Below are 56,307 nucleotides of genomic sequence, written 5' to 3' on the forward strand. Positions count from 1 at the left end.
CTCGCCGAACTCGACGCGGTGGCGGTAGTCGATGTACGTCATCCGGCCCCAGGGGGTGTCGCGCTCGATGTCCCACTGGTCGCGCGGGGTGCAGATCTCCGGGGTGCGCTTCTGGAACTTGACCGCGTCACAGCCCGCCTCGGCGGCCACATCGATCAGGGCGATGGCGTTGTCCAGCTCGCCGTTGTGGTTGATGCCGATCTCACCCGTGACATAGACGGGCTGGCCGGGGCCGGCGGTCCGCTTCCCGAAGGTCCGCAGGCGCGAGGTGGCGTCGGTGCTCATGGGTGGGTCCTTACTTGTTGAGGGTGTTCATGTGGGGGGTCTGGAGACCCGGACCGAGGAGCCAGGCGGCGATCTCACGGATCGCCCCTTCGCCGCCGGGGGTCGTGGTGACGGCACGCGCGCAGGCGCGCACGGCGTCATGGGCGCTCGCGACGGCCACCGGCCAGCCGACGAGGCCGAAGCACGGGAGATCGTTGACGTCGTTGCCGACGTACAGCACCCGCTCGGGGGCGATCCCGTGCTCGTCGCACCACTGCTTGAGTGCGAGGTCCTTGCGGTCGATGCCGTGGAGCACCGGCACCTGGAGCTTGCGGGCCCGTGCGGCGACGACCGGGTTCTGCTCGGTGGAGAGGATGAGCAGCTCAAGACCGGAGCGGCGCAGCGCGGCGATGCCGAGCCCGTCGCCGCGGTGGACGGTGACGGTCTCGCGGCCCTCCGAGTCGATCATCACTTTGTCGTCGGTCTGGGTCCCGTCGAAGTCGAGGACGACGGCGTCGACGTCCTCGTACGTGGGCAGGACGGCCGGGTCGAGCAGCGGCGCGAGGGCACGGGCGCGGGCCAGGTCGTGCGGATCGTCGATCTCCAGCACCCGGGCGGCGTCGGTCTTGACGAGCGCGGTACGGCCGAAGAAGCGGTGGTTGGCGGCGCGGAAGCCGTCGGCGCGCATCGCGTAGGCGGCGCCGGTCTCCAGATATTCCTGGGGACGGTCCTGACGGCGCGGCCGGTTCGCCTTGTCGTGGTTGACGCCGTAGCCGCCGGAGGCTCCGGCGTCGGCGCTGCCCGCGCTGTCCTCGCGCCAGATGAAGCCGTGGGTGGGCGCGACGGTCAGCGCGCTGTCGGCGCCGTCCTCGGTGACCGCGCCCGCGACACCGTCGAGGTCCTCGGCCGTGATGAACGGGCTGGTGCACTGGACGAGCAGCACGACGTCGGCGGCCACGCCGCGCATCGCGGCGTACGCGTCCATGGCGTGCAGGACCGCGGCCTCGCTGGTCGCGGTGTCGCCGGCGATGGCCGCGGGGCGCAGGACGACCTCGGCTCCGGCGTTGCGTGCCGCCTCGGCGATGGCGGCGTCGTCGGTCGACACGACGACATCGGTGACGCGCCGGGCGGCGAGGCTGGCGCGTACGGCGCGGACGACGAGGGGAACGCCGCCGACGGGGGCGAGGTTCTTCGCGGGTACGCCTTTGGATCCGCCGCGTGCGGGAATCACCGCGAGGACGGTCATCTGTACTCCTTGGTCCGCGGGGAATGCCTCCGCGGCGGGTTGCTCTGCGGCTCGTGCTTCTTGCGGTGCCTGTGGTGCGGCTCGTGCGGGCTCTGCGGCCCGGTGCTGTGCGGCTCGTGCGGGCTGTGCCTGTGGTTGTGCGGGGTCCTGCCGGCCGTGCGGTGCGGAGCCGTGCCCTGGCTCCGCGGGGTCCTGCTGTTCCGCGGCCCGTGGCCGCCCGGTCCTGTGCGGGGTGGCGCCGGGGTTCACAGGTCGCCCATGCGCCGGATGACGGGGGCCACCCGCTGTACGCCGTGCCGGTACGCGCCGCGCGCCGCGCCCCGTACCGCCTCGCGCACCACACGGCGGACCGAGCCGCTGCCGCCCGACGCGGCCTTCGCGGCCGACGGCAGCGGAGTGCCGTCCGCGGCCAGGTGGTAGCGGGCGAGGAGCCCCGGCAGATAGCCGGGCGCGGTGGTGGCGGTGTAGTACGGATCGAGGGGCGGCAGCACCGGCCCGTCCAGCAGCTTCGCGACCCGCTTGCGCGCCTGGTCGAAGGACGAGGAGTACGAGCCGTCCGCCGCGACGCCCTGCCGGTCCGCCCAGACGGCGTCGGCCTTCGGGCGTCCGCCGCCGTCGAGCTGGTCCCAGGAGGCGAGGCAGCCGGAGCCGATGAAGTGGTGGTTGCCGAGCGGCTCGCGCACCCCGAGGTCGGTGAGGATCGCGGTGGGGATGCGCCGGTGCAGTGCTTCCAGGGCCGCGGTCGAGGAGACCGTGACCAGCAGGTCCGTACGGTCCAGGACCTCGCCCATGTTCCCGTACACCAGCTTGAAGTTGGGCGGCAGACCGCCCGGCACCTTCTCGGCGAGCCGCTGGTAGGGGAACTCCTCCACATGTGTGGTGTGCTCACCGATCTTGCTGCGCAGCTTCAGCAGGACCTCGCGGCGCGGATGCAGCCGCGCGTGCTCGACGAGGCGCTTCAGCAGATACGCGCGGTCCGCGCGGTTCGCCGGTACGGACGGCTGGGCGGCGAAGACGACGGTGTCGCGGCCCTCCTCGGGCACATAGCGCTCACCGCCGAGGAACGGCAGGGCGGCCTCGGTGACCGAGGAGGCGTCGGCGCCCACGCCCTCGTACACGGCGCGGAAGCGCTGGCCGTCGTAGCGGGAGTTCGCCAGGACGATGTCCGCGCCGTGCCGCAGCAGCAGACCGTCCGAGAGCTTCTCGTAGACCACGCCCACATAGCCGGTGACGATGGCCGGCCGGTCTTCGAGGTCCAGCGCGGCGATACCGTGCAGCATCGCCTGGACTGCGCCGCCGACCAGCGCGAGCACGACCAGGTCGTACTCCTGCTCGCGCAGCGTCTGGAGGAAGGCGGTGCCGGTCACCTCACGTGTCTCGGCCTCCGCACCGACCTCGGCGAGCTGCCGGGCGGTGGGCGTGGCTCGGCCGCGCAGCAGATAGCCGCTCAGCTCTATGGAGCGGCCTTCCGGTGTGATGCGGCGCGCGGTGAGCGCACCCCACTTCCACCGGGTGTCGGAGTCGGCGAGCACTGCGACCCGGACCGCTTCGTTGGTACGTGATGGCACGACGAGGACGTTAGAAAGAGTTTCCGTTTGTCCGCCGAACTCAATGGCAATAAAGGGTTAACAGCAGATCTACGGATGGCGACGAAGCCCGGGGAACAGCCGGGAAGCAGCCACAGAACGGCCAAAAGCCGACGGGTTCACCATTCCGCCATGCTTCGTTCACCCGCCATGCGTCCGGATGTCAGAACGAATGACGTGCCGCCCCCTAGCGTCACGGCTGTGGTCAAGCTCTCCGTCGTCGTGCCGTTCTACAACGTGCAGACATACGCCCTCGAAACCCTCAGAAGCCTCCGCGCGAACACCCGCGCTGACTTCGAGTTCCTGTTGGTCGACGACTGTTCGACCGATGGAACCCCCCAGATCCTTGAACAGGCCGAGCGCGACCTTCCCGGGGCGGTCCTGATCAGACATGAACGGAACGGCGGACTGGCCACCGCGCGCAACACCGGCCTGGACCGCGCGCGTGGCGAGTACGTGACCTTCCTCGACGGCGACGACTGGGTGGTGCCGGGCTACTTCGAGCAGCTCCTGGCCGCCATCGAGGGACTCGGCGTCGACTTCATCCGTACCGACCACGTCCAGTTCACCGGCAAGGCCCGGACCGTCCACCGCGTCCCGGTCGCCCCGCGCGACACCGTGCTCAACCCGCGCGACGCGATCCTGCCCGAGTACCGCTCCACCTCGGTGGACTACGCCTTCGCCTGGGCCGGCGTGTACCACCGCCGGCTGGTCGACCGCGGTCTGGTGCACTTCAGGGACGGGCTGCGGACCGCCGAGGACAGGCCGTGGATATGGCGGCTGCACCGCGAGGCGAACACCTTCGCGGCCGTCGGCCTGCACGGCGTCATGTACCGGCGCGGGGTCGCCTCCTCCCTCACCCAGATCGGCGACGTCCGGCAGCTCGACTTCATCCGGGCCTTCGACCAGGTCCTGGCGGAGACGGCGGAGGACCAGGAGGCGGACCGGTTCATGCCCAAGGCCGTACGGACCTACTGCGCGGTCATGGCCCATCACCTGGAATCCATCGAGAGGATGGAACCGTCAGTGGCACGGAAACTGCGCTCCCTGAGCGCGGCCGCGCTCAAGCGCATGCCCTCGGACATCCTGTCCGAGACGATCGAGGCGCTCGGCACCCGCCGGGCCGCCCAGCTCCGCCGGGTACGCCGCCGTCCCGTCTCCCGCTCCATGGAGGTCCAGGTCTGATGGCGGGCACGTCCACCACTCAGCTCTTCTTCGCGGCCACGCAGTACGCGGCCGCCACCGTGACCGCGGCGCTCCGGTCAGGACAGTTCGGGGCGCGGGCGGACCACCGGCGCATCCTGGTGGTCAGCGATGTCTCGACCTCGCCCGAGCTGGGCAGGCCGTTCAACGAGCTGCCCGGCTTCGACCGGCTGCGGCCGGAGTTCGACGAGGTCCGCTCGTGGAACGACTTCATCCACCCGTTCCACCCGGCGGGCTGGGGCCCGCGCGAGCAGGACGCGGCGATGTGGCAGCGGGCGGTCCGCAGGGAGTGGAACCTGGGCGACGCGCCGGTCGAGATCGCCTGCGAGTCCATCCAGGCCAACCCGTCCCAGGCCGTCGCCATGATCTTCGGTGAGAGCCCGATCCACATCTACGCGGACGGGCTGATGAGCTACGGGCCCACCCGTTCCAAGCTGGACCCCCTGATCGGCGGGCGGGTCGAGCGGCTGCTCCACCTGGACCTGGTGCCGGGGCTGAAGCCGCTGCTGCTGACCGAGTTCGGGGTCGAACCCGAGATCATTCCGACGGACACCTTCGTGAAGGTGCTCGCGGAGCTGGCGGACGCGGAGCCGGACGCCGGGTCGCCGGGCGGCGGAGCGTCCTCGGACGGTACGGCGGACGACGCGGCGGCTCCCGCGCTGGTGCTGGGCCAGTATCTGTCCGTGCTCGACATCCTCACCGTCCAGGAAGAGGAGGAGCTGCACCTGCGGATGCTCCGCGGCGCCGTCGCGCGCGGCCACAAGCACGTCGTCTTCAAGCCGCACCCCTCGGCGCCCGCGCAGTGGTCGCGGCGGCTGGAGGAGGAGGCCGAGCGGCTCGGGGCGCGGCTGACCGTACGGTCGGGGCCGGTGCTCGCCGAGGTGCTCTACCAGCGGCTGAACCCGGCGCTGGTGGTGGCGTGCTTCTCGACCGCGCTGCTCACCGCGGCCACGTTCTACGACCTGCCGGTCGCCCGCGCCGGTACGGAACTGCTGCTGGAGCGGCTCACCCCGTACCAGAACAGCAACCGCGTGCCGGTGACGATCGTGGACGCGCTGCTGCCGCCGCTGGAGGGCAACGGCGGGCACGAGCCGGCCGAGCACCTTCCCGAGCTGGTCTCGACTGTCGGGTTCGCGATGCAGCCGCAGATCTACGCGCGGCTGCGGCCCACGGCGGAGCGCTTCCTCTCGGAGCATCTGTCGCCGCAGGTCCTGAAGTACTTCAAGCGCCGCCGGCTCACCGCGCTGGCGCTGCCCGGCGGGGTGCCCGCCCAGCTCGCGTTCCTGCCGCGCAACGCGACGGTCCGCAGGGTGGCGCGGAGCGCGCGCTCGATCAAGAGGGCGACGCTCGGCTGAGATCCGGGCGGACAGGCGAGAAGCGGGGTGCGGCGCTCTGGGCGCGGCACCCCGCTTCGCCGTCCGGCGCCGGGCGCTGTCAGGAACTGCTCAGGGAGAGTTTCACCGCGAAGCCCAGGAACAGGGCGCCCGCCGCCGAGGTCATACCGGCCGAGAGGCGCTTGCGGCGGCGGAAGGCGGCGGCCAGATGGGTGCCGCCGAAGATCAGGGCGGAGAGGTAGAGGGCGCTGGCCAGATTGGCGAGCACCCCGAGAACGACGAAGGACAGCGCGGGGTGCGCGTACCCCGGGTCGACGAACTGTACGAAGAAGGAGATGAAGAAGAGGATCGCCTTCGGGTTGAACAGGCTGATCACCAGGGCCCTGCGGTACGGCCGCTCGACCGTGTCCTGCGCGGCGGCGCGGAGCCCGGCGGCGCCCTCCTCGGTGGCGGTCTCCTCGCGCTGGTGCCGGGTGCGCCAGAGCGCCAGGGCCGCACGCAGCATCCCGACCGCGAGCCAGGTCAGATAGCCGGCACCGGCGTATTTGACGATGCCGAAGAGCAGGTCGTTGCCCTGGAGGAGCGAGGCGACGCCCGCGGCGGACAGCACCATCAGGACGGTGTCGCCGCACCAGACACCGGCCGCGGCGGTATAGCCCGCGCGTATGCCGCGCCGCGCGGCGACGGAGAGGACGTAGAGCGAGTTCGGTCCCGGCAGGAGAACGATCAGGACGAGGCCGACCAGATAGGTCGGAAGATCAGTGACACCCAGCATGGACGGGAGTGTCGCACACGCGCGCGAACGAACTCGTACGGATTACGCCCCACGCGGCCGACCCCGGACCGCGACCGGGCCCCGCCCCGGACCGGCTGCCCCGCGTACGCACGCCCGGACCCCGGACCGGCCGTCCCGGGTGCACCCGGGACGGCCCCGGATCCGCCCCGCGCCCCGGATCCGGACGCCCCTCTCAGAACGCGTGCGTCGGCTCGTACGTACCCCACACCTCGCGCAACGCCCCGCACACCTCCCCCACCGTCGCCCGCGCCCCGAGCGCCGACTTCATCGGGGGCAGCACATTGTCCGTGCCCTCCGCCGCCTTCTTCAGCGCGGTCAGCGCCCCGTCCACCGCCGCCCGGTCGCGGTCGGCGCGGAGCCGGGCCAGCCGGGCCGCCTGCCGGGCCTCGATCGCGGGGTCGACACGCAGCGGGCTGTACGGTTCCTCCTCGTCCAGCGTGAAGCGGTTGACCCCGACGACCACCCGCTCCCCGCTGTCCGTCTCCCGCGCCACGGCGTACGCGCTGCGCTCGATCTCGTCCTTCTGGAAGCCCCGTTCGATCGCCCCGACCGCGCCCCCCAGCTCCTCGACCCGGCCCATCAGCGCGACGGCCGCCGCCTCCACCTCGTCCGTCATCCGCTCGACGGCGTACGAGCCGGCGAACGGGTCGACGGTCGCGGTGACATCCGTCTCGTAGGCGAGGACCTGCTGCGTACGGAGGGCCAACCGGGCGGCCTTGTCCGTCGGCAGGGCGATGGCCTCGTCGTACGAATTGGTGTGCAGCGACTGCGTACCCCCGAGGACCGCCGCGAGCCCCTGTACCGCCACCCGCACCAGATTGACCTCGGGCTGCTGCGCGGTGAGCTGCACCCCGGCGGTCTGGGTGTGGAAGCGCAGCATCTGCGACCTGGAGTCGCGGGCGCCGAACTCGTCACGCATGATCCTGGCCCAGATCCGGCGCGCGGCCCGGAACTTGGCGATCTCTTCGAGGATCGTCGTGCGCGAGACGAAGAAGAAGGAGAGCCGGGGGGCGAAGTCGTCGATGTCCATGCCGGCGGCGACGGCCGTCCGTACGTACGCGATGCCGTCCGCGAGCGTGAAGGCGATCTCCTGCACGGGCGTGGCCCCGGCCTCCGCCATGTGGTAGCCGGAGATCGAGATGGTGTTCCACTTGGGGATCGCGGCACGGCAGTACCGGAAGATGTCGGCGGTCAGCCGGAGCGAGGGCTTGGGCGGGAAGATGTACGTACCCCGGGCGATGTACTCCTTGAGCACGTCGTTCTGGATGGTGCCCGTCAGCGCGGAGGCGGGTACGCCCTGCTCCTCGGCGACGAGCTGATAGAGCAGCAGGAGGAGGGCGGCGGGGGCGTTGATGGTCATCGAGGTGGAGACCCGGCCGAGCGGAATCCCGTCGAACAGCACCCGCATGTCGTCGACGGAGTCGATCGCGACCCCGACCTTGCCGACCTCGCCGCTCGCGATCGGGGCGTCGCTGTCGTGTCCCATCTGGGTCGGCAGGTCGAAGGCGACGGAGAGTCCGGTGGTGCCGTGGGCGATCAACTGCCGGTAGCGGGCGTTGGATTCGGCCGCGGTACCGAAGCCGGCGTACTGGCGCATCGTCCAGGGCCGGCCTGTGTACATCGTCGGGTAGACCCCCCGGGTGAAGGGGTACGAGCCGGGCTCGCCGAGCTTCTCCCGCGGATCCCACCCCGCGAGCGCCCCGGGGCCGTACACCGGCTCGACGGGCAGCCCGCTCTCGCTGACCCGTACGGTCCGTGCCCCGCCGGGTCCGTCGGTCCCGGAGCCCCGGGCCCCGCCGGGTTCGCGCGCCACCATCTTCTCCGCCTCCTGCCGCACAACGACCGCCTGCCGCACAACGACTGCCTGCCGCACAAGGACTGCCGCGGTCCGTCTCCCTGACGGACTGTAGTGGGGTGTGAACGGAGGGCGGCGGGGCACACGCGGGGACGGCGCTCCCGGCCGTGCGGCGGGAGGAGGATGAACGCGCCGAAAGCCGACGGGAAAGCGGCCCGAAACCTTCCTTCGGGCTTGCGCAACCATGCCGGGCGGCAAGCTGTCTGAGAGAAGACTGAAGGAACACGCTTCATGGGACGCGGGAGAACCGGAACCAGGGGGACGACCATGCTCAGGACATCCGCCCTACGCGCGGGATGCGCCGCGGTCGCCGTGCTCGCGGTGAGTACGGGCTGTACGGTGCCGGCCGACGGCGGCGGCGCGGCGGGCGACGGGAAGCCGGGCGGGAGCGCGGTGGGGGCACCCACCACTCCGACGAGCGAGCCGGCGGCGCCCTCGCCCACGGAGTCCGCGGAGCCGTCGGTACGGCCGGCCGCCGACCGTACGACACCGCCCCCGTCGCCCGAGCCCACGCCGAGCGAGTCCACGCCCTCGTGGTCGCCGTCGCCGGAGCCCTCCGAGACTTCCGAGGCGCCGGACCCGAAGCCCGAACCGCTGATGGAGAGCGGCGACGAGAGCGGCCAGGTGCGCGAACTCCAGGCCAGGCTGCGGCAGATCGGCCACTTCGACCGCAACCCCACGGGCTACTACGGCTCCGTGACCGCGGCGGCCGTCTCGTCGTTCCAGGGCAAGCGGGGCCTGCCCCGTACCGGCGAGACGGACATCCTCACCTGGCAGAAACTGCTGGACAGGACGGACGAGCCGACCCGCGACGAACTGTTCCCGCCCACCACCAGGCCGGTCGCCGCCCCCGACCCGCGCTGTCTGAAGGGCCGGGTGATGTGCATCAGCAAGAAGAGCCGCACCTTGGCGTGGATGGTCGACGGCAAGATGCGCTCCGCGATGGACGTCCGCTTCGGCTCCGAGTACACCCCGACCCGCGAGGGCACCTTCTCGGTCGGCTGGAAGTCCCGCGACCATGTCTCGACGATCTACGACACCCCGATGCCGTACGCCATGTTCTTCAGCGGCGGCCAAGCGGTCCACTACTCCGCGGACTTCGCGGCCAAGGGCTACGAGGGCGCGTCGCACGGCTGCGTCAACGTCCGCGACAAGACAAAGATCGCAACCCTGTTCAACGAGGTCCGCACGGGCGACAAGGTCGTCATCTACTGGTGAGACCCGGCGTGGTGGCGAGTGGCGCGGGCGGGACCGGGGGAACGTGTCCCGCCCGCGCCGGTGCGCTGAGCCGTAGGTACGGGGGGAACCCCGGCTCGATGCGCGGCCGATGACCAGTCGGCTTACTCCTAACTGCGCCAGCGCCCGGAAAAACGTCACACCTTAATGGGCGTGGAGGCATAACGGCTGGTCAGGAGGGTATGAGAAAAGATTCCGTGGAGCCCGGGTGAGGATTCGGGGCAGGGTCCTGGTGGGGGTTCCTGGGGGTTTCCGACGGTACGGGGGGCGCGTCCGGGGTGGGGGTGGGGGACGGGGAGACGTACGGGGAAGGGTCGCCCAGGGTGGGGCCCTCCGGCGGGCCGTCACCGTTGCCGCCGCCGTCGTCCTTGCCGCCCGCGCCAACGCCAACGCCCCCGTCGGCGTCGCCGTTCCGTATCGAGCCGTCGCCGTTGCCATCGTTGTCGCCCGGGCCGCCCTTGTTCCCGTCGCCGGCGCGGCCGGCGCGGCCGTCCAGCAGGCGGGCGCAGAAGCGTTCGGCTTCCTGGGGGCCCTCGGCCGCGGCCTCCAGGACCTGTCTGCGCGCCTCGTCGATCGTGCCGCTGCGCAGATCGCGGCAGGCGTCGAGCGTCTTGCGGTAGAAGGCCGAGGCCTTGTCGCCGGACGCGGCGGTGAACGAACGCTCGTCCCCGCCCTGTCCGTCCTGTCCGCCGCCCCCGGAGTGGGCGGCGTGCTCGCGCGCCCCCTTGGTGGCCGCGCCCGCTGCGGCCTCCGCGCCGTCCTCCGACGACGGGTGCGGCGCGGGCTGCTCCTGGCCGTCCGCACTCGGGCCGCCCGACGGCACGCCCGTACCCCGGGCATCGGCCGGGGAGTTGGAGACGAACGGCCGTGGAGTGACCAGCGACGAAATCGAGTTGGCGGGTACGGGGTTCTCCTCACCGGCGAACAGCGGCGGCATCACGCCCGCCCCCGCCGCGACCGCGATCCCGCCCAGCGCGCAGCCCGCGACCGCCACGGCGAATCCCCTCCGTACCGGCCGGCCGGTCCGTGACCGTGACACGGCATGGGGCGCGAGGGCCAGCCGTACCGTGCCGAGCACGCCGTCGGCGGCGCCCGGCGCGCTCGCCGAGCCCTCCCCCGCCGCCCCCGCACGGCGGAAAGCGGCCAGGGCGGCGGCCTCCCCGGGAAGTTCTGTGCCGTTTGCGTACGCGATGGCGGCGATGTCCCGCAAGGCTCCGGCAAGCCGTTCGGATCCGGCCAGGACATCCTTGTCCATGGCCTCCACGGGCTCACCTCGCAGCAATCTCTCCGCCGCGTCCTTGTCGAGCCACGCGTCACGCTCGTCGGCCATCACATGTCCTTCTGCGTCCGCAGGCGCGAATGCGTCACACCCGCGGACGCCGCGACCTCCGGTCGAGCGGTGCGCTGCTGCGGTACGACGCCGAAGCCGCCGCCATGACCTGCGGCGGCGTGTCCCGTACCCCGGCCCGTGCCCGGTTCCCGCAGGGTCCCGGACGAGCCGCCCGCACCCCGCGCCGGGGTGCCGTCACCGGAGTAAGCGTTTTCCCGAGAGCCGTCGGCACCATCGGCGTTATCGGGATAACCAGGACACTCCTCGTCGGAGTCGAGCATTTCCGCGAGCCGCTTCAGTCCGCGGTGCGCGGCCGTCCGTACCGCGCCCGGACGCTTCCCCAGGGTGCGCGCCGCGCTCTTCGCGTCGAGGCCGACCACCACCCGCAGGACCACCGCCTCGGCCTGATCCTGCGGCAGCCGCGCTATCAGCGCCATCGTGCGGTCGGTGGCGAGCGCCTCCATCGCCTCGTCCGCGGTGTCCGACTCGGCGGGCTGGCCGGTCAGCTCGGTCTCGTCGGCGCCTATCGCGGGGCGTCTGCCGCGCATCCGGATGTGGTCGAGCGCGCGGTTGCGGGCGATCCGGGCGGCCCAGCCGCGGAACCGGTCGGCGTCGCCGGTGAAGCGGGCGAGGTCGCGGGCGATCTGGAGCCATGCCTCGGAGGCCACGTCCTCGGCGTCCGGCTCGCCGACGAGTGTCCGTAGATAGCCGAGCAGCCGCGGGTGCACGGCGCGGTACACAGTACGGAAGGCGTCCTCGTCCCCGTCCTGTGCCGCGAGCACCGCGGCGGTCAGCTCCGCGTCGTCCCCCAGCACTCCCACAACCTGTCCTGAAATCGCGGCTGGTCACTGCCGCGCAGCCCCACGCGTTCCTGAACGCTACGGCTTTCCCGCCCCCGCGTCCATGACTTGTACAACCTGCAACAACTTACTGACGTTATGCGGTGTGACAGAAAACGCATCCACGGCGCTGTCATGAGTACGGGGCCGTGCTGCGGCTCCGCGGACGGCGACCGGGGCCTCTCCTGTGGGGGGTGGCGGCCCCGGTCGTCCTCCCAAACACTTCCGGTGCGACCCGGCTCGTACGGGTCGCCGGACGACGGGACCGCGGCCCCGGCCCCACACCGTCAGCTCCGCGCTCTCGCCCGCCGGGAGACCACCGCGCGCAGCACCCGCTGCCCCTCGGTCGACAGATCCATGACCTGGCGCACGCCGGCGGCTCCGGCGCCGCCGCCCGGCTCGGCGAGGATCTCCAGAATCCTTATCTGGCGCCGGAGTTCACCGGCGACCAGCGGACCGACACCGTCCGTGCCCTCCGCGCCGTCGACGGCGTCCGCCACCACGGCGGTGTCCTCGCGGGCCCGGGCCAGCCGCTCGACGGCCTCGGGGCTGCCGCCCTCGCCGGCCGAGTCGAACCGGTGGTGGATGTCCAGCGCGGCGAGGGAGCAGGCGTCGGCCCAGTCGCGCAGCGGCCCGGCCGCCCACTCCGCGGGCGCGGCACCGAGCATGGACCGTACGAGTGCGGCGGCCTCGTCGACCGACACCTCGGCGGCCTCGGCGAAAGCCTCCGCCTCGATGGCCGCGTCCAGGGCCCGCGTCGACGCCTCCAGCCGCCCCGGCCAGTCGCGCTCGCCGGCCACGACACCGGCCCACAGCGGGCGCAGCACCTCGGTGTCCTCCACGAGCAGCGGAAGACAGCGGTCCAGGCAGGCGAGTCCACTCGCGGCCAACCCGCGCTCATCCGCTTGTGCGATCAGCTTCACCAGGCTCATTCACGTCTCCCGTCGCGGACGCAGTACTGAGTACTGACCACTCACTACTGCGCCGGGCGGCTGGAATCCGTCACTTGATCACCGCGCGTAGATCACCCGCTACGGGCCCCCGGAGCACCGATATGCACCTGAAGTCCGGTACGCACCTGATTCCAGGCACATCGAGACATCGGGCGACGGTGCCGCGCCGAATGATTCCGGCCGCCGCGCCAGCCGTAATTGACGCGGCGTCATATCCGTACGCACGGGGGCCGGTCAGGCCGGGCCGCCCACCTTCGCGGCGAGCGCCGTGAACCCGCTCCAGTTCAGCGACGGCTTCGCCGGGTTCCACACCTTCTGCGCGACCGCGGCCAGCGGCAGCCGGATCCCCCGCGCCACCTCGTCCTGGGTCTGGGCGTTGGGGAAGTCGCCCCAGACCGCGAGGCGCCCGCCGAGGATCTGCTTCGAATACTTCTGGTCGACCGGCTTCGTCCCGCGCAGCACCAGCGGGGTCCACTGCTCGTAGATCCGCTGCCCGGTCGGATAGACGAAGTTGTTGGGCTGGCCGAGCACGTAGTACAGGTACTCGTCGTTGAGGTTCACCAGCGGGCGCCCCTCGTCGAGATACTCCACCGGCGGGCGCGCCCCGGTCTCCCGGCCCGTCCAGTACTCGATCTCAAGGTTCTTGTCGGCCTGGACGACCCCGTCCCGGAAGACCCCGTCGTTCCAGACCTTGGGGGTGCGCTTGAACGGGCGCAGCGCCGCGGCCCGGTCGTTCGTCCAGGCCGTCGTCAGGTCCTGGATCCGGCCCTTGTCGCCGTACTTCTTGACCGCCAGCTCGGCCAGTCTCGGATACGAGGCCTCGGGGTCGGAGACCACCAGCGCCTGGTACTCGTCGCCGCCGAGATGCCAGTAGCGGCCCTTGAAGAGCCCGGCGAACTCGCGCAGCAGCTCGTCGACGAGCTTCGCCGACGCGGGCTGCGAGATGTCGATCGCGCCCTTCGTCGGCACGCCGTCGGCGTTGCGGAGCTGGAGCGAGGGGTAGACGGCGAGCACCGCGCCGAGATGTCCCGGGGAGTCGATCTCCGGGACGACCGTGATGTGGAGCTGGTCGGCGAGGGCCAGGATCCGGCGGACCTCGGCCTTGGAGAGATGCTGCTTGGAGACGATCTCGGGGTGGGTGGTGGACTCGATACGGAAACCCTGGTCGTCCGAGAAGTGCAGCCCGAGCATATTGAGCTTGAGGTCCGCCATCTCGCGCAGCCGGTCCTCTATCCAGCCGGGGGTGTAGTACTTGCGCGCGATGTCGAGGTTGAGGCCGCGCTGCGGACGGTCGGGAACTTCCCGTACGACACCCTCCGGCATCTTGCCGTCCGCGCGCAGCGACTGCTTCAGGGTGCGGGTGCCGTAGAACACCCCTGCCTCGTCGGGCCCGTTGATCCGCACCCGGCCGCCGCTGGTGGTCAGGGTGTACGACTCGGCCACACCGCCGCCGGAGACCGCCAGCTCCACATCGCCCGCGCGGGCCGCGGCCGTACCGCGATAGGCGATCTTCAACTCCTTCGCGAGGAGTTTCCCTTCGTCGGCCAGGCCCTCGCTGCCGCGCGCTATCACGACCCCGCTGCCGGAGGCGGGCTTCCAGCCGGGGCCGCGTGCGGCCTCGTGCCTCCGCACGGAGGGGATGGTGTGGGGCGCCGAGGAGAGCCGGTACGTCGGCGAGGGCGACGGCGCCGCGGCCTCCGCCGCGGCCGAGGCGGACAGGGACTTCGACTCGTCCGGCGAACCCCCGCCCCCGGAGCCGCACGCCGACATCGAAGCGGCGGCGGCCATCGCGACCACCGCGCCGACGGTACGAGTGGCCACCGCACCAGCGGTACGAGTCGTACGAGTCGCCACCGCACCACCGGTCCGCGTTCGCCGGGATATTCGCATCACTCCGAAACCTCCAGAAGCGGGCCGTGTGCGCCTCCGAAGGTCGAAAGCGTGGCGCACTTACGGCGAAGGTCCCATGCCGCCGTCCATCCCGCGCGGTGAAACTCTCCCATCCGGGTGAAAATCGCGCATCCGTCGGACGTACCCCCCGGCGCGTCGATAGCGTTACGGCGCATCCGTCCCTCCCGCCGCAACCGTCCCACCGGGCCGGGCCGCCAGGCCCGCCGGACGTCTCAACCGCCGCACCCCGCCGGACGTCTGTCCCAGTGCCCGGCCCCCGCACCACCGCCCACTCCGCCCCTCCCACCGTCGCCGCACCGCCGCCCCCGCCGCCCTCCGAACCACCGAGCCCGCACCGCGCCACCGAGCCCGCACCGCACCGCCGCTGTCCTGCCGCCGTCCCGCCGCCCCGCCGCGTTCGAGGAGCCCACGCTGTCCAGCGCATCCCACGCCGGCCACCCGAACGGCCTCCACCGTTTCAACACCGCCGCGCCACTCGCCGCCGAAGCCGCGCTGCTCACCTGCTGCGGCAGCCGCCGCTGGGCGCAGCGGGTCGCCGCGCACCGCCCGTACCCCGATCTCGACGCCCTGCTCGCCGCCGCCGACGAGGCCAGCTACGACCTCTCGCAGTCCGACCTCACCGAGGCACTCGCCGACGAGTCGTCCTCGGGGCCGCCGCACAGCGCCCCGCCCGCCGCCCGTACCGCCCTGCGCGCCGCGCACGCCGCGTACGAGAGCAGCTTCGGGCACGCCTTTGTGATCAGCCTCGACGGGCACCGGCCCGAGGAGCATCTCGACGAGGTGCTCGCGGACATCCACGCCCGGCTCTCCCACGAGCCCGACCACGAGCGGGCCGTCGCCGCCGACGAGCTGCGCCGCCTCGCCCGTGCCCGGCTCGCCCGGCTCGTCGCTCCGTACGCGTACGAGGCCGACGCGCCCAGATATCATGAAACAAGCCATAACGGGCTCAGGGACACCCGCCCCGTGGGCCACTCGGGGTGCGGGCCCTGGGGCTCAGGGCATCCGGACAGGCCCGATAGCCCGTCCGTGGCTGTTTGATTGCCTGTTTGATCACACCTATGGGCCCCCGGGCGGAGGAACCCGCCGCTCGTGGCTACCATGGCCAGGGCCGGTGGACCGTACCCGGCCGGGCGCGACCGACACCACTGTGCTTATTGAGTAGAAGATGGCGGCCGGCTCCCCGATCACCGCTCCCGGAGGGTTTTTCCGTGCCGGCTGGAACGCTGTACCGCGGCCGGGAAGGAATGTGGTCCTGGGTGGCTCATCGAGTCACCGGCGTCCTCATCTTCTTCTTCCTGTTCGTACACGTGCTGGACACCGCTCTCGTCCGTGTTTCCCCCGAGGCCTACGACGATGTCGTAGCGACCTACAAGAACCCGGTCGTCGCACTGCTCGAGTACGGCCTTGTGGCCGCCATCCTCTTCCACGCGCTCAACGGCCTGCGCGTCATCGCCGTGGACTTCTGGTCCAAGGGCCCGCGCTACCAGAAGCAGATGCTCTGGACCGCCGTGGGCATCTGGATCGTCCTGATGGTGGGCGCCCTCTACCCCGTGCTCGGCCACGCCGCGCGCCAAGTCTTCGGGAGCTGAGAGTCCGCCCATGTCTACGAACAACACCGTCGCCGAGACGACGACCGCGATCGGTCCGGTCGAGGGCGAGAGCCTGTACGACGCCGATTTCCCGGCGCCCCTCATCGAGGCCCCGCGCAAGCGGACCGCCAAGACCCCGAAGTCGACGCGCGGCAACTTCGAGATGGCCGCCTGGCTCTTCATGCGGCTCTCCGGTGTCGTCCTGGTCGTACTGGTCATCGGCCATCTGATCATCCAGCTCGTACTGGACGGCGGAGTGTCCAAGATCGGCTTCGCCTTTGTGGCCGGCCGCTGGGCCTCGCCGTTCTGGCAGGTGTGGGATCTGCTGATGCTGTGGCTGGCGATGCTGCACGGCGGCAACGGTCTCCGTACGGTCATCAACGACTACGCGGAGCGTGCCACGACACGCCTGTGGCTCAAGGGCCTGCTGTACACCGCCACGGTGTTCACCATCCTTCTCGGCTCGCTGGTGATCTTCACCTTCGACCCGAACATCCGCTAAAGCCGGGGCTGACGAGACTCTCATGAAGATCCACAAGTACGACACCGTCATCGTCGGCGCCGGTGGCGCCGGTATGCGCGCGGCCATCGAGTCGACCAAGCGCAGCCGTACCGCGGTGCTGACCAAGCTCTACCCGACCCGGTCCCACACGGGCGCCGCGCAGGGCGGCATGGCCGCCGCGCTGGCCAACGTGGAGGAGGACAACTGGGAGTGGCACACCTTCGACACGGTCAAGGGCGGTGACTACCTGGTCGACCAGGACGCCGCCGAGATCCTGGCGAAGGAGGCCATCGACGCGGTCCTCGACCTGGAGAAGATGGGCCTGCCGTTCAACCGGACCCCGGACGGCACCATCGACCAGCGCCGCTTCGGCGGCCACTCCCGCAACCACGGCGAGGCCCCGGTCCGCCGGTCCTGCTACGCGGCGGACCGTACCGGCCACATGATCCTCCAGACGCTGTACCAGAACTGCGTCAAGGAGGGCGTGGAGTTCTTCAACGAGTTCTACGTCCTCGACCAGCTCATCACCGAGGTGGACGGCGTCAAGAAGTCCGCGGGCGTGGTCGCGTACGAGCTGGCCACCGGCGAGATCCATGTGTTCCAGGCGAAGTCGGTGATCTACGCCTCCGGCGGCACCGGCAAGTTCTTCAAGGTGACCTCGAACGCGCACACGCTGACCGGGGACGGGCAGGCCGCCTGCTTCCGGCGCGGACTGCCGCTGGAGGACATGGAGTTCTTCCAGTTCCACCCGACGGGCATCTGGCGCATGGGCATCCTGCTCACCGAGGGCGCCCGCGGCGAGGGCGGCATCCTCCGCAACAAGAACGGCGAGCGCTTCATGGAGAAGTACGCGCCCGTCATGAAGGACCTCGCCTCGCGCGATGTCGTCTCCCGGTCCATCTACACGGAGATCCGCGAGGGCCGCGGCTGCGGTCCCGAGGGCGACCATGTCTATCTGGACCTGACCCACCTGCCGCCGGAGCAGCTCGACGCCAAGCTGCCCGACATCACCGAGTTCGCGCGGACCTATCTGGGCATCGAGCCGTACACCGACCCGATCCCGATCCAGCCGACCGCGCACTACGCCATGGGCGGCATCCCGACCAATGTCGAGGGCGAGGTCCTCGCCGACAACACGACGGTCGTGCCGGGGCTGTACGCGGCCGGCGAGGTGGCCTGCGTATCGGTGCACGGCGCCAACCGGCTGGGCACCAACTCGCTGCTGGACATCAATGTGTTCGGCCGCAGGTCCGGTATCGCCGCCGCCGAGTACGCCGCGAAGCACGACTACGTCGAGCTGCCCGAGAACCCGGCCGAGCGGGTCGAGGCCCAGGTCGAGCGGCTGCGCGCGTCCACCGGCAAGGAGCGGGTCGCCGCGCTGCGCCAGGAGCTCCAGGAGTGCATGGACGCCAATGTGATGGTGTTCCGCACGGAGCAGACGATCAAGACCGCGGTCGAGAAGATCGGCGAGCTGCGCGAGCGCTATCTGAACGTGTCCGTCCAGGACAAGGGCCGGCGCTTCAACACGGACCTGCTGGAGGCGATCGAGCTGGGCAATCTGCTCGATCTGGCCGAGGTGATGGCCGTGTCCGCGCTCGCCCGCAAGGAGTCCCGCGGCGGTCACTACCGCGAGGACTACCCCAACCGTGACGACGTGAACTTCATGCGCCACACCATGGCGTACCGCGAGGTCGGCGACGACGGCAACGAGTCCATCCGTCTCGACTACAAGCCGGTCGTCCAGACCCGCTACCAGCCGATGGAGCGTAAGTACTGATGGCTACCCCCGTACTGGACAAGGTCGAGGCGGAGTCCGCCGCCTCCCCGTACATCACGGTCACGTTCCGGATCCGCCGGTTCAACCCCGAGGTCTCGGACGAGGCCCAGTGGCAGGACTTCCGGATCGACATCGACCCCAAGGAGCGGGTGCTCGACGGCCTCCACAAGATCAAGTGGGAGCTGGACGGCTCGCTCACCTTCCGGCGCTCCTGCGCGCACGGCATCTGCGGCTCGGACGCGATGCGGATCAACGGGCGCAACCGGCTGGCGTGCAAGACGCTGATCAAGGACATCAATCCGTCGAAGCCGATCACGGTCGAGCCCATAAAGGGACTCACGGTCCAGAAGGACCTGATCGTGGACATGGAGCCGTTCTTCCAGGCGTACCGCGACGTGATGCCGTTCCTGGTCACCAGCGGCAACGAGCCGACGCGGGAGCGCCTCCAGTCCGCCGGGGACCGTGAGCGCTTCGACGACACCACCAAGTGCATTCTGTGCGCGGCGTGCACCTCGTCCTGCCCGGTCTTCTGGAACGACGGCCAGTACTTCGGCCCGGCGGCGATCGTGAACGCGCACCGCTTCATCTTCGACTCGCGCGACGAGGCGGCGGAGCAGCGGCTGGAGATCCTCAACGACAAGGACGGCGTGTGGCGTTGCCGTACGACGTTCAACTGCACGGACGCATGTCCGCGCGGTATCGAGGTGACCAAGGCGATCCAGGAGGTCAAGCGGGCGCTGATCACGCGCCGCTTCTGACCGTACGGCCGTAAGTCCCGCCGGACGACCGTACGTCCGGCGGGATCCCGGCACAGCGCTCCAAGGGCCCGTTTCTGTAGGCAAGTCCATACAGAAGCGGGCCCTTCGTGTGCCAGGATCGGAGGCGTATCCGGGATCACGGGAAGCGGGGAGAGATGAGCGAGCCGAATCCGTACGCGGACGGGGAGTACCAGTGGGGGCCGCCGCAGCAACCGGGTCCCGGGCCGGGAGCGACGCCGGCGCCGGGCACACCCGAGTACGACTTCCCCAATCCGACGCTCATCGCCGGCCCGCAGGGCGCGACTCCGACACCGGCCCCCGGCTACGGCTACCCCGTCCCCGGAGCCACCCCCGCGCCGGGCTACGGCTATCCGTCAGGCGCCCCGTATCCCTCACCGATGGGCGGCGGCGCACCGCTGGTGTCGATGGGCGACATCACCGTGCTGAGCGACTCGATCGTGACCCCGTCGGGCACGCTGCCGCTGAAGGGCGCGGTGTGGAACGCCACGGACCTGTCCCGTACGGAGGAGAAGATCCCGGCGTATGCCATCGTGCTGGCGATCGTCTTCTTCCTCTTCTGCCTGGTCGGTCTGCTCTTCCTGCTGATGAAGGAGAAGACGACGACGGGCTTCATCCAGGTCTCGGTGACCAGCGGCGGCAAGCATCACTCGACGATGATCCCGGCGACCAATCCGTCCGCCTTCCACGCGGTCATGGGCCAGATCAACTACGCCCGTTCACTGAGCACCATGTGATGGGCGCCGGATGATCAGCGCCAAGTGACCGACACAGTTCGACCATCGCGCCCGGCGCCGGGGACTCCCCGGCGCCGGACGCGTTTTGACCGCCCTCCGCCGCCGGACGCGGCTCCCCGCGACGGGGCGTGCGAGGTGCCCGGCGGATCGCACTAGGCTCGGACGGGTGAAGGACGAGAACGCCGTGAAGGATCCGCAGCGGGACGGGAGGACCGCCAGGGCGGTCAGGACCGCCCGGTCCCCGGCCCCCAAGAGCGAACAGACCCGCACGCTCATCCTCGAAACCGCGCTGCGGCTCTTCCAGGAGCGCGGTTACGACAGGACGACGATGCGGGCCATCGCCCAGGACGCCGGGGTCTCCGTCGGGAACGCGTACTACTACTTCTCGTCCAAGGAACACCTCGTCCAGGGCTTCTACGACCGGATCGCAGCCGAACACCGGGTGGCGGTCCGGCCGGTCCTGGACCGGGAGACCGATCTCGAAGCACGGATGGCGGGCGTGCTGAAGGTCTGGCTCGACATCGCCGCGCCGTACCACGAGTTCGCCGCGCAGTTCTTCAAGAACGCGGCGGACCCGGAGAGCCCGCTGAGCCCCTTCTCCCCCGAGTCGGAGCACGCCAGGGACGCGGCCATCGCCGTCCACCGCGAGGCACTGGCCGGGTCCACGGCGAAGGTCGCCGACGAACTGACCGGCATACTCCCCGAGTTGATGTGGCTCTCGCAGATGGGCCTGGTCCTGTACTGGGTCTTCGACCGCTCCGAGAACAGCACCCGCAGCCGCCGCCTGGCCGAACGCGGCGCCCGCCTGACCGCCCGCGGCGTCGCGCTCTCCCGCTTCCGCGTACTGCGTCCGCTCGTACGCGAAGTCCACGAACTCTTCACGGACTTCCTCCCGGGCATGGCGGAGGCGGCGGCGTCGCGCGCGGCTTCCCGGACGGCTTCACCGAAGACCGATTGAGCGTCCGGGGCCCGCCTGACAGAATCAAGTCCGGGCTGTCATGTGCGTGCACCGCTCTGCGGGATCAGGCATTGGGCGAGGCTTCGACAAGAAGTTCCGCCCAGACACGCTTTCCCCAGCAATACACATCGGTGTCCCATCGGCAGGCGTGAGCCTCGATCAGGAGCATTCCGCGGCCTGCCTCCGCGTCACTGCTGGGTTTACGGACGACAGGTGTCGCCCGTGAGCTGTCGCTGACAGTGATACGTACGTGGTCATCGGAGTTGCGGCTGATGCTCACACGCATGGTGGAGCAGCCGCTGTGCAGGACTGCGTTGGCGACGAGTTCGGAAATGATCAGCTCCCCGGCGTCGACAAGATTGCTGAGCCCCCAGGTGTTGAGGGCCGTACGAACGAGCCTGCGAGCACGGCGCGCGGACGCGTCCTCACAAGGCAGTGCCTCGCTGTAGGCCGGGACGTCGATTGCGGCAGATCTTGGTGCGGTCATGGTTGGGCGGTCTTCCCTCCGAAGGTGCAAGGTCAGCCGCAACTCGCTCCGGCTTCGGCCAGTTCTTCATGCTGACAATGTCCAGGAAACCGCTGAATACGGGCACTCTCCACTGCATCCCTGCGGCAGGCTTGATGCAGAAGCGTGCGCAGTGTGCACCGCCACGATGACCGGCGGAGCACGGAAAGGGGCTTCGGGTGGGCCTTGCCGAGAGGCGGAAAGCACTGGGCTACAGCCAGGAAGGACTCGCGCAGGTCCTTGGTGTCGACCGGACCACAGTGGGCCGCTGGGAGACCGGAAGGACCTGCATCCAGCCCCCGTTACGCCCCAAATACGCAGAGGCGCTGCAACTCGGTCTCGCCGAACTCGATGCCCTGATGGTCCAGCCCGCAACCACGCCTCAAGAGGCCGTAAGGTCGTCCTCGGGCGACCGCTACGGCTCAAGGAACCGCCACGGTTCAGGGGACAGGGACGACGTGATTCGACGCGAGTTCTTACGCGCGCTTGCCGTTGCAGGGGCTTTGGCCGGCCTGCCGTCCGCAGAGACGGACAACTTCGTGGAGGGCGTGCAGCGCCAGGGTTCCGATGACTTCACCCGTATGAACGGGCATCTGTGGCAGGTGTACCGGCTCGCCCGCGCCAAAGCTTCCGTCCACCCGATCGTTCGCGATCAGCTCGCGGTACTCACCGAGACCCTTGGCCACCGTTCGCATACGGAGGCGCGGGCGCTCTGCGGCGCCGCAGGCGACATCTTCCAGCTCGCTGGTGAGCTGGCGTTCGATGACAATCGCTATACGGACGCGGCGGCTTCGTACCTGCTCGCCGCGTCCGCCAGCAAAGAGGCCGGATCGTACGACCTCTGGGCCTGCGCCCTCATCCGTCACGCCTACGTCGATGTGCACGAACAGCGCTACCAGGAGGCCGCGGGCGTCCTGTCGGCCGCTGAGCGGATCGCCCGGCGCGGAGACAGCTCGCTCTCGACGCGGCATTGGGTTGCCGCGGTGCAGGCCGAGGCATTCGCGGGACTCGGCGATCTAGAAGCGTGCGAACGCGCGCTGGACCAGGCCGAGAAGGTCGTACACCTGGCCGGGTCAACGCAGAGCGTGGGATGGCTCCGCTTCGACGGCTCGCGCCTCGCGGAGGAACGTGGAGCACGGTACGTGCAGCTCGGTCGGCTCGACCTTGCCGAGCGGACCCTCCGGAGCGCTCTTGGACAAACAGCCCTCGCGGAGGGCCAGTCGTTTCGACGGCGGGGTGTCGTCCTCGCCAATCTGGCAGCCATCGGCGTCAAACGTGAGGATCCGGAGCAAGTCGTCTCCTATGGCCGCCAGGCAGTTCATCTCGCACGAGAATCTTCATCGGGCTACGTCGTCCGTAGACTCCAGGCCCTGCGCTCCGGCTTCGGCAACCTCGCGCACGATGTGCGTGTTGCCGAGCTGGAGGAGGAGATCGACGCGCTGAGCGCAACTCACCGAGAGGGGTAAGCATGTCGCAGACGGAGGGCGCGCGGCTGTTCCGTGAGACGTGGATCGCGGGCGTACGTGAGCATTTTCCCGGCGAGCCCAAGCCCGGCTATGTGACCCCGTGGGAGGACACCCCGGAGTGGGAGCGTGAGGCGGCCGGTGCCGTCTTCGAGCAGGTGCGTCAGTTCCTTGTCCTGAGCGGTGGCCATGCTTCGCGTCTCACGCGTGAGCAGAAGAGCCGCTTCGTCGCCACCTGCTGGACGGCTCAGATGTTCCGGCATTTCGAGAATCCGAAGCCTGGTTACATCGCGGACTGGCCCGACCTGCCGGACTGGCAGAAGGAGACGGACTCGGACATCTTCGAGGCCATTGAGAAGTCCTTGCACTGACCCGGACCCCGCGGCACGGAGGCGGGGTCCGATACGGCCTGGCGTCCGCGCACCGACCGGCGTGCGTTCTCAGTTGGTGGCGGTCGCCGGGGTTTCCGGGAGGGTCAGGTCGTGGACCACGGGCTCCTCGGGGATGTCGATGCGGTGGGTCCCGGGTTCGTGGCCGGGGGAGGCCGCCAGGAGGACGTACGGGCCCGGGGCCGGGGCCGCGAGGATGTAGGAGCCGTCGGCCAGGGACTCGACCCGGTCCAGCGGGCGGCCCGCCGGGGTGAGCAGGGTGAGGGTCGCGGAGCCGACCGGTTCGCCCTCGGGCGACCGTACGAAACCGTGCACCGCCGTCACATGGACCGGGCGGGCGGAGGGCCGCCGGGCGGGCTCGGGCCTCTCCTCGCGCGGCTCCGCCGCCGGGCGGGAAAGCCGTCTGTCCAGCCAGGCCGTCAGCCGCGCCGTCCCCTTGTACCGGTAGCACCGGCTCGCCCATGCCTCCACGATGTCCGCCCTTCTCCCGGTCCCCCGGGCCGTCCCCTCTGGTCCGATCCCAGAATCCGCCCGCGCACCGGCTCCGCGCGGACCACCGGCCCGACTCACAGGGAACTCCCAAGCAGGGCCCCGGGACCCGGGCCGGACGCGTTGCGGATACTGGGACCATGACGGATGGGGCCACGACGGACGGGGCTGTGACGGACGGGGCCGTGACGGACGGGGAGACGACGGCGGCGGCGACCGTGCTGGTCGTCGAGGACGAGCCGAGCATCGCGGACGTCCTCGCCATCGCCCTGCGCTACCACCGCTTCGAGGTGGTGTCCGCGTCGAGCGTGCGGGAGGCCGCGGAGGCGGTACGGCGCAGACGCCCCGACGCGGCGCTGCTCGATGTGATGCTGCCCGACGGCGACGGCCGCGAGATCGGGCGCCAACTGCGCGCGTCCCACCCCGAGACGGCGGTGGTCTTCCTCACCGCGCGGGACGCGCCCGCGGAGATCGTGGGCGGGCTGGCGCTGGGCGACGACTACATCACCAAGCCGTTCAATGTGGATGAGGTGATCGCCAGGATCCGGGCGGTGCTCCGCCGGACCCGGCCTGCCGACCGGCTGCCGGCCCGCCCGCCGCTGCGGTACGCGGATCTGGAGCTGGACGAGGCGACGTACACCGTACGCAGGGCGGGCCGGGCCGTGGACCTCACGCCCACCGAGTACGCGCTGCTGCGCTTCCTGGTGCGCAACGCCGGTTCGGTGGTGAGCAAGGAGGAGCTGCTGCGGCATGTCTGGCGGTACGAACACGCCGCCGAGTCCACGGTCGTGGAGACGTACATCAGCTATCTGCGGCGCAAACTCGACCCGCTGGGGCCGCCGTTGATCACCACCCGGCGCGGTGTGGGGTACGGCCTGGCGAGCCCGGCGTGAACGGCCCGTACCGCCCGCGCCGTACGTACCGCGCAAGCCCCGCGTACCGCCGGTACCGTACGTACCACCGTCGGCTCCTCCGCAGGATCCGCGCCTGGCGCGCCGGCCGCGGGGACTCGCTGCGGACCCGGCTCACCCTCGTCAATGTGCTGCTGCTCGCCCTGGGCATCACCATCGCGACCGGTGTCAGCCTCTTCGGGCTGCGCCACTATCTCCTCGGCTCGATCGACGCCGAACTGACCGGCTCCCGCGAAGGGTTCCAGCGCACCGGGATCACCGTGAAGCAGATGGAGTCCCTGAGCGCGCTCGCGGCGGTACGGGACATCCTCGCGCCCGGTGCCTCGGGGGCGAGCACGCTGCCCAAGCCCGACACCGTCTTCGTGGCCGTCGACGGCTCGGGCCGGGTGATGTCCCTCATCGGGATTCCGCCGAGCGAGCGCCAGCGGGCGCTGGCCGCGGCGGTCGAGGACCCGGTGGCCGCGGCCCGTCACAGCGCCGCACGCGATGTGGACGTGGACGGCGAGCCGTACCGGATGACGGCCGCCCAGCTCCGCGACGGCTCGGTGGTGCTCCTCGCGAAGTCCACCAAGACCGTGCACAAGAGCCTCCAGCGCGCGCTCAAGCTGGATCTGGCGTCCGGGACCCTGCTGCTGGTGCTGCTCGCGATGATCACCCTGATGGGTGCGAGCCGCACACTGCGCCCGCTGGAGGACATGGTGGAGACCGCGTCCGCCATCGCCGAGGGCGATCTGACCCGGCGGATACCGGGCCGCCACGACAGTGTCGCGGAGACCGAACAGCTCCGCCTCGCGCTCAACTCCATGCTCCAGCAGGTCGAGTCGGCGCATATGACGCGGGAGCGCAGCGCGGCCCAGCTCCGCCGGTTCGTCGCGGACGCCTCGCACGAGCTGCGCACCCCGCTCGCCGCAATCCGGGGCTATCTCCAGCTCTACGACCGGGGGATGCTGCGCGGCGCGGCGGAGCGCGAGCGTGCCATGGCCCGGATGAACGCGGAGGCGGACCGGATGGGGCGGCTCGTCGACGAACTCCTGACCCTGGCCCGGCTGGACCAGCGGCCCGAACTGCGGCTGCGGCCGGTGGACCTGTCCAGGCTGGTGCGGGACGCGGCGGACGATCTGCGGGCCCAGCAGCCGGACCGTACGGTCGAGGTGGCGGCGGACGGCACGATGCTGGTCCAGGGCGACGAGTCCGGGCTGCGGCAGGTCATCGGGAATCTGCTGACGAACGTACGGGTGCACACTCCGGTGGCGGCGCCGGTGGCGGTGGAGCTGACCCGCTCGGAGGGCGGTGAGGTACGGCTGCGGATCGCGGACCGGGGCCCCGGAATGGAGGGCGCCGACGCGGACCGTATCTTCGACCGCTTCTTCCGTGTGACGGGCGGAAGCGGTACGGGCGGAAACGGTGCGGGCGCAGGCGGTACGGGCGGAAGAGGTGCGGGCGCAGGCACCGTCGGTACCGGAGGCAGCGGGCTCGGGATGTCCATCGTGCAGGCGGTGGTGGCCTCGCACGGCGGCGAGGTCGCGGTGGAGACCGCACCGGGCGCGGGCCTGGCGGTCACGGTGACGTTGCCACTGCCACTGCCACTGCCGCTGCCGCGCTCGTCACCGTGACCGTCGTAGCCGTACCAGCCGCACCGACCGTGAAGTCCAGGCCTCGCAGCGACGGTTCAGAGCCGGCCCAGCGCCCACAGCCGCCACAGCCCCGTACCGTCCGAGAGGTACTGCGAGCCGGTGATGTCCTCGGTGCTGAGGACGTAGTTCTTCTTCTGCCACAGCGGCAGCACCGGCACATCCTGCGCGACCACCCGCTGGAGGGTCTTGAAGTCCGCCGACGCGCGGGCCCGTTCGCTGTACTGCTGCGTGGACTCGATCAACTGGTCGACGCGCTCGCTGGAGTAGCCGTTGTGCAGGGTCGAGTCGCGGCCGACCAGCGGCTGCACGAAGTTGTCGGGGTCCGGGAAGTCCGGCAGCCAGCTCACGCAGTACGCGTCGAACTGCCCCGCGGAGTAGCCCTTCTGGAACTCCGTCCACTCGCGCTCGACGGTCCTCACCCGGAACAGCCCGGTGGCTTCGAGCTGTCTGCGCAGCTCCGCCGCCTCTTGCGCGGCCGAACCGCCCTGCGCGTACGCGAGCGTGAACCGTACGGGCGTCTCCACCCCCGCGTCCGAGAGAAGCTTCTTCGCCCGCTCGCGGTCCGGCTGCGGATAGGAGTCAAAGAAGGGAGTGGTGTGCGAGGTGATGCCCTGCGGGATCAGCGAGTAGAGCGGATCGACGGTCGAGTCGTAGACGTCGGTGGCGATCCCGGCCCGGTCGACGACCGCGGCGACGGCCTTGCGTACCGCGGTGTCGGCCATCGGCGACCCGTCGCGCACATTGAAGACGAGATTGCGGATCGCGGCGCTCTCGGCCTCGTTGACCCGGATGCCGTCCTGGCTCGCGTCCAGTCCCGCGATCAGCTCGGGCGGAAGCTGACGGTGTGTCACATCGACGCTGCGCGCCTTCCAGGCGGCGGCCAGGTCGTCCGAGGTCTTGAAGTAGCGGACATCGACCGGGCCTCCGGTCTCGACCGCGCCCCGGTACGCGGGGTTGGGCACGAGATGCGCGCGGGCGCCGGGGGTGTACGACGTGAGGAGGTACGGGCCCGAGCCGTCGGCCTCGTCGCCCTGGCGCAGCGCGGTGGCCGGGTAGCGGGTGCGGTCGACGATCGAACCGGCCCCGGTGGCGACCTTCAGCGGGAAGGTGGCGTCCCGCGAACCGAGGTTGAAGGTGACGGTCTGGCCGCGCGCCACCACCGACTTGAGGGTGGTGAACAGGGACTGCGGCCCGACATCCGCCTTGATCGCCAGCACCCGGTCGAAGGAGAACTTCACATCCGCGCCGGTGACCTTGCGCCCGCTCGGGAAGCGCAGATCGTCCCGTACCTCGCAGCGGTAGGCGCGTAGTTCCGTATCGGTGAAGTCGCAGGTGCGCGCTGCGTCGGGAACGGGCGTGATGGAACTGGGTTTGAACGTGAGCAGCGACTGGTAGACATTGCTGAACAGCGCCCAGGATCCCGCGTCGTAGGCGCCCGCCGGATCGAGCGATGTGACGACGTCCGTCGTCCCGACCGTGATCGGTATCCGCTCGGCCCGGCCGGACGGGAGCAGTTGCCAGCCGCCCACCCCGGCAGCCGCCAGCACCAGACAAATGACCAGTATCCGCAGACGTACAGTCCGCATGCCGCGCCCCTCTGCCACGCCCACCCCTGACCGTGATGGCGCTCACCCAACCACAAGCGAAAGACCTGTGGAAGGGAAATACCGGCTCCCGCGGGCAACAGTCGGATTACCGTCACGTAAGCCGGAAAAAGGGGCATGGGAGGAGGCCGGGGCCGGCCTCCTCCCATGCCCCTTCCGGTGCTCCTTGAGCGCGTTACGCCTGGCGCGAGGCGAGCTGTACGAGGGTGATGTCGGAGGGGGCGCCGACGCGGACCGGCGGGCCCCAGGCGCCCGCGCCGCGCGTGACATAGAGCTGGGTGTCGCCGTACCGCTCCAGGCCCGCCACGGTCGGATTGGCCAGTTCTGCCAGGTAGTTGCCGGGCCAGAGCTGGCCGCCGTGGGTGTGCCCGGAGAGCTGGAGGTCGACCCCCTGGCTCACGGCGTCGTCGATGACGACGGGCTGGTGGGCGAGGAGTACGGAGGTTCTCGTCCGGTCGCGGTCGCCGAGCGCCTTGGCGAAGTCGGGGCCCGAGCCCTCGCTCTCCCCGGCGACATCGTTGACCCCGGCGAGATCGAAGCCGGGGATCTCCACGCGCTCGTTCTCCAGGGGCCGCAGCCCCAGCTCGCGTACATGGTCGACCCAGGCGGCGGCGCCCGAGAAGTACTCGTGGTTGCCGGTGACGAAGAACGCGCCGTGCGGTGCCTCCAGGCCCGCGAGCGGCTCGGCGGCGGGCCCGAGATCCTCGACGCTGCCGTCGACCAGGTCGCCGACGACGGCGATCAGATCCGGCCGGGCGGAGTTGATCGTGTCGACGATGCGCTGGGTGTGGGCGCGGCCCAGGATCGGGCCGAGGTGGATGTCGCTGACGACGGCGATACGGAAACCGTGCGCGGACCGCGGCAGTTTGGCGAGCGGTACGGTGACCCGCTTGAGGCGGGGGCCGCGCAGGACGCCGTAGGTGCCGTAGCCGACGGTGGCGAGGGCGGCGGTCGCCGCGGCGCCGCCGACGATCCGGGAGACGAAGAGCCTGCGGGAGGGTGCGGTGGCGGCGGGCCGGGGCGCCGGACCGTCCGGGCCGGCGTCGCCCTCGGCCAGGGAGCCGCTCGCGGTGGCGGGAGACGCCGTACGGGCCGCCGCGCCGGCGGTGACCAGCGGCTGTGCCGATTCGGCGGTCTCGGCGGTCGCGGCAGTCGCGGATCCGGACGCCTCGCGGTCCCCGCGGTCCGTCAGCCGGCGGACCAGGGGCCGTACCGCCTCACCGACCAGCAGGGCCAGCACCAGATAGAGCAGCAGCGCGAGCCACAAGTAGCCGGGCCATGCCACGATCTGCTGAAGGCGGAACGGAGTCCCGGACCGTCCCACGGCCACCGCGGCGAAGGACAGCAACGGCAGTACGACGATGGCCGCGGTGCCGAGTACGCGAGCCGTACCGCGCCCCTCCGTCGTGTCGCGCACCAGGCGCCGCCACACGTACCAGTGCGCCGCGACGACCAGCGCGACGGCGGCGAGCACCCCCAGAACGACCACGACGACCACGAACGGTCCCCCTATCCCTGTCTGTATGTGTTGTGCGGTCTGTCCGGCCCGGTTGTCCGGCCTCGTTGTCGGGCCGGCTCATTCGGCCGGTTCGCGCCTCAGCGCGCGTACACCACGGAACCCGATCGCGCCCACGGCCGTCCCCAGGAGGAAGGACACGATGGCGAGCAGCAAGTGCACCCAGAAATATCCCGTGGGATCACCGGCGTCATCGAACGCCAGTCCACTCCCGTCCTGCCACAGGTTCTTGACGAAAGTGATCCAGATGAACCAGCTCCACACCCCGAACGCGAGCAGGAACCAGGAGACGGGGCGGCTGAGCTTCATGGATTCAGTATCGCCGCAGCCCGTGGGAGGGCGGCGGCGGGGTACTGAGGCCGCCACGAATTCCACCGCGAAATCCGAACACCTGTCGCCCATACCTTCCGACGGTCCGCCGGACATACGGTCGGACCGCAGCGTGGCGCAAAAGGTTGAGCCGGTCCGGCGGAGGGGGCGGCGGTTCACCCCGCCGGTGTCGGATGCATTGTCGACTCCCTGTACGTTTTCGAACGTGTCTGCTCTGAAAAAGACCGCGCTGACGGTCACCGCTGCCGCGTTGTTGCCGCTTCTGACCGCCGCGCCGGCGTCCGCGACCAGGAAGGCCGAGGGGCCGGACTCCGAGCCCCGGCCGCCCGCCAAGATGTCCACCGTCGGCGGGGCCAGACTCGGCAAGGCGGGCACCCAGGTGGATCTCGGCAAGGGCGCCCCGGTGCTGCCCAAGAAGCTGAGCGGCCGGTCCTGGATCGTCGCGGACGCGGAGACCGGCGACGTACTGGCCTCGCACAACGCCCACTGGCGGCTGGCCCCGGCCTCGACCCTCAAGATGCTCTTCGCGGACACCCTGCTGCCCAAGCTCCCCAAGAACGAGTCGCACAAGGTGAAACCGGCCGAGCTGGAGCCGGTCGGCGAGGGCAGCAGCCTGGTCGGGGTCAAGGAGAACCTCAGCTACACGGTCCACGATCTGTGGCTGGGGGTGTTCCTGCGCTCCGGGAACGACGCGGTCCATGTGCTCGCGGCCATGAACGACGGCGTCAAGAAGACCGTCAAGGACATGCAGGCGCACGCCGACGAGCTTCAGGCGCTCGACACACATGTCGTCTCGCCGGACGGCTACGACGAGCCGGGCCAGGTCTCCAGCGCGTACGACCTCACCCTGATCGCCCGCTCCGGGCTCCAGAAGAAGGACTTCCGCGAGTACGCCGCGACCGCGACGGCCAAGTTCCCCGGCGAGCCGATCAAGCCGCCCGAGCCGGAGGAGGGCGAGAAGCCGAAGAAGGCCGTGAAGCCGGAGAAAGGCCTGCCCAAGCGGGAGTTCTTCGAGATCCAGAACACCAACCGGCTGCTGACCGGCGCCCCCGGCATCGCCCCGTACAAGGGCATCGCGGGCGTGAAGAACGGCAACACCACCCACGCGGGCGCGACCTTCACCGGTGTCGCCGAGCGGAACGGCAAGGTGCTGCTGGTCACGGTCATGAACCCGTCCTCGCACGAGGGCCAGGCGGTCTATCAGGAGACGACCCGGCTGCTGGACTGGGGCTTCGCGGCGGTCGGCAAGGTGAAGCCGGTCGGTGTGCTGGTGCCGCCGAAGTCGGCCGCGACGAACGCGTCGCCGAGCCCGACCGCGGTCGGAGTCGGCAAGGGCAGCCGGACCGGCCCCACCCCGCTCGCCGCCGCCAACAGCGGGAGTTCGGGAGGCATAGGAACCGCGCTCGCGGTCTCCGGCGGGGCGCTGGTCCTGCTGGCGGGCGGAGTGTATGTGGTCAACCGGCGCTGGCCGCTCCCCGATCTCGTACGACGGCGTTCGCACGAGTAGCACCGGCGCAGCGGTCGCCGGCCGAGGCCCCCAGGCCTCCCGCACCACCGTCGCCGCCGTCTTCGGCCGGTTCGCGGGCCAGTGGCTCCCGGTCCGGGGTCGCCGTCCAGGCGGCGCAGAACAGCATCAGTTTCGCCGTGAAGTTGATCCACAGCAGCAGCGCCACCGGCACCCCGAACGCGCCGTACACGCTCTTCGCCGCCACCCCGCGGATATAGCCGCCGATCAGCAGCTTGAGCAGTTCGAAGCCGACGGCGCCGATGAGCGCGGCGACGAGGAGCCGGTGGCGGGGCGGCTGCACCTGGGGCAGCAGCGTCAGGACGTACAGCAGGATCAGGAAGTCGGCCGCGACCGCCACCAGCAGCGCGGCGGCCTGGAGCACCACTCCGCCCGCGCCGCCCTCGGGGATGCCCAGCCTGGCGGCGGTCCAGCCGATGGCCGTGGAGCCGAAGGTGGAGGCGCCGAGCGAGCCGAGGCCGACGGCGCCGAGACCGAGCAGCACCACCGCGTCCTTCGCCTTGAGGACGACCGGATTGCCCTCGTCGGCCTTGTCGAGCTCCCAGACGGCCCGCAGGCACTCCCGCATCGAACCGATCCAGCCGATCCCGGTGAGGAGCAGCAGCGCGGCGGCGACCACCCCGACCGTCCCGGCGTTGGCCACCAGACCGCTGATGTCGAGCTGGCCGGAGATCCCGGGGACCTGCTCCTCCAGGGTCGCCCTGAGCCGGTCGAGCTGACTCCGGCTCAGCAGCGCGGCACCGATCGCCGCGGCCACCGTGATCAGCGGGAACAGCGCCACAAAGCTGGTGAAGGTGATGGCGGCGGCCAGCCGTGTCCAGTGGACCCGGTCGAGCGTCTCGTACGAACGCCACAGATGCGTCCGTACCAGCCGGTCCACCAGCGGGGCGGCCAGCGGACCGATCACCGGGATTCTCTTGAGCCAGTCCATGATGGACACCTACCCCGGGATCGGCGAAGGAGCGCCGGGCGCCCCCCGGCCGCCCCTTCATACGGGCCACCCATTCCCAGGGGCACGGGATGAAAGGTGACAAAGAATGGCGTACAGGGCGATACGGTCACCATCATGCCTGCCGACACCGGCACCGCGGCCGACGCGGTGCGCGATGCGCACGACCCGCACGACCCCTATGTCTCGCTGACCGGCTGGGGCCGGACCGCGCCGACGACGGCCCTGCTGGTGCGCCCCCGTTCGTACGAGGAGACCGCCGAGGCCGTACGTGGCGCGGGGCCGCGCGGTTCCATCGCCCGCGGTCTGGGCCGGGCGTACGGCGACGCGGCGCAGAACGCGGGCGGCTCCGTGCTCGACATGACCGCCCTGGACCGGATCCACGCGATCGACGCGGACGGCGGTGTGGTCGCGTGCGACGCCGGGGTGAGCCTGCACCGGCTGATGGAGGTGCTCGTCCCGCTCGGCTGGTTCGTGCCGGTGACGCCCGGGACCCGGTACGTCACGGTCGGCGGGGCGATCGGCGGCGACATCCACGGCGGAAACCACCAGGTGTCGGGGTCCTTCGCCCGGCATGTGCTGTCGCTGGAACTTCTGACCGCCGATGGCGAGATCCGTACGGTCCTGCCCGGCACCCCGCTGTTCGACGCGACCGCGGGCGGTCTCGGGCTGACCGGGGTGGTCCTGTCGGCGACCGTACGGCTGCACCCGGTCGCGACCTCGCTGATGACCGTCGACACCGAGCGGGCCAGGGATCTGGACGATCTGCTGGCCCGGCTGACCGCGGCCAACCCGGCGACCGGCCGCCCGTACCGCCATGCCGTCGCCCGGATCGATCTGCTGGCGCGCGGGAGCGCGCTGGGGCGGTCGGTCCTGATGCGCGCGGAACACGCGCCGCTGGAAGCGCTGGACTCACTCCCGGCGCGCGCCCGGCGCCGTCCGCTCGCCTTCCGTCCTGCCCGGCTCCCGGCCACGCCCGCGCACCTCCCGTCGGGGCTGCTGGGCCGTGCGGCGGTCGGGCTCCTCAACGAGGTCTGGTACCGCGGGGCTCCCCGGCGGCGGACCGGTGAACTACAGCGTCTCTCCGCCTTCTTCCATCCGCTGGACGGGGTGCCGCGCTGGAACCGGATCTACGGGCGGCAGGGCTTCGTCCAGTACCAGTTCGTCGTCGGCGACGGGCAGGAGGAGGCGCTGCGCCGGATCGTGGAGCGGGTGGCCCGCCGCGGCTTCCCGTCCTTCCTCGCCGTACTGAAACGGTTCGGTGCGGGGGACCCGGGGTGGCTGTCGTTCCCGGCGGCCGGCTGGGCGCTGGCCCTGGATCTGCCCGCCGGGCTGACCGGCGCGGGGTCGTTCCTGGACGAGCTGGACGAGGATGTCGCGGCGGCCGGCGGGCGGGTCAATCTCGCGAAGGACGCGCGGCTGCGGCCGGAGCTGCTGGCCGCGATGTATCCGAAGCTGGCCGAGTTCCGGGCGCTGCGGGCCGCGCTGGACCCGGGTGCCGTGTTCACCTCGGACCTGTCGCGTCGGCTGGGTCTGTAGCGCGGGCCCTGTCCGTACGCCCCTGTCAGTAGTCCGTACGCGCCTGTCCGACGTGCCTGTGCGTACCGGGCCCCGCCCGCGCGCCCACTGTCCCACCCTTCCAAGGAGCGATCACCATGAAGGACGCCTTCGGCATCCCGCAGTCCCTGCTCATCCTCGGCGGCACCTCGGAGATCGGGCTCGCCACCGCGCGCCGGCTGATCGCCCGCCGTACCCGTACGGTCTGGCTGGCCGGCCGCCCCTCCCCCGCCCTGGACACCGCAGCCGACAGGCTGCGGACCCTGGGCGCGGAGGTACGTACCGTCCCCTTCGACGCACTGGATCCCGGCTCGCACACCGAGGTCCTCGGCAAGGTCTTCACGGAGGGCGACATCGACATGGTGCTGCTCGCCTTCGGGATCCTGGGCGACCAGGCGCACGACGAGGCGGATCCGCCCGCGGCGGTGCGCGTCGCGCAGACCAACTACACCGGAGCGGTCTCGGCCGGACTGGTGTGCGCGGGCGCGTTGCAGATCCAGGGGCACGGCTCGCTGGTGGTGCTGTCGTCGGTGGCCGGCGAGCGCGCCCGCCGTACGGACTTCATCTACGGGTCGAGCAAGGCGGGCCTGGACGCCTTCGCGCAGGGGCTGGGGGACGCCATGCTGGGCACGGGTGTGCAGGTCATGATCGTACGGCCGGGCTTCGTACGGTCACCGGGGACGGCCGGGCGGCCGGAGACCCCGCTGGCCACGACCCCCGAGGCGGTGGCGGCCGCGATCGAACTGGGGCTGCGGCGGCGCTCGGAGACGGTGTGGGTGCCGGGGGCGCTGCGGCCGGTGATGTCGGCGCTGCGGCATCTTCCGCGCCCGGTGTTCCGCAGACTGCCGATCTGAGGCGCGTGGTCCGAGGCCCGTGGTCCGTGGTCGGTAACCCGGGCAGGCTCAGGGGCTCAGCGAGGCGGGCCGGTCGGCGGGGGTGGTCTGGCAGGGCACGTCCGAGCCGTCGTCGTCGCCCCCGAACATGTACTCGTGCAGTTTCCGCCACACCCCGTCCGTGCCCTGTTCGTACAGCGCGAAGGACGTGCAGCTCCAGGCCGCCGCGTACTCCGACAGCTCCTCGTACGCCCGGTCCATCGCCTCCTCCGCGATGCCGTGCGCCACCGTGACATGCGGGTGGTACGGGAACTGCAGTTCGCGGACGAGCGGGCCCGAGCTGTCCCTGACCCGTTTCTGGAGCCAGGTGCAGGCCGCCGCGCCCTCCACGACCTGGATGTAGACGACCGGGGAGAGCGGCCGGAACGTACCCGTGCCGGACAGGCGCATCGGGAAGGGGCGGCCCGCCGACGCGACCGAGGCGAGATGCGCCTCGATCGCCGGGAGCGCCGAGGAGTCGACCTCGGTGGGCGGCAGCAGGGTGACATGGGTGGGGATGCCGTGCGCGGCGGGATCGCCGAAGCCCGCACGCCGCTCCTGGATCAGGCTGCCGTACGGCTCCGGGACCGCGATCGAAACGCCGAGCGTTACGGTCCCCACGTCGTTCTCCTCAATCCGTGTGTCGTCCGTGTCGGATGGGTCAGTCGGGTCTGGTGGTGATCTGGCGGATGGCTCGGGCGGGGCCGGCGGTGAGGTGCCGGGGCGGTGATCCGGTGGGGCCGCCGCCGTCCGCCAGTGTGACGGTCGCACCGGCCGACTGGCCAGCGCTCGCCCCCGCGCCTACGCCGACCGACGGACGGAGCCGCCGTCCGTGCGAAGGCGGCGCGCCGCCGGGGTCCGGCCCCGGCGCCCGCGGGGGTCCTGACCGGGCGCCGGGCAGGCCGGCTCAGTGCTTGGCGGGCAGGAAACCGACTCTGTCGTACGTCTGCGCGAGGGTCTCGGCGGCCACGGCCCGGGCCTTCTCCGCGCCCTCGGCGAGGATCGAGTCCAGCGTCTCCGGATCGTCCAGATACTCCTGGGTGCGGGTCCTGAACGGGGTGACGAAGTCGACCATGACATCCGCCAGGTCCGTCTTCAGCGCGCCGTACCCCTTGCCGACGTACTTCTCCTCCAGCTCCGCGACGGACGTGTCCGTGAGGGTGGAGTAGATCGTGAGCAGATTGCTGACGCCCGGCTTGGCCTCGGTGTCGAAGCGGATCTCCGTGCCGGTGTCGGTGACCGCGCTCTTGATCTTCTTCGCGGTGGTCTTCGGCTCGTCCAGCAGATTGACCAGGCCCTTGGGCGTGGACGCCGACTTGCTCATCTTGATCGCCGGGTCCTGGAGGTCGTAGATCTTGGCGACCTCCTTGACGATGTACGGCGCCGGGACCGTGAACGTCGGTCCGAAGCGCGCGTTGAACCGCTCGGCGAGATCGCGGGTCAGCTCGACGTGCTGGCGCTGGTCCTCGCCGACCGGCACGGCGTTGGCCTGGTAGAGCAGGATGTCCGCGACCTGGAGGATCGGGTACGTGAAGAGGCCGACCGTGGCACGGTCCGCGCCCTGCTTGGCCGACTTGTCCTTGAACTGCGTCATCCGGGAGGCCTCGCCGAAGCCGGTGATGCAGTTCATCACCCAGGCGAGCTGGGCGTGTTCGGGGACATGGCTCTGGATGAAGAGCGTGCAGCGCCGCGGGTCCAGGCCGGCGGCGAGAAGCTGGGCGGCGGCGAGGCGCGTATTGGCACGCAGCTCGGCGGGATCCTGGGGAACCGTGATCGCGTGCAGGTCCACGACCATGTAGAACGCGTCGTGAGTGTCCTGCAGCGCCACATACTGGCGCACCGCACCGAGGTAGTTCCCGAGATGGAACGAGCCGGCGGTGGGCTGGATTCCGGAGAGAGCGCGCGGACTTTCTGAGGCCATGTCCACCATTCTCTCAGGTATGACCGACAGCTCGGGAACGGATCTCCGGGGCGCCGGGATTCCGGGCGGCCGGCGGACATCTCGACGTAGGGCCTGTTCAGCCGGGGCACGCCGGGAGCAAGGTTTCTTCATCCACCCTGTGAGCGACGATAGAAAGTGGGGCATCGCCCCGCCCACGCCGGACAACTTGTCCTGACCGATCGGAGAGTCCGTGTCGACAACGGAGAGCGCCATCGCCTCGGCGGAGGCCCACAGTGCGCACAACTACCACCCGCTGCCCGTCGTCGTCGCCTCGGCGGACGGCGCGTGGATGACGGATGTCGAGGGGCGGCGTTTCCTCGACATGCTCGCCGGCTATTCGGCGCTCAACTTCGGCCATGGCAACAGAAGGCTGATCGACGCCGCCAAGGCGCAGTTGGAGCGGGTGACCCTGACGTCCCGGGCGTTCCACCACGACCGGTTCGCGGAGTTCTGTACGCGGCTCGCCGAGCTGTGCGGCATGGAGATGGTGCTGCCCATGAACACCGGGGCGGAGGCGGTGGAGACCGCCGTGAAGACCGCCAGGAAATGGGGATACCGGGTCAAGGGCGTACCGGACGGGATGGCCAAGATCATCGTCGCGGCCAACAACTTCCACGGCCGTACGACCACGATCGTCAGCTTCTCCACGGACAGCGAGGCACGCGCGGACTACGGACCGTACACACCCGGCTTCGAGATCGTGCCGTACGGGGATCTCACCGCGCTGGACGCGGCGATGACCGAGAACACCGTGGCCGTGCTGCTGGAGCCGATCCAGGGCGAGGCCGGGGTGCTGGTCCCGCCGGCCGGGTATCTCGCGGGGGTGCGGGAGATGACCCGGGCGCGCGAAGTGCTGTTCATCGCGGACGAGATCCAGTCGGGCCTCGGCAGGACCGGCAGGACCTTCGCGTGCGAGCACGAGGGCGTCGTCCCGGACATGTACATCCTCGGCAAGGCGCTGGGCGGCGGGGTGGTGCCGGTGTCGGCCGTGGTGTCCTCGGCGGCGGTGCTCGGGGTGTACCGCCCGGGCGAGCACGGTTCGACCTTCGGGGGCAATCCGCTGGCCTGCGCGGTGGCACTGGAGGTCATCGCGATGCTGCGGACCGGTGAGTTCCAGCAGCGCGCGGCGGAGCTGGGCGACCATCTCCACCATGAGCTGGGGCTGCTGGTGGGCGGCGGTGCCGTGGAGGCGGTACGGGGACGGGGGCTGTGGGCCGGGGTGGACATCGTGCCGTCGCGGGGGACGGGCCGGGAGATCTCGGAGCGGCTGATGGACCGGGGGGTGCTGGTGAAGGACACGCACGGCTCGACGATCCGGATCGCTCCGCCGCTGGTGATCAGCAAGGAGGACCTGGACTGGGGGCTGGACCAGTTGCGGGCGGTGCTGGCGGACGCCTGACGCCGGTGGGCGGGGGGCCGGTGGGCTGAGGGCCCTTGGGCTGAGGCTGGCCGGCGGGTCCGGTGGGCTGTGGGCCGACCGGCCGTGGGCCGGTGGGCGGGGACCAAGCGGCCGGGCTCAGAGGATGACGTGCGGGAGGAAGCGCGCGTACTCGTCCGTGACCAGGCCCGCCGACTCCCGGATGCCCAGCCCCGCCGCCCCGTCCTCGACGACCCACGCGCCGAGCACCACATGGTTGCCGTCGAAGTCCGGCAGCGGGGCCAGCTCCTGGTAGCAGCAGGCCTCGTCCCGTACCACCGGCGCATCGCCGGGCTCATGGACGGTCACTCCCGCGCCCTCGCGGCCCAGCAGCGGCTTGGCGACATAACCGCGGGCCTCGGCGAGTTCGCGGGGGCCGTCGAGATACGCGGGGAGGAGGTTCGGGTGCCCGGGGTGGAGTTCCCAGAGGATCGCGAGCAGCGCCTTGTTGGACAGGAGCATCTTCCAGGCGGGCTCGATCCAGCAGGTGGTGCCGGTGCCGCCGCCGTTGTCGAGGGTGTCCCGTACGTACGGTCCGAACCGGTCGGTGGCCAGCCACTCCCACGGATAGAGCTTGAAGCAGCTCCGTATGAAGCGCAGCCGCTCGTCGACGAAACGGCCGGAGAGCCGGTCCCAGCCGATCTCCTCGACGGAGAGCGCCTCGGTCGCGAGGCCCGCCTGCTCGGCGGTCTCCCGCAGATACGCGACGGTCATCAGGTCCTCGCCCAGCTCGTCCGCGTCGGAGTGGACGAAGTGGACGGGTCCCGGCGGGAGCAGCGCGGACTGCCGTTTCCAGGCGGCGACGAGCCGTTCGTGGAGGGAGTTCCACTGATCGCCGTCGGGGAACCGTTCCTCCATCCAGAACCACTGCGCGCTCGCGGCCTCGACCAGTGAGGTGGGGGTGTCGGCGTTGTACTCCAGCATCTTCGCCGGGCCCGTGCCGTCGTACCGCAGATCGAACCGGCCGTAGATGGACGGCAGTTCGGCGCGGCGCCGCCAGGACTCGGCGACCAGGGCCGCGAGTCCGGGGTCGGTGATCCCCAGATCGGCGAAACGATTCTGCTCGACAATGTGCGCGGCGGCGCCCAGACAGAGGGCGTGCAGTTCCTCGACGGCCTCTTCCAGGGCCTCCACCTCGGGCAGGGTGAAGGAGTAATAGGCGCTCTCGTCCCAGTACGGACGCAGCGAGCCGTCCGGACAGCGGGTGAGCGGATAGACGACGCCCTGTTCCTCGACGATCTGCTGCCAGCCGGGACGGGGGTCGATGCAGTGACGTTTCATCTGGGGGTCACCAGGGCTTCTGACGGGCGCCGACGCCGGTCAGCCGCCGCCCGAGCCGGAGTTCGAACAGCCGAAACCGCCGCGGTCGACGGCGGACTTGTCGAAGCTGCCGCCCTGGACCTTGCCCTGCTTGCTGGATCCGCCGTAGTAGTACGAGCCGCTGCCGCCGCTCCTGCACTGGGAACTCGGCAGGGTCTTCCCGGTCGCCCGGTCGGCGCACCGCTTGTCCGGCTCCGAGCCACAGGACGTGATCGTGAGCGCCAGGATTCCCATGCCGCCGAGCACGACCGTGCTCGATCTCAGCCTCCGCCGCGTCGCAGTCATGCGCCGCCCTCCCCCGTTGACGTACCGCTTCCGCGCCAGCAAGCGTAAGGGGGCGGAGAAACCCCCGCCCCCTCAGGGTCTATTGCCGCCCCTCCGGCACTAGCTTTCGCCGCCGCCGTACGGGCGGGTGATCGCTTCCATGGCGTGGCCCACCGGGTCCATGAAGTACACGCCGCGCCCGCCGTCGTTGTGGTTGATCTCGCCGGGGTGCCGGCGGTGCGGATCGGCGTAGAAGGTGACGCCCCGGTCCTGGATCCGCCGGAAGATCCCGTCGAAGTCGGCCTCGCTCACCAGGAACGCGTAGTGCTGCGGGACGATCGACTCGGACGGTATGGACGCGAAGTCCAGGGTGACGCCGTTGCTCAGCTCGACGGGGATGAACGGGCCCCACTCGGCTCCGACCGGAAGGTCGAGGACATGGGCCAGGAATTCGGCGGATTCCCGGTTGTCCCGGGCATGAACGATGGTGTGGTTCAACTGGATCGACACTGTGGAATGCCTCCGTAAGGCAATCTCACGGGCACCTCCATGCCTCACCCGGACGGTGACCGACACGCGATGCCGTATCGATCAGCCTAATTCCGGGGCCCGGGGGCTGTCGACCTCGCTCCCGCCGCGCAGGACGGCGCAGAACGGTTCAGAACAGTCCAGAAGAGTTCAGGAGTTCGGGACGGCTACGGAAGCGCCCGGCACAGCGCCTCCAGCGCGCCCGTCCACGCGCTGTCCGGCGGCGTGGCGTACCCGACGACCAGCGCGTCCCGGTCACGCGGCACCGACGGATGCCGGAAGCGGCTCATCCCGTACACCGCCAGCCCCTGCCGGGCCGCCGCCTCGACGACGGACCGCTCGGTGCCCGGCGGGAGTTCGATGACGGCGTGCAGCCCGGCCGCGATCCCGGTCACCCGGATCCCCGGCGCCCGCTCGGTCACCGCCGCCACGAGCTGGTCGCGGCGGCGCCGGTAGTGCAGCCGCATGGAGCGGACATGGCGGTCGTACGCGCCCGAGGCGATGAACTCCGCGAGCGTGAGCTGGTCCAGCGTGCTCGACGCCCAGTCCTGGCGGCCCTTGGCGTTCCGTACCTCCCCCACCAGTTCCTCGGGCAGCACCATCCATCCCATCCGCAGTCCGGGCGCCAGGGACTTGCCGGCCGTGCCGAGGTACACCACCCGCTCGGGATCGAGTCCCTGGAGCGCCCCCACGGGCTGCCGGTCGTAGCGGAACTCCCCGTCGTAGTCGTCCTCCAGGACGATCCCGCCCGTACCGCGCGCCCAGTCGACCGCCGCGGCGCGCCGGTCGGGGTGGAGCGCCATGCCCATGGGGAACTGGTGCGCCGCGGTCAGCAGGACCGCGCCGGCGCCGGGCACCTCGGCCAGCTCTTCCGTACGGGTGCCGAGCGCGTCCAGCGGGAGCGCGGGGGTCCGGAGGCCCGCCCTGGTCAGTACGGACCAGTGGAAGTCGAGACCGTACGACTCGACGGCCACGGCCCGGACCCGCCGTGCGGCAAGCACCTGTGCCGTCAGCATCAGCCCGTGGACGAAGCCGGAGCAGACGACGATCCGCTCGGGCGCCGCGTACACACCACGGGCCCGGGCCAGATAGTCGGCGAGCACGGTACGGAGCTCGATCCGGCCGAGGGGATCGCCGAGCCCGAACGCCTCGTGCGGCGCGGCCGTCAGCGCGCGGCGGGCGGCGGCGAGCCAACCCGCACGCGGGAAGGCGGCGAGATCGGGCAGGCCGGGCAGCAGGCTGTAGGCGGGCCGCCGGTGGGTCGGCCGGGTCCGGGGCGGCGCGGGCGCGGGCCTGCGCGGCTCGGACCGCGGGGCCACCCGTGTGCCGGAGCCCTGCCGGGCGGTGAGCCATCCCTCGGCGACCAGTTCGGCGTACGCGTCGGCCACGGTGTTACGGGCGACGCCCAGGTCGGCGGCGAGCGAGCGGGAGGACGGCAGCCGGGTGCCGGGGGCGAGCCTGCCCGTACGGACGGCTTCGCGCAGGGCGTCCATGAGACCGGCGCGCAGACCGGGGCCGTGGGGTGCGGGTCCGCTGAGCGCGGAGGCACGAAGCTCCAGGTGGAGGTCGGTGCCGAGGCCGCTGTCCGGAGTCGGCTCCGCGGGTCCTGGCGGTTCCGCGGGTCCTGCCGGTTCCGCGGGTCCTGCTGGCTTGGCCGACTCTGCCGACTCTGCCGATTCCGGCGGTTCCGCCGGTTCCGGTGACTCTGGCGGGTCCGCCGGGCGAGGCGAATTGGCCCATGAATCCGTCATGGAAATGGACCATACGCCTGTGCCACCGGGCGCGTAGCGTCGTACGTATGACGACGCGATCCGTGAACGAGACGAAGACCTACGCCCCCGAGCACTCTCCCCGCCTCGACATGGCCAAGCTGGCCCCCGAGGTCTACAAGGCCATGGTCCGGCTGGACGCGGCGGCCCGGCAGGGCGTCGAACCGACCCTGCTCGAACTGGTCAAGATCCGTGCCTCCCAGCTCAACCACTGCGCGTTCTGCCTCGACATGCACACCAAGGACGCGCTGGCGGCCGGCGAGTCGACGGAACGGATCATCCAGCTCAGCGCGTGGGAGGAGTCGAAGCACTTCTACACGGAGAAGGAGCTGGCGGCGATCGAGCTGACCGAGGCGGTCACGGTGCTGACCGACGGGTTCGTACCGGACGAGGTGTACGAGAAGGCCGCGGCGCACTTCGACGAGACCGAGCTGGCGCATCTGATCGCCGCGATCACGGTGATCAACGCCTGGAACCGGTTCGGGGTGTCGGCGCGGCTGGTGCCCGGCCACTACACGCCGGGGCAGTTCGCGCACTGACCCGCCGGCACCGGCCCGCCGGCCTGCCACCGCTGTGAAGGAACGCCCCCGGCACCGTGCTCGTGTGCCGGGGGCGTTTTCCGTGCTGGTCCGGCCGGTCCTGGTCCGGCGGGTCCTGGCCCGGCCGGTCCTGGTTCGGCGGAGGGTCAGATCAGGCCGAGGGCGCGGACCGCGTCGCGCTCCTCCTGGAGCTCCTGTACGGAGGCGTCGATACGGGTGCGCGAGAACTCATTGATCTCCAGGCCCTGGACGATCTCGTACGCGCCGTCCTTGGCGGTGACCGGGAACGACGAGATCAGGCCCTCCGGGACACCGTACGAACCGTCCGACGGGATGCCCATGGAGGTCCAGTCGCCCTCGGCGGTGCCGTTGACCCAGGTGTGGATGTGGTCGACGGCGGCGTTGGCGGCGGAGGCGGCCGAGGACGCGCCCCGGGCCTCGATGATCGCGGCGCCGCGCTTGGCGACGGTCGGGATGAACGTGTCGGCCAGCCAGGTCTCGTCGTTGACGGTCTCCGCGGCGTTCTTGCCGGCGATCTCCGCGTGGAAGATGTCCGGGTACTGCGTGGCGGAGTGGTTGCCCCAGATCGTCAGCCGCTTGATGTCGGAGACGGCGGCACCGGTCTTCGCGGCGAGCTGCGAGATGGCGCGGTTGTGGTCGAGGCGGGTCATCGCGGTGAAGCGCTCGGCCGGTACGTCGGGGGCGGCGGCCTGGGCGATCAGCGCGTTGGTGTTGGCCGGGTTGCCGACGACGAGGACCCGGATGTCGTCCGCGGCGTGGTCGTTGATGGCCTTGCCCTGGGGCTTGAAGATGCCGCCGTTGGCGGAGAGCAGATCGCCGCGCTCCATGCCCTTGGTACGGGGGCGGGCGCCGACGAGCAGGGCGACGCTGGCGCCGTCGAAGGCGGTGTTCGGGTCGTCGGTGATCTCAATGCCCCTGAGCAGCGGGAACGCGCAGTCGTCCAGCTCCATCGCGGTGCCCTCCGCCGCCTTGAGCCCCTGCGGGATCTCCAGGAGACGCAGCTTGACCGGCACGTCCGCGCCGAGGAGCTGGCCGGAGGCGATGCGGAAGAGCAACGCGTAGCCGATCTGGCCGGCCGCGCCGGTGACGGTGACATTCACGGGAGTACGGCTCATGGTGATCTCCGTAAGACGCTGGCGGTGGGGGTTCCTGCCCCTGGTGCGGGACATCTCCGCAGCGAATCTTGACGTGAAGAGACATCCAACGGCCAGGCTATCCGACGGTGGGTCCGGGCTCCGGCGGAGGGGCGCCCGGCACCGGGCAGGGCGTTTCCGTCCTCAATCGCCGAACGGGCTTGTTCTTGCCGGGCGGCACCGGCTGCGGGGCGTACGCATGGATCACCGCGTCCGTGCGGGGCCGGTCCGTCCTCAATCGCCGGACGGGCTTGATTTCGCCGGGCGGCACCGAGTCCGCGCCCATGCGCCGGGTGCGCGATTCCAGCAGTCCGGCGATTGAGGACGCGCTCGGCCGAAGGCCGAACAATCAAGCCCGTCCGGCGATTGAGGACAAAGCCCGGCGCCGGGCCGGGCGTGTTACTGCGCCGGGGTGCAGCCCGTTTCGCCCGTGGTCAGGGTCGCGCACGCCTGCGTGGTCACCCCGGCCGGAACCGCCACCATCGACGTGTACGCGTTGACCGCCGCCGCCTCCACCGCCGCGGCCTCCGCCGTGCCCTCGCTCGGCGTGATCCGTACCTCGTCGCCGACGGCCGCCTGCGTGATCCGGGCCCACGCCGCCCCGCAGGTCGGGCTGTGGCGCACCTCGATCAGCGCCGTACCGACCGTGACGCTGGAAACGGTCTTGGCGAAGGTCCCGCCGCACCCCATCGCCTCGGGGTCCTGCCCCGAACAGTCGTCACCGGCGCACTTCACCCCGGCGGGCAGGACGGGGCTGCTGGAAGACGGCGAGGGGGAAGGGGACTTGGCGGCGGGCGCCGCCTCGCCGTCCCCGCCGATGTCGACAAGCAGCACCGCACCCACGATCACCAGCAGCGCGCCGACGACGGCGCCCGCGAAGACAATCGCTCTCCGCCGCGGCCGCCGGGGCGCGGGCCCGGGCGCGGGCCCAGGTCGCGCGCCGGGCCCGGCCGGGACGCCGGCCCCGCCCCGCCCCCGGCCGAGGTCCATGGTGGCCCCGTCACCACGAGGCCCCCCCGTATCCCATGGACCCGCCGACGGGCCCGTTGGGGCGAGCGGCCCAGCCCCCGGGTCCGCCAGGAGCACCGGTCCGGCCGGGTCCTGCGGAACCGTCAGAAACCGCGGACCTGCCCGGGCCAGCGACCCACCCGGAGTCACCTTGTTCCCTGGCCCGCCACGACCCGCCGGGTCCCGCAGACCCGGCCGGGTCACCCGGCCTGCCGGATCGCCCCGGGCCTCCGGTCCGCGCGGGCGCGCCGACGCCACCGGGCCCGCCGGTGCCGCCGGCACCGCCAGTGCCGCTGCCACCCGGCCGTCCGGGCGCGCCGCGTCCCCCGGGCCCGCCCACCGCCGGAGTCTCCCCCGTCGCGGCCAGCGCCTCCCGCGCCTGCGCGATGCGTATCGCTTCCATCGTCATGTCGTGGCGCATCTCCGCGCGGCTCCACGCGCGTTCCGCCAGTTCCCACATCGTCGTGAGGTGGGTCGGGTTCGTGCCCGTGACGTCCGCCAGCGCGACGATCGCGCCCTTGGGGGCCAGCAGGCGGCCGTTCAGATAGCGCTCCCAGGACGTTCTGCTGTAGCCCGTGCGGTCGGCCACCGCCGCGATGCTCAGACCGCTGCGGTCCACGAGCCTGCGGAGCTGGCTCGCGAACTCCTTGACTTCCGGATCGAGTTCCTCCGGTAGCGCCTTCCAACGAGGCATTAGCCTTCCCCTTGTCCCCCCGCACGTGCCTGAATGTGCCCGCCCCGTGCCGCCGTCCCCCGGCCCGCCCGGCTATCCAGAGGGATGCGCGGGCCCAGGATGCCAGTTCCTGATCCGGCGGCGCACAGAGGCATTGGACGCAGTATCGCGCTCCCCCCGCACGCCCCCACTGCCGAACGGTGCTTCAAGTCTCGCATCCGTTGCGCGCCGATCACACCATGCCGGAATGGTCACCTCCGTGCATCAGGCAACAGGCAACCCTTGAACCCGTTCACGGCGTCCATGAGCCTGATGTGCGTGGGCGGCGCCCGTCCTCCCTCGGGGGAGAGGACGGACGCCGTTCACCGCTTCCCGAAGCACTCCTCGCTTCCGCCGTCGCCCGGCCGCAGGCACACCCGTGCGTCCGCCAGCAGGCCCGCCCCGGTCATCGGAGTCGAGACATACCGCCCGACGTCCTGCTGTGTCGCGGTCAACCGGGCCGTTTTCGCGCCGGGTACGGTCAGGACGACCCGGTCCCCGGGGCGCAGCCGGCTCGCCCGTGCCCAGATCGCGCGGCAGTGCTTCCCGTACCGCAGCTCCAGCCGCTGACCGCCCGCCGTGGTCAGGGAGTTGACGGTGGTGACCATCCCGTGGGCGCCACAGCCCATGACCGAAGGGTTCCGGCCCTCGCAGGCCGCGCCCGTGCACCCCGGCATCCTGGGCGAGGCCTGGATCCAGGTCGCGTCCGCGGCGTCCTGCCGGCGGTCGTCCCCGCCGCCGTCCCCGGACAGCCCGGCTCCGGCGAGTACCGCCGCGAGCGCCACCACCGCGGCGGCGGCGAGCGTCAGACCGAAGCGGCGCTCACGGAAGAACGGCCTTGCCGGGGGCGGCTGTTGTACGGGGCCGGCGGCGGGGAGCCGTACGGACACGGCCGCCCCGGCCCGCGACTGCGAACCCGTGCCCGTGCCCGCTCCCGTACCCGCGCCGTCGGCGGCCCCCGTCGCGGCTCCTGTCGCCGCCGCCGTCTCCGCCCGGCCGCTCCAGCTCGCGTCGGCCAGTTCCCAGAGCATCAGCAGCCGCCCGGCGGGCTCGTCCGCCAGTGCGCAGAGCGTCTCGACCGCCGGTCTCGGCAGTGGCTGCGTGCCGTTGAGATACCGCTGCCAGGAGGACTTGCTGTACGGCGTGCGCTCGGCCAGCGCCACCAGGCTCAGCCCCGTACGCTCCCGCAGCACCCGCAGCTCGGCCGCCAGCCGCTCCCCCTCCGCGGCCCCCGACGACGCCGCGCCGGCCGCGCTCACCGCCGTAACTCCGCCCAGGTGTCGGGACCGACGATGCCGTCCTCGACCAGCCGGCGCGCGGCCTGGAACTTCCGTACGGCCTCCTTGCTGGCCGGACCGTACAGCCCGTCGACCACCCCCGGGTCGAACCCGTGCTGCCGCAGCAGGCACTGCGCCTCGACAACATCGCGCCCATTGCCGTTGATGTCGATCAGGGCGTCGATGGTGAGACTGTGCCCGGCGTGGGCGAGGCCGTCCTTGCGGTGGGCGGCGCAGTCGTACGTACGGCCGGGGCCATACGTCTGTACGGCCGGAGCCGCCGTGTCCTGCCCGTCCGTGGCCAGCAGTGTGCCCCCGCCGAAGCCCACGGCCACGGCGAGGAGGGCCCCGGCGAGCGCGTAGCGCAGCGGGACGAGGCGCCGGGGTGACGCGGGCGAGGACGTGGGCGCCGGTTCGTCATCGGGCGGCGGGGGCGCCGAGACATCCTGAGCCGGTAAGGCCTCCGCGGACCGGTCTGCCGATAACGCCTCCGCCGGTAATGCCTGCGCGGACCGGTCCGCCGGCGGTCGTTCCGCAACCGCCTCATGGACCAGCTCATGCAGTACGAGCAGCGGCGTCGGATCCGCGCCGCACACCCGCGCCAGCTCCTCCACCGCCGCCCGGGGCACCGGCTGTTTGCCGTTCAGATACCGCTCCCAGGAGGAGCGGCTGTAGCTCGTCTTCACCGACAGGGCTGCCAGACCGAAGCCGGAACGGTCCTTCAACCGCCTCAACTGGACGAGAAGTTGCCGTTCCCTTTCCGGAAGTCCCGACGGAAGCTCTTTCCAACGCGGCATGTCCACCTCATGCGCTATGGGGTCGCTCCAACACTTCAGCCCGGTTCTCCCCGGGACGGCGACCGCTGAACACAGAGTTCCGGGGCCGAACCGCGGTCCGCCGCGTTCAGGACAGGCCGCACACCACGGTGACCGGCCTCGTGGGACGGCCCGCCGTCCCACGCCGTCCCACGGGACGCGCCGTCCCCGCAGGTCCGCGCCGTACGCGTCCCACAACCGCCCGGATCGGCGGGCGACCCTGGCGGCCGGCCGATCTGACGCGGAACAGTCTGTGGTGCACACCGGGCGGCGCGGTCCACCCCGCGCCGCCTTCGGGCCGAGCCTGCGGGACGGGGGAGGATGGCCCGTACTCCTCGGGGGAGAGTACGGGCCATCGCCACGCCTTACGGGACGGTGGAGCTACGGCACGGTGGAGTGGACCACGTCCTCCAGGAACGGGATCTCCAGCCACGGCTTGGGCTGCGTCATGAGCGAGAGCATCACGATCGCGATGCCCAGCAGGCCGTACGTGGCCATGTCGGTGAAGCGCGAGCGTACGGCGAGCATGCCGACGGAGGGCATCACACGGCGCAGCAGCGCGCCGCCGATCAGGGCGAGGCCGATGAGGATCGTGCCGATCCGGAACGCCTCGGCGAACGGGTGCAGGCCGACGATCAGCAGCCCGAGGCCGATCGTCCCGAGCACGCTGAGCAGCGGCCACTGACGGGCGGGCGCGGAGGCGTCGCCCGGGGCGGCCCGGCCACCGCCCTCGGGGCGCGCGGTGTCCCGGGTGACCGCCGAGAAGCGCGGACTGACCTCGGCGGAGTCGGCGGGCGCGACCACGGCCGTGGCGGCGGGCGCCTTGTCGTGCCCCTGAGTGCCATTGACCGGGACGGCCGCCGCGACCGCGACAGGGACCTCGTCGTGCGTGGCTTCCGCCGCTACCGCGACAGCGGCTTCGTCGCGCGCGACTTCCGTCACAACCGCCGCCGGGGCCGCCTCGTGCGTGGCTTCCGTGGCGGCCACGGCAGGGGCCTCGTCATGCGCGGCTTCCGTCACCACCGCGACAGCAGCCTCGTCACGCGCGGCTTCCGTAGCCACCGCCGCCGGGGCCGCCGCCTCCTCCTGCGCGGGCTCATCGGTGACGGCGTCGGTCACGGCATCACCGCCGCCCTTCGCGGAGTCCGGGTCCGAGTCCGTGCCGGCCGGCGTCGCCACCGGTACCACCGTCTCGCCCGTGTCCGGCGCCTTCACGGCCGGAGCCGCCGCCCCGGCGGTCTCGCCCGGCGTCGCCCCACTCACCACAGCCTCCGCCGGCTCCGGCGCCCCGGCCGCCGTACGCTCCTGCGCCGCGCGCTTCGGCCGGGCAGCGTCGCCCGTACTCCTGTCCGTACCCGTGCCCATGGCCGCTCCCTTCCGCGTCACCGTACGGTTCAGCCCGCGTCGGCGGCGGCGCGTTCGGCCGCCTCGACCACATTGACCAGGAGCTGCGCCCGGGTCATCGGCCCGACTCCGCCCGGGTTGGGCGAGATCCAGCCGGCGACCTCCGCCACCCCCGGGTGCACATCCCCGACGATCTTGCCGTTCTCGTCACGGCTCACGCCCACGTCCAGCACCGCCGCGCCCGGCTTCACGTCCTCGGGCTTGATGATGTGCGGCACCCCCGCCGCCGCCACGATGATGTCCGCCTGCCGGAGCTGCGCCGACAGATCGCGGGTGCCGGTGTGGCACTGCGTCACCGTCGCGTTCTCGGACTTACGCGTCAGCAGCAGCGGGATCGACCGGCCGACGGTGATGCCGCGCCCCACGACCACCACATGCGCGCCCGCGATCTCGACACCGTGGTGCCGCAGGAGCTGGATGATGCCGTACGGAGTGCAGGGCAGCGGGCCCGTCTCGTTCAGGACCAGCCGCCCCAGGCTCATCGGGTGCAGCCCGTCCGCGTCCTTGGCGGGGTCCATCAGTTCCAGGACCCGGTTGGTGTCGATGCCCTTGGGCAGGGGCAGTTGCACGATGTAACCGGTGCACTCGGGGTTGGCGTTCAGCTCCGCGACCACCGACTCGATCTCCTCCTGGGAGGCCGTGTCCGGGAGTTCGCGCTGGATCGAGGCGATGCCGACCTGCGCGCAGTCGCGGTGCTTTCCGTTCACGTACCACCGGCTGCCGGGGTCGTCGCCGACCAGCAGGGTCCCCAGGCCGGGCGTGATGCCCCGCTCCTTGAGGGCCGCCACGCGGGCGGTCAGATCGGACTTGATCGCGGCTGCGGTGGCCTTGCCATCGAGAATCTGGGCGGTCATGACTCCATCCTCGCGGATGACCCGGCTCCGGTACCAATTCGAGTCCGCCCGGTGGCCCGCGTCACAGGCGCGCAAGCCGGACAGGAGGTTGCACTTGCACAACGCCCACGCAAAGTGACTGGACAAAATAGAACGTTGATAACACGATGGCCGCGCAGTACGCGGCCGGCGTCGGGGGGCAGTCCGCTCAGTCCTGAGAAGTTCCTCCCGCTTGGGCCGTACGTCCCCAGCGTCACCAACGGAGGAACCCCGCCATGAGCTTCGGCGATCCCAACAACCCCTACGGCCAGCAGGGGCAGCAGCCCGGTCAGCCAGGCTATGGATATCCCCAGGGCCAGCCGGGCCAGCAGCCCGGTTACGGCTATCCGCAGGCCCCGCCGGTCCAGCCGTACGGCGGCTACCCGGGCGCGCCCGGCGGCCAGATGGAGATGCCGGGCGGCGTCAAGGCGGCCCGGGTGATGCTGTGGGTCATCTCGGGCTTCCAGATCATCAGCGGACTGCTGACCTTCGCGGCGATGGGCGCCATCGACGACGCGGTCAGCAACTCCGGCGCCACCAGCGCCGAGGCCGAGACCTTCGCCGACTTGGGCAAGGGCATCGTCGGGTTCATCGCCGTGGTGACGCTGATCTTCGCCGCGCTCTCGATCCTGCTGGCGCTGAAGATGAAGACGGGCGGCAACGCCACCCGCGTCTGCGCGATCGTCTACGGCTCGTTCGCCACGCTGGGCGGGATCCTCTCGCTGCCGCTGGGCATCGTCACCGTGGCGCTGGGCATCCTGATCATCGTGTTCGTCGCGAAGTCGGACGGCGCGGCCTGGTTCCAGCGGCCCCGCTACTGACGGCACCGCTGCACACGGCACCGCTGCCGACCGGCTGCCGGTCCGCACGGCCGAAGGCCGTGACCTCCGCTCTCCTGGAGCGGGTGTCACGGCCTTCGGCGTCGGTGGAGCCGTTGATCGGCGGAACCGGTGCTCACCGGAATCCTGGCCGGCGAACCCTGGCCGGCGGAATCAGTGGAAGAAGTGCCGCGTCCCCGTGAAGTACATCGTCGCGCCCGCCTTGCGCGCCGCCTCGACGACCTGCTCGTCACGGACCGAACCGCCCGGCTGCACCACCGCCTTGACGCCCGCCTCCAGCAGGATCTCCAGCCCGTCGGGGAACGGGAAGAACGCGTCGGACGCCGCGTACGCCCCCCGCGCGCGCTCCTCCCCCGCGCGCTCCACCGCGAGCTTCGCGGAGTCGACGCGGTTGACCTGCCCCATGCCGACGCCCACCGAGGCGCCGCCCTTGGCGAGCAGGATCGCGTTGGACTTGACCGCGCGGCAGGCCCGCCAGGCGAAGGCCAGCTCCGCCAGTTCCTCCCCGGACAGCGCCTCGCCGCTCGCGAGGGTCCAGTTCGCCGGGTCGTCGCCGTCGGCCTGAAGCCGGTCGGTGACCTGGAGCAGCGCCCCGCCGTCGACGGGCTTGACCTCGACCGTCCCGGCCGGGGCCGCGGGGCACCGCAGCACCCGGATGTTCTTCTTGCGGGCGAGCACCTCGACGGCGCCGTCCTCGTACTCCGGCGCGACGATCACCTCGGTGAAGATCTCCGCGACCTGCTCGGCCATCACGACCGACACCGGCCGGTTCACCGCGATCACGCCGCCGAACGCGGACAGCGGGTCGCACGCGTGCGCCTTGCGGTGCGCCTCCGCCACATCGGCGCCGACCGCGATCCCGCACGGATTGGCGTGCTTGATGATCGCGACACAGGGCTCGGCGTGGTCGTACGCGGCACGGCGCGCGGCGTCCGTGTCCGTGTAGTTGTTGTACGACATCTCCTTGCCGTGGAGCTGCTCGGCCTCGGCCAGGCCGCCTTCGGCGCTGGTGTAGAGCGCGGCGGGCTGGTGCGGGTTCTCGCCGTAACGGAGCACGTTCTTCCGGGTGTACGTGGCACCCAGGAAGTCCGGGAAGCCCGAGTCGTCGGCGGCGGCGTAGTCGTCCGCGAACCAGGACGCCACGGCCACGTCGTACGCGGCGGTGTGCTGGAAGGCCTCCGCCGCCAGCCGCCTGCGGGTGTTCAGGTCGAACCCGCCGTTCCGTACGGCGCCGAGGACGTCCGCGTACCGCTCGGGGCTGGTGACGACCGCCACCGACGGGTGGTTCTTGGCGGCGGCACGGACCATCGAGGGCCCGCCGATGTCGATCTGCTCGACGCACTCGTCGGCACTGGCGCCCGAGGCGACGGTCTCGCGGAACGGATAGAGGTTCACGACGACCAGGTCGAACGGCTCGATGTCCAGCTCGGCGAGCTGCGCGCGGTGCGTGTCGAGCCGGAGGTCGGCGAGGATCCCGGCGTGCACGCGCGGGTGCAGCGTCTTGACCCGGCCGTCCAGGCACTCGGGGAAGCCGGTCAGCTCCTCGACCTTGGTGACCGGAACCCCGGCGGCGGCGATCCTCGCCGCGGTGGAGCCGGTCGAGACGAGCGCGACGCCCGCCTCGTGCAGCCCGAGGGCCAGCTCTTCCAGACCCGTCTTGTCGTAGACGCTGATCAGCGCCCTGCGGAGGGGGCGGGCCCCCGAGTCCGCCGGAGCCGTCTGCTGAGCGCGGTCGTCGGTCGTGGGCTCGTGCGTCGGCCGATTCGTACCTTCGGCGGTCACTGGATGGTTACCTTTCGTCCCTCAATGCGGTAGCCGTGTCGGGCCAGACGCCCCACGACCTCGACGAGCAGGCGTCGCTCGATTTCCTTGATGCGCTCATGGAGAGCGTCTTCCACGTCCTCGTCCCGCACCTCGACCACGCCCTGCGCGATGATCGGGCCGGTGTCGACACCGTCGTCGACGAAGTGGACGGTGCAGCCGGTGACCTTCGCGCCGTACGCGAGCGCGTCACGTACGCCATGGGCACCGGGAAAACTGGGGAGCAGGGCGGGATGCGTGTTGACGACCCGGCCGCCGAAGCGCGCCAGGAACTCCTTCCCCACGATCTTCATGAAGCCGGCCGAGACCACCAGATCCGGTGCGTACGCGGCGGTCGCCTCGGCCAGCGCCACGTCCCACTCGTCGCGCGAACCGTAGTCCTTCACCCTCCGGACGAAGGTGGGCAGCCCGGCCCGCTCGGCGCGCTCCAGACCCGCGATGCCCGCGCGGTCCGCGCCGACCGCGACGATCCGCGCCCCGAACGCCGCCGGGTCGTCGCCGATGGCGTCGAGCAGGGCCTGAAGGTTCGTACCGGATCCGGAGACCAGGACCACGATCCGCGCCGGACCCGGCGCGGCGGGCCGGAAGACGAACGGCGGGGAGGCGGCGGGCTGAGATGCGGAGGCGGGGGGCGGGGAGGCCACGGCGGGCGCCTTTCTGGGAGCGAGCACAGCCTCGCGGGGTCGTGCGGCGTCAGGTGGTCGGCTGTGTGGTCGGCGCTGCGACAAGGCCGCGGGGCTTTGTGGGGTCCTACGAACGAATCACATTCGCCCTTACGGGGAACTCTACGAAGGAGCCGACCGTCAGCAACGATACCGGCACACCGAGCGGCCCCCACGGGACGGGGGCGTAGCCGGGAGGTAGCGTCTGGGGACAGGGTTTCCGTCTCCGGGGCGGGCCATTCGCGACAAGACCCCCGCAATCCACGGGTCTGAGGGGAAGACGTTCACCAGATGCAGGACCGACGCCGCCGCACGGCACCCCACCTCCCGCCGCCCGCCGGGCCGGTGCTGCTGCCGCGGGAACGCCAGTCCTCTTCCACCGGGCCGTCGGGGACCCCGGGACCGTCGGGCTCTCCGGGCGCTTCCGGATCCGCGGACTCCGAGCAGGACCGGGCTGCGGCCGGCGGCCCTGCCGGCGGTTCCGGTACGGGTGCGGGCGCGGGTACGGGCCCGGCTTCCGGTACGGGCGCGGGCTCGGGTACGACGGGATCAGGCGGGTCCTCCGGCTCGTCCGGCTCCGGCGGCCCCGGCAGCCCGGCCGGTTCCCCGGGACCGGGCAGCCCCTCCGACGACAACCCCTTCGCCCCGCCGCCCGAGGGCAGGCCCGACCAGCCGTGGCGCCCCCGCCGTCCCGAAGGCGGACCGGGCGACGGCGGGTCCGGCTCCGACCGGAGCGGCTGGGGCAGCCAGTGGAGCAGCCGCCAGCCGGGCCGCTCCCCCGACGGCTTCGGCAGCCGCCCCGGAGGCCGGGACGGGCAGAACGGCCGGGACGGCGGCCAGGACGGCCCCGAGGGCGGCCGTGGCGGCGGACTGCGCTGGGACCCGACGGATCCGATCCAGCGCCGCGCCCGCTACGCACTGCTCGGCGGCATGTGGGCCTTCTTCTTCGCGCTCTTCGACTTCCCCGAGATCGCGCTGCTGCTCGGTTCGCTGGCGCTGTACTGGGGCGCCAGTGCCCTGCGGAACAAGCCGGCCGACGGATCGTCCCGCGACGGCCGGGACGGCCGGCAGAACCCCGCACTCACCGGTGCGGCCTCCCGTAACACGGCCGGCACTCCCACTGCGACGGCCGGTACGGCGGCACAGCCCGCCCCGGCCCCGGGGCACACGGCCGGGGCGCCCTTCCCGTCCGCGTCGTCCGCGTCGAACAGGCAGCAGACCACGGCGGCGGTCAGCGGGCTGGTGACGGCCGGGATCGCGCTGGCGATCGTGGCGGCGACCTTCACCGTGCAGCTCGTCTACCGCGACTACTACACCTGCCTCAACGACGCCCTGACCAAGACGGGCCAGCTCTCCTGCAACGACGAACTGCCGCGCTCGCTCGTCCCGGTCTTCGGCGTCAAGGAATGAATGTCACGTCATGAACGCCGAGTAAGTAGTGAACGTCGAGTAATGAACAAGGACCAGCGCCGTCAGGACGTGGCGCCAGGACCGCCGCCCGGAACCGCGCCGGAGTCCGTGTCCGAACCGCCGGGGCCGCTCCTCTTCTTCACCGGGAGCGGCCCCGACCGCTTTGCCGTGTCAGGGAAGTCGGCCATCAGCCCGCCCGACGCCTGCTTGACCGCCGCCCATCGCGTCCGCCGCGCACCCCGCTCGTGCCAGGCCTTGTCGGGCAGGAAGTCATAGGGCTCGAACGACGGTTCACCGGCATCCGCCTCCCGCTCCCTCTCACGCCGGGCCGCTTCGGCGTCGGCGACCAGCAGGTCCAGGCCGCCGGCCGTCTTCCCCGACGACGCGGATACGGCCCCCGGCCCGAGCCGCAGCGCCGGCCGCCGCCAGAAACTCTGCCGCGCCTCCGCCATCTCGGCGGGCTCCGCGGCCTCTTCCTCCGCTTCCCGTACGGCCCTGTCCCGCAGCCGCCGGGCCCGTAGCAGCAGCGCCGCCGGTACGCCAAGGCCCACCGTCCACACCAGCGCCGCCGCGCCCGTCAGCCACCACACCGGCCCTAGGACCGTCAGTTTCCCGGTGCCCATCGGCCCGCCCGACACCGCCGCCAGCACCGCCGCCAGCACCCCGCACACCACCCCGCCGAGCGCCGCGGTCAGCGCCGTCGGCCGCGCTCCCCAGGCCTCGTCCTTCGTGGTGTACGGCGGCGCGGCCACCCGTACGGTGAACCAGGCCAGCGCCACCGCCGCCGCCACCGGCACCGCCGCCACGGCCCAGTTCAGCCCCGGCCCCGCCCCGCCGGGCGGGGCGGCGAACGGCGCGAAGGCCGACGACACGTCACGGCCCGTCGCCCCGAGCGGGGTGAGCGTCACGCCCGTACCCAGCGCGAAGCCCGGCCCCAGTCCGTACGCGGCGCCCCACACCGCGGCGTTCGGCACCAGCGCCAGTCCCAACAGCAGCAGCGCGAACCGCCCCGGCCAGTCCACGGCGAGCCGCAGGAACGAGCCGTACGCCCCCGCCCCGTGCCATGCGAGCCAGATCCCCACCAGCAGCGCGCCGCCGCCCAGCAGCACCAGGAGCGACCCGGCGCCGGCCCGCAGCGCGAGAACCGTCCCGCGCCGCACCCCGGGCGTTCCGGCGATCCGGCCGAGTCCGCCCCGTACCGCTCCCGGCAGCCAGTCCGGCAGGGGACCGCGCGGACGGCCACGCGCCCGCCATGCCCCGGCCGCCGCGGCCACGACCGTCACCACGGGCAGGGTGAGCGCCGCGCACACCGGGCGCGCGCTCAGGGTGGTGCCCGCGACAAGGAGGACCGCCGCCGCGCCGACCAGCAGATAACCTCCGGTCAGCGTGGCGACGACACTCGGCACGGTCAACGGAGGCCGCCCCTCGTCCGGTTCGAGGGCGTCCCTGGACGTCCGGTGGACCAGCCAGAGCGGCAGCGCCATCAGAAGCAGCGGGGTCACGCCGAGCGGCGCGGGATCGCCGGAGAGGGTGTCCGCGCGCAGCAGATCGGTGCCATGGGCCAGCAGCCACAGCGCCGCCGCGGCCCGCAGGGCACCGCCGGCACCGCTGTCGGGGTACGGCGAAATGATCCACATCGCCAGCACCAGCACGGCGAACACGCCGAGCCCGACGCCCGCGGCGACGGCTCCACGGACGAACGAAACAGTCAGGGCGGCCGCCCTGCCGCGCTCCACCGCCGAGGCCGAGGACAACGGCGCGCTGCGATCGGTCAATTGGGTCACATCGCCATGCTGCCCACGACACACGCTTGATCCATGCAACAGGCGGATGTTCGACGTGTCGCCCAATATAGCCTTATGTGCTTTTCGCCCCAGACCCGTGCTGCGGGGAGTCCCTCATGACGCAGAACACCACG

Annotated in this window: 52 protein-coding genes and 1 pseudogene (2 of these 53 cut by a window edge); 22 read left to right on the forward strand and 31 right to left on the reverse strand. The window is 71.4% G+C overall.

Annotation, left to right across the window (positions count from 1 at the left end; all coding sequences use genetic code 11):
• The 3 genes from KQY30_RS13220 to KQY30_RS13230 all read right to left on the reverse strand — a co-directional run.
• Positions 1-285, reverse strand: partial view of an N-acetylneuraminate synthase family protein gene (locus KQY30_RS13220; RefSeq protein ID WP_217307002.1) — the start only. Its footprint begins 645 nt before the window's first position; 285 of the gene's 930 nt are visible here — the first part of the coding sequence; it begins with the start codon at positions 283-285; its stop codon lies beyond the left edge, outside the window.
• Between the two features lie 10 nt (positions 286-295).
• The gene (locus tag KQY30_RS13225; protein WP_217307003.1) at positions 296-1,510 is read right to left on the reverse strand and encodes an acylneuraminate cytidylyltransferase; all 1,215 of its coding nucleotides are present in this window, start codon (positions 1,508-1,510) and stop codon (positions 296-298) included.
• A 245-nt stretch (positions 1,511-1,755) separates the two neighbouring features.
• Positions 1,756-3,078 carry a DUF6716 putative glycosyltransferase gene (locus tag KQY30_RS13230; protein WP_046506730.1) on the reverse strand — a complete coding sequence of 441 codons (1,323 nt, stop codon included), beginning with the start codon at positions 3,076-3,078 and terminating at the stop codon, positions 1,756-1,758.
• Positions 3,079-3,297: 219 nt separating this feature from the next.
• On the opposite strand from KQY30_RS13230, the gene KQY30_RS13235 reads away from it, so the two are divergent.
• Both KQY30_RS13235 and KQY30_RS13240 read left to right on the forward strand, forming a co-directional pair.
• The gene (locus tag KQY30_RS13235; RefSeq protein WP_217307004.1) at positions 3,298-4,281 is read left to right on the forward strand and encodes a glycosyltransferase family 2 protein; all 984 of its coding nucleotides are present in this window, start codon (positions 3,298-3,300) and stop codon (positions 4,279-4,281) included.
• On the forward strand, positions 4,281-5,654 hold the full coding sequence (locus tag KQY30_RS13240) for an alpha-2,8-polysialyltransferase family protein (protein WP_217307005.1): 1,374 nt from the start codon (positions 4,281-4,283) through the stop codon (positions 5,652-5,654). The genes KQY30_RS13235 and KQY30_RS13240 overlap by 1 nt, the downstream gene beginning before the upstream one ends.
• A gap of 79 nt (positions 5,655-5,733) precedes the next feature.
• Here the strand turns inward: KQY30_RS13240 and leuE are convergent, their stop codons facing one another.
• On the reverse strand, positions 5,734-6,408 hold the full coding sequence (leuE, locus tag KQY30_RS13245; protein WP_217307006.1) for a leucine efflux protein LeuE: 675 nt from the start codon (positions 6,406-6,408) through the stop codon (positions 5,734-5,736).
• Between the two features lie 193 nt (positions 6,409-6,601).
• The gene (locus KQY30_RS13250; RefSeq protein ID WP_217311026.1) at positions 6,602-8,245 is read right to left on the reverse strand and encodes a methylmalonyl-CoA mutase; all 1,644 of its coding nucleotides are present in this window, start codon (positions 8,243-8,245) and stop codon (positions 6,602-6,604) included.
• Positions 8,246-8,551: 306 nt separating this feature from the next.
• Here KQY30_RS13250 and KQY30_RS13255 point away from each other — a divergent pair, with 306 nt between their 5' ends.
• On the forward strand, positions 8,552-9,502 hold the full coding sequence (locus KQY30_RS13255) for a L,D-transpeptidase family protein (RefSeq protein WP_254407106.1): 951 nt from the start codon (positions 8,552-8,554) through the stop codon (positions 9,500-9,502).
• 190 nt (positions 9,503-9,692) lie between these two features.
• On the opposite strand, the gene KQY30_RS13260 is transcribed toward KQY30_RS13255, so the two are convergent.
• The 4 genes from KQY30_RS13260 to KQY30_RS13275 form a co-directional block, all read right to left on the reverse strand.
• A complete protein-coding gene (locus tag KQY30_RS13260; protein WP_217307008.1) occupies positions 9,693-10,850 on the reverse strand; it encodes a hypothetical protein in 1,158 nt (385 codons plus the stop codon).
• Positions 10,850-11,665 (reverse strand): RNA polymerase sigma factor, encoded by an 816-nt coding sequence (locus KQY30_RS13265; protein ID WP_217311027.1) that lies wholly within the window; start codon positions 11,663-11,665, stop codon positions 10,850-10,852. The genes KQY30_RS13260 and KQY30_RS13265 overlap by 1 nt, the downstream gene beginning before the upstream one ends.
• A 311-nt stretch (positions 11,666-11,976) precedes the next feature.
• Positions 11,977-12,621 (reverse strand): hypothetical protein, encoded by a 645-nt coding sequence (locus tag KQY30_RS13270; RefSeq protein WP_217307009.1) that lies wholly within the window; start codon positions 12,619-12,621, stop codon positions 11,977-11,979.
• Positions 12,622-12,876: 255 nt separating this feature from the next.
• Positions 12,877-14,430 carry a glycoside hydrolase family 20 protein gene (locus tag KQY30_RS13275; RefSeq protein ID WP_254407586.1) on the reverse strand — a complete coding sequence of 518 codons (1,554 nt, stop codon included), beginning with the start codon at positions 14,428-14,430 and terminating at the stop codon, positions 12,877-12,879.
• Between the two features lie 534 nt (positions 14,431-14,964).
• Here KQY30_RS13275 and KQY30_RS13280 point away from each other — a divergent pair.
• From KQY30_RS13280 to KQY30_RS13310, 7 genes and pseudogenes are all read left to right on the forward strand, one after another.
• A pseudogene (locus KQY30_RS13280) lies at positions 14,965-15,444 on the forward strand (2-oxo-4-hydroxy-4-carboxy-5-ureidoimidazoline decarboxylase); the annotation flags it as partial.
• Positions 15,445-15,761: 317 nt separating this feature from the next.
• Positions 15,762-16,142: a succinate dehydrogenase, cytochrome b556 subunit gene (sdhC, locus tag KQY30_RS13285; protein WP_079023225.1), complete on the forward strand. Its 381-nt coding sequence runs from the start codon at positions 15,762-15,764 to the stop codon at positions 16,140-16,142.
• A 10-nt stretch (positions 16,143-16,152) separates the two neighbouring features.
• Complete coding sequence (locus KQY30_RS13290) at positions 16,153-16,644, forward strand: succinate dehydrogenase hydrophobic membrane anchor subunit (RefSeq protein WP_217307010.1); 492 nt, start codon at positions 16,153-16,155, stop codon at positions 16,642-16,644.
• Positions 16,645-16,666: 22 nt separating this feature from the next.
• A complete protein-coding gene (gene sdhA / locus KQY30_RS13295) occupies positions 16,667-18,421 on the forward strand; it encodes a succinate dehydrogenase flavoprotein subunit (RefSeq protein ID WP_217307011.1) in 1,755 nt (584 codons plus the stop codon).
• Positions 18,421-19,179, forward strand: coding sequence for a succinate dehydrogenase iron-sulfur subunit (locus KQY30_RS13300; protein WP_217307012.1), 759 nt, complete (start codon positions 18,421-18,423; stop codon positions 19,177-19,179). The genes sdhA and KQY30_RS13300 overlap by 1 nt, the downstream gene beginning before the upstream one ends.
• 155 nt (positions 19,180-19,334) lie before the next feature.
• Complete coding sequence (locus KQY30_RS13305; RefSeq protein WP_217307013.1) at positions 19,335-19,934, forward strand: hypothetical protein; 600 nt, start codon at positions 19,335-19,337, stop codon at positions 19,932-19,934.
• Between the two features lie 274 nt (positions 19,935-20,208).
• Complete coding sequence (locus KQY30_RS13310; RefSeq protein ID WP_254407587.1) at positions 20,209-20,892, forward strand: TetR/AcrR family transcriptional regulator; 684 nt, start codon at positions 20,209-20,211, stop codon at positions 20,890-20,892.
• 64 nt (positions 20,893-20,956) lie between these two features.
• On the opposite strand, the gene KQY30_RS13315 is transcribed toward KQY30_RS13310, so the two are convergent.
• On the reverse strand, positions 20,957-21,379 hold the full coding sequence (locus tag KQY30_RS13315) for an ATP-binding protein (RefSeq protein ID WP_217307014.1): 423 nt from the start codon (positions 21,377-21,379) through the stop codon (positions 20,957-20,959).
• 197 nt (positions 21,380-21,576) lie between these two features.
• Between KQY30_RS13315 and KQY30_RS13320 the strand changes: the two genes are divergently transcribed.
• Together KQY30_RS13320 and KQY30_RS13325 are read left to right on the forward strand one after the other, a co-directional pair.
• Positions 21,577-22,863 carry a helix-turn-helix transcriptional regulator gene (locus tag KQY30_RS13320; RefSeq protein WP_217307015.1) on the forward strand — a complete coding sequence of 429 codons (1,287 nt, stop codon included), beginning with the start codon at positions 21,577-21,579 and terminating at the stop codon, positions 22,861-22,863.
• Positions 22,864-22,865: 2 nt separating this feature from the next.
• On the forward strand, positions 22,866-23,231 hold the full coding sequence (locus tag KQY30_RS13325) for a hypothetical protein (RefSeq protein ID WP_217307016.1): 366 nt from the start codon (positions 22,866-22,868) through the stop codon (positions 23,229-23,231).
• Between the two features lie 69 nt (positions 23,232-23,300).
• Here the strand turns inward: KQY30_RS13325 and KQY30_RS13330 are convergent, their stop codons facing one another.
• The gene (locus tag KQY30_RS13330; protein ID WP_254407107.1) at positions 23,301-23,720 is read right to left on the reverse strand and encodes a carboxypeptidase-like regulatory domain-containing protein; all 420 of its coding nucleotides are present in this window, start codon (positions 23,718-23,720) and stop codon (positions 23,301-23,303) included.
• A 236-nt stretch (positions 23,721-23,956) separates the two neighbouring features.
• Between KQY30_RS13330 and KQY30_RS13335 the strand changes: the two genes are divergently transcribed.
• Positions 23,957-24,631, forward strand: coding sequence for a response regulator transcription factor (locus KQY30_RS13335; protein WP_254407588.1), 675 nt, complete (start codon positions 23,957-23,959; stop codon positions 24,629-24,631).
• Positions 24,632-24,717: 86 nt separating this feature from the next.
• Positions 24,718-26,262 (forward strand): HAMP domain-containing sensor histidine kinase, encoded by a 1,545-nt coding sequence (locus tag KQY30_RS13340; RefSeq protein WP_217311031.1) that lies wholly within the window; start codon positions 24,718-24,720, stop codon positions 26,260-26,262.
• 56 nt (positions 26,263-26,318) lie between these two features.
• On the opposite strand, the gene KQY30_RS13345 is transcribed toward KQY30_RS13340, so the two are convergent.
• The 3 genes from KQY30_RS13345 to KQY30_RS36385 form a co-directional block, all read right to left on the reverse strand.
• A complete protein-coding gene (locus KQY30_RS13345) occupies positions 26,319-27,869 on the reverse strand; it encodes an ABC transporter substrate-binding protein (protein ID WP_217307019.1) in 1,551 nt (516 codons plus the stop codon).
• Between the two features lie 193 nt (positions 27,870-28,062).
• Positions 28,063-29,385, reverse strand: a complete 1,323-nt coding sequence (locus KQY30_RS13350; protein WP_217307020.1) for a metallophosphoesterase — start codon at positions 29,383-29,385, stop codon at positions 28,063-28,065.
• A gap of 78 nt (positions 29,386-29,463) precedes the next feature.
• Positions 29,464-29,712 (reverse strand): SCO4848 family membrane protein, encoded by a 249-nt coding sequence (locus KQY30_RS36385; protein WP_046501654.1) that lies wholly within the window; start codon positions 29,710-29,712, stop codon positions 29,464-29,466.
• Positions 29,713-29,938: 226 nt separating this feature from the next.
• Here KQY30_RS36385 and KQY30_RS13355 point away from each other — a divergent pair, with 226 nt between their 5' ends.
• Entirely contained in the window at positions 29,939-31,240 is a 1,302-nt protein-coding gene (locus tag KQY30_RS13355) for a D-alanyl-D-alanine carboxypeptidase family protein (protein ID WP_367997419.1), read from the forward strand.
• On the opposite strand, the gene KQY30_RS13360 is transcribed toward KQY30_RS13355, so the two are convergent.
• Positions 31,188-32,189 (reverse strand): YihY/virulence factor BrkB family protein, encoded by a 1,002-nt coding sequence (locus KQY30_RS13360; protein WP_217307022.1) that lies wholly within the window; start codon positions 32,187-32,189, stop codon positions 31,188-31,190. The genes KQY30_RS13355 and KQY30_RS13360 overlap by 53 nt on opposite strands.
• A gap of 135 nt (positions 32,190-32,324) precedes the next feature.
• Between KQY30_RS13360 and KQY30_RS13365 the strand changes: the two genes are divergently transcribed.
• The gene (locus KQY30_RS13365) at positions 32,325-33,746 is read left to right on the forward strand and encodes an FAD-binding oxidoreductase (RefSeq protein WP_217307023.1); all 1,422 of its coding nucleotides are present in this window, start codon (positions 32,325-32,327) and stop codon (positions 33,744-33,746) included.
• Between the two features lie 116 nt (positions 33,747-33,862).
• Complete coding sequence (locus KQY30_RS13370; RefSeq protein WP_217307024.1) at positions 33,863-34,618, forward strand: decaprenylphospho-beta-D-erythro-pentofuranosid-2-ulose 2-reductase; 756 nt, start codon at positions 33,863-33,865, stop codon at positions 34,616-34,618.
• Between the two features lie 48 nt (positions 34,619-34,666).
• Here the strand turns inward: KQY30_RS13370 and KQY30_RS13375 are convergent, their stop codons facing one another.
• Both KQY30_RS13375 and trpS read right to left on the reverse strand, forming a co-directional pair.
• Complete coding sequence (locus KQY30_RS13375; protein WP_217307025.1) at positions 34,667-35,257, reverse strand: 2'-5' RNA ligase family protein; 591 nt, start codon at positions 35,255-35,257, stop codon at positions 34,667-34,669.
• Positions 35,258-35,543: 286 nt separating this feature from the next.
• On the reverse strand, positions 35,544-36,557 hold the full coding sequence (gene trpS, locus KQY30_RS13380) for a tryptophan--tRNA ligase (RefSeq protein ID WP_217307026.1): 1,014 nt from the start codon (positions 36,555-36,557) through the stop codon (positions 35,544-35,546).
• A gap of 211 nt (positions 36,558-36,768) precedes the next feature.
• Here trpS and rocD point away from each other — a divergent pair, with 211 nt between their 5' ends.
• Positions 36,769-37,977, forward strand: a complete 1,209-nt coding sequence (gene rocD / locus KQY30_RS13385) for an ornithine--oxo-acid transaminase (RefSeq protein ID WP_217307027.1) — start codon at positions 36,769-36,771, stop codon at positions 37,975-37,977.
• Between the two features lie 117 nt (positions 37,978-38,094).
• On the opposite strand, the gene KQY30_RS13390 is transcribed toward rocD, so the two are convergent.
• The 4 genes from KQY30_RS13390 to KQY30_RS13405 all read right to left on the reverse strand — a co-directional run bounded on the left by KQY30_RS13390 (position 38,095) and on the right by KQY30_RS13405 (position 41,600).
• Positions 38,095-39,276: a glutathionylspermidine synthase family protein gene (locus KQY30_RS13390; protein ID WP_217307028.1), complete on the reverse strand. Its 1,182-nt coding sequence runs from the start codon at positions 39,274-39,276 to the stop codon at positions 38,095-38,097.
• 39 nt (positions 39,277-39,315) lie between these two features.
• Entirely contained in the window at positions 39,316-39,600 is a 285-nt protein-coding gene (locus KQY30_RS13395; protein WP_217307029.1) for a hypothetical protein, read from the reverse strand.
• Between the two features lie 99 nt (positions 39,601-39,699).
• Positions 39,700-40,089, reverse strand: a complete 390-nt coding sequence (locus tag KQY30_RS13400; RefSeq protein ID WP_217307030.1) for a VOC family protein — start codon at positions 40,087-40,089, stop codon at positions 39,700-39,702.
• Positions 40,090-40,274: 185 nt separating this feature from the next.
• On the reverse strand, positions 40,275-41,600 hold the full coding sequence (locus tag KQY30_RS13405; protein ID WP_217311032.1) for a PLP-dependent aminotransferase family protein: 1,326 nt from the start codon (positions 41,598-41,600) through the stop codon (positions 40,275-40,277).
• 305 nt (positions 41,601-41,905) lie between these two features.
• Here KQY30_RS13405 and KQY30_RS13410 point away from each other — a divergent pair, with 305 nt between their 5' ends.
• Positions 41,906-42,415 (forward strand): carboxymuconolactone decarboxylase family protein, encoded by a 510-nt coding sequence (locus tag KQY30_RS13410; RefSeq protein ID WP_046507782.1) that lies wholly within the window; start codon positions 41,906-41,908, stop codon positions 42,413-42,415.
• 146 nt (positions 42,416-42,561) lie between these two features.
• Here the strand turns inward: KQY30_RS13410 and KQY30_RS13415 are convergent, their stop codons facing one another.
• From KQY30_RS13415 to KQY30_RS13440, 7 genes are all read right to left on the reverse strand, one after another.
• On the reverse strand, positions 42,562-43,551 hold the full coding sequence (locus KQY30_RS13415) for a malate dehydrogenase (protein WP_217307031.1): 990 nt from the start codon (positions 43,549-43,551) through the stop codon (positions 42,562-42,564).
• A 417-nt stretch (positions 43,552-43,968) separates the two neighbouring features.
• A complete protein-coding gene (locus KQY30_RS36390; protein ID WP_254407109.1) occupies positions 43,969-44,559 on the reverse strand; it encodes a DUF2690 domain-containing protein in 591 nt (196 codons plus the stop codon).
• Between the two features lie 10 nt (positions 44,560-44,569).
• Positions 44,570-45,271: a helix-turn-helix transcriptional regulator gene (locus tag KQY30_RS36395; RefSeq protein ID WP_254407110.1), complete on the reverse strand. Its 702-nt coding sequence runs from the start codon at positions 45,269-45,271 to the stop codon at positions 44,570-44,572.
• 341 nt (positions 45,272-45,612) lie between these two features.
• Positions 45,613-46,548, reverse strand: a complete 936-nt coding sequence (locus tag KQY30_RS13425; protein ID WP_217307032.1) for an XRE family transcriptional regulator — start codon at positions 46,546-46,548, stop codon at positions 45,613-45,615.
• Positions 46,545-47,363, reverse strand: coding sequence for a peptidoglycan-binding protein (locus tag KQY30_RS13430; protein WP_217307033.1), 819 nt, complete (start codon positions 47,361-47,363; stop codon positions 46,545-46,547). Before KQY30_RS13430 ends, KQY30_RS13425 begins: the two co-directional genes overlap by 4 nt.
• 399 nt (positions 47,364-47,762) lie before the next feature.
• Positions 47,763-48,746, reverse strand: a complete 984-nt coding sequence (locus tag KQY30_RS13435) for a DUF3017 domain-containing protein (RefSeq protein WP_254407112.1) — start codon at positions 48,744-48,746, stop codon at positions 47,763-47,765.
• Between the two features lie 29 nt (positions 48,747-48,775).
• Positions 48,776-49,639: a bifunctional methylenetetrahydrofolate dehydrogenase/methenyltetrahydrofolate cyclohydrolase gene (locus tag KQY30_RS13440; protein WP_217307034.1), complete on the reverse strand. Its 864-nt coding sequence runs from the start codon at positions 49,637-49,639 to the stop codon at positions 48,776-48,778.
• Positions 49,640-49,893: 254 nt separating this feature from the next.
• Here KQY30_RS13440 and KQY30_RS13445 point away from each other — a divergent pair, with 254 nt between their 5' ends.
• Positions 49,894-50,478, forward strand: a complete 585-nt coding sequence (locus KQY30_RS13445; RefSeq protein ID WP_217307035.1) for a hypothetical protein — start codon at positions 49,894-49,896, stop codon at positions 50,476-50,478.
• 171 nt (positions 50,479-50,649) lie between these two features.
• Here KQY30_RS13445 and purH read toward each other — a convergent pair whose 3' ends face one another.
• A complete protein-coding gene (purH, locus tag KQY30_RS13450) occupies positions 50,650-52,278 on the reverse strand; it encodes a bifunctional phosphoribosylaminoimidazolecarboxamide formyltransferase/IMP cyclohydrolase (protein WP_217307036.1) in 1,629 nt (542 codons plus the stop codon).
• The gene (gene purN, locus KQY30_RS13455) at positions 52,275-52,874 is read right to left on the reverse strand and encodes a phosphoribosylglycinamide formyltransferase (RefSeq protein ID WP_217311034.1); all 600 of its coding nucleotides are present in this window, start codon (positions 52,872-52,874) and stop codon (positions 52,275-52,277) included. Before purN ends, purH begins: the two co-directional genes overlap by 4 nt.
• Positions 52,875-53,270: 396 nt before the next feature.
• Here purN and KQY30_RS13460 point away from each other — a divergent pair, with 396 nt between their 5' ends.
• Positions 53,271-54,389 (forward strand): hypothetical protein, encoded by a 1,119-nt coding sequence (locus KQY30_RS13460; protein ID WP_217307037.1) that lies wholly within the window; start codon positions 53,271-53,273, stop codon positions 54,387-54,389.
• A gap of 62 nt (positions 54,390-54,451) precedes the next feature.
• Here KQY30_RS13460 and KQY30_RS13465 read toward each other — a convergent pair whose 3' ends face one another.
• Positions 54,452-56,173 (reverse strand): DUF6350 family protein, encoded by a 1,722-nt coding sequence (locus tag KQY30_RS13465; protein ID WP_254407113.1) that lies wholly within the window; start codon positions 56,171-56,173, stop codon positions 54,452-54,454.
• Between the two features lie 116 nt (positions 56,174-56,289).
• On the opposite strand from KQY30_RS13465, the gene KQY30_RS13470 reads away from it, so the two are divergent.
• Positions 56,290-56,307 carry the 5' portion of a transcriptional regulator gene (locus KQY30_RS13470; protein WP_217307038.1) on the forward strand. The gene runs 1,497 nt beyond the window's last position, so the window shows 18 of its 1,515 coding nt (coding positions 1-18); its start codon is at positions 56,290-56,292; its stop codon lies off the right edge, out of view.

It is taken from the genome of Streptomyces sp. GMY02, from assembly GCF_019056675.1.
Classification (GTDB): Bacteria; Actinomycetota; Actinomycetes; order Streptomycetales; family Streptomycetaceae; genus Streptomyces; species Streptomyces odonnellii.

Coding starts and splice junctions, on each gene's coding strand:
- KQY30_RS13290 (WP_217307010.1), top strand. CDS start 16,153: ATGTCTACGAACAACACCGTCGCCGAGACGACGACCGCGATCGGTCCG.
- KQY30_RS13260 (WP_217307008.1), bottom strand. CDS start 10,850: ATGGCCGACGAGCGTGACGCGTGGCTCGACAAGGACGCGGCGGAGAGA.
- KQY30_RS13430 (WP_217307033.1), bottom strand. CDS start 47,363: ATGCCGCGTTGGAAAGAGCTTCCGTCGGGACTTCCGGAAAGGGAACGG.
- KQY30_RS13315 (WP_217307014.1), bottom strand. CDS start 21,379: ATGACCGCACCAAGATCTGCCGCAATCGACGTCCCGGCCTACAGCGAG.
- KQY30_RS36395 (WP_254407110.1), bottom strand. CDS start 45,271: ATGCCTCGTTGGAAGGCGCTACCGGAGGAACTCGATCCGGAAGTCAAG.
- KQY30_RS13405 (WP_217311032.1), bottom strand. CDS start 41,600: ATGGACGCCCTGCGCGAAGCCGTCCGTACGGGCAGGCTCGCCCCCGGC.
- KQY30_RS13325 (WP_217307016.1), top strand. CDS start 22,866: ATGTCGCAGACGGAGGGCGCGCGGCTGTTCCGTGAGACGTGGATCGCG.
- KQY30_RS13365 (WP_217307023.1), top strand. CDS start 32,325: ATGCCTGCCGACACCGGCACCGCGGCCGACGCGGTGCGCGATGCGCAC.
- KQY30_RS13305 (WP_217307013.1), top strand. CDS start 19,335: ATGAGCGAGCCGAATCCGTACGCGGACGGGGAGTACCAGTGGGGGCCG.
- KQY30_RS13435 (WP_254407112.1), bottom strand. CDS start 48,746: ATGGGCACGGGTACGGACAGGAGTACGGGCGACGCTGCCCGGCCGAAG.
- KQY30_RS13460 (WP_217307037.1), top strand. CDS start 53,271: ATGCAGGACCGACGCCGCCGCACGGCACCCCACCTCCCGCCGCCCGCC.
- KQY30_RS13395 (WP_217307029.1), bottom strand. CDS start 39,600: ATGACTGCGACGCGGCGGAGGCTGAGATCGAGCACGGTCGTGCTCGGC.
- leuE (WP_217307006.1), bottom strand. CDS start 6,408: ATGCTGGGTGTCACTGATCTTCCGACCTATCTGGTCGGCCTCGTCCTG.
- KQY30_RS13445 (WP_217307035.1), top strand. CDS start 49,894: ATGAGCTTCGGCGATCCCAACAACCCCTACGGCCAGCAGGGGCAGCAG.
- sdhA (WP_217307011.1), top strand. CDS start 16,667: ATGAAGATCCACAAGTACGACACCGTCATCGTCGGCGCCGGTGGCGCC.
- KQY30_RS13410 (WP_046507782.1), top strand. CDS start 41,906: ATGACGACGCGATCCGTGAACGAGACGAAGACCTACGCCCCCGAGCAC.
- KQY30_RS13225 (WP_217307003.1), bottom strand. CDS start 1,510: ATGACCGTCCTCGCGGTGATTCCCGCACGCGGCGGATCCAAAGGCGTA.
- KQY30_RS13240 (WP_217307005.1), top strand. CDS start 4,281: ATGGCGGGCACGTCCACCACTCAGCTCTTCTTCGCGGCCACGCAGTAC.
- KQY30_RS36390 (WP_254407109.1), bottom strand. CDS start 44,559: ATGGACCTCGGCCGGGGGCGGGGCGGGGCCGGCGTCCCGGCCGGGCCC.
- KQY30_RS13390 (WP_217307028.1), bottom strand. CDS start 39,276: ATGAAACGTCACTGCATCGACCCCCGTCCCGGCTGGCAGCAGATCGTC.
- KQY30_RS13300 (WP_217307012.1), top strand. CDS start 18,421: ATGGCTACCCCCGTACTGGACAAGGTCGAGGCGGAGTCCGCCGCCTCC.
- KQY30_RS13250 (WP_217311026.1), bottom strand. CDS start 8,245: ATGGTGGCGCGCGAACCCGGCGGGGCCCGGGGCTCCGGGACCGACGGA.
- KQY30_RS13440 (WP_217307034.1), bottom strand. CDS start 49,639: ATGACCGCCCAGATTCTCGATGGCAAGGCCACCGCAGCCGCGATCAAG.
- KQY30_RS13370 (WP_217307024.1), top strand. CDS start 33,863: ATGAAGGACGCCTTCGGCATCCCGCAGTCCCTGCTCATCCTCGGCGGC.
- KQY30_RS13255 (WP_254407106.1), top strand. CDS start 8,552: ATGCTCAGGACATCCGCCCTACGCGCGGGATGCGCCGCGGTCGCCGTG.
- KQY30_RS13345 (WP_217307019.1), bottom strand. CDS start 27,869: ATGCGGACTGTACGTCTGCGGATACTGGTCATTTGTCTGGTGCTGGCG.
- KQY30_RS13275 (WP_254407586.1), bottom strand. CDS start 14,430: ATGGCCGCCGCCGCTTCGATGTCGGCGTGCGGCTCCGGGGGCGGGGGT.
- KQY30_RS13360 (WP_217307022.1), bottom strand. CDS start 32,189: ATGGACTGGCTCAAGAGAATCCCGGTGATCGGTCCGCTGGCCGCCCCG.
- KQY30_RS13415 (WP_217307031.1), bottom strand. CDS start 43,551: ATGAGCCGTACTCCCGTGAATGTCACCGTCACCGGCGCGGCCGGCCAG.
- KQY30_RS36385 (WP_046501654.1), bottom strand. CDS start 29,712: ATGAAGCTCAGCCGCCCCGTCTCCTGGTTCCTGCTCGCGTTCGGGGTG.
- trpS (WP_217307026.1), bottom strand. CDS start 36,557: ATGGCCTCAGAAAGTCCGCGCGCTCTCTCCGGAATCCAGCCCACCGCC.
- KQY30_RS13270 (WP_217307009.1), bottom strand. CDS start 12,621: ATGAGCCTGGTGAAGCTGATCGCACAAGCGGATGAGCGCGGGTTGGCC.